The 55,387-nt window shown below is 72.0% G+C and carries 54 protein-coding genes and 2 pseudogenes (1 of these 56 cut by a window edge); 25 read left to right on the forward strand and 31 right to left on the reverse strand.

Going from position 1 to position 55,387, the window contains the following annotated elements:
• Window positions 1–59: 59 nt before the first annotated feature.
• Both ABZ342_RS25355 and ABZ342_RS25360 read right to left on the reverse strand, forming a co-directional pair.
• Window positions 60–1,094, reverse strand: a complete 1,035-nt coding sequence (locus ABZ342_RS25355; protein WP_360477534.1) for an alpha/beta hydrolase — start codon at window positions 1,092–1,094, stop codon at window positions 60–62.
• Window positions 1,095–1,186: 92 nt separating this feature from the next.
• The gene (locus tag ABZ342_RS25360; protein ID WP_360477537.1) at window positions 1,187–3,883 is read right to left on the reverse strand and encodes an AAA family ATPase; all 2,697 of its coding nucleotides are present in this window, start codon (window positions 3,881–3,883) and stop codon (window positions 1,187–1,189) included.
• A gap of 136 nt (window positions 3,884–4,019) precedes the next feature.
• On the opposite strand from ABZ342_RS25360, the gene ABZ342_RS25365 reads away from it, so the two are divergent.
• The gene (locus tag ABZ342_RS25365; protein ID WP_360477540.1) at window positions 4,020–5,537 is read left to right on the forward strand and encodes a tannase/feruloyl esterase family alpha/beta hydrolase; all 1,518 of its coding nucleotides are present in this window, start codon (window positions 4,020–4,022) and stop codon (window positions 5,535–5,537) included.
• A gap of 84 nt (window positions 5,538–5,621) precedes the next feature.
• Complete coding sequence (locus ABZ342_RS25370) at window positions 5,622–6,689, forward strand: aldo/keto reductase (protein WP_360477543.1); 1,068 nt, start codon at window positions 5,622–5,624, stop codon at window positions 6,687–6,689.
• A gap of 38 nt (window positions 6,690–6,727) precedes the next feature.
• On the opposite strand, the gene ABZ342_RS25375 is transcribed toward ABZ342_RS25370, so the two are convergent.
• From ABZ342_RS25375 to ABZ342_RS25385, 3 genes are read right to left on the reverse strand one after another with little or no spacing between them, the layout of a single operon-like run.
• Window positions 6,728–7,942 carry an amidohydrolase family protein gene (locus tag ABZ342_RS25375; protein ID WP_360477546.1) on the reverse strand — a complete coding sequence of 405 codons (1,215 nt, stop codon included), beginning with the start codon at window positions 7,940–7,942 and terminating at the stop codon, window positions 6,728–6,730.
• On the reverse strand, window positions 7,939–8,373 hold the full coding sequence (locus ABZ342_RS25380) for a GAF domain-containing protein (protein WP_360477549.1): 435 nt from the start codon (window positions 8,371–8,373) through the stop codon (window positions 7,939–7,941). The genes ABZ342_RS25375 and ABZ342_RS25380 overlap by 4 nt, the downstream gene beginning before the upstream one ends.
• Entirely contained in the window at window positions 8,370–9,761 is a 1,392-nt protein-coding gene (locus ABZ342_RS25385) for an MFS transporter (protein ID WP_360477552.1), read from the reverse strand. Before ABZ342_RS25385 ends, ABZ342_RS25380 begins: the two co-directional genes overlap by 4 nt.
• Before the next feature lie 130 nt (window positions 9,762–9,891).
• Here ABZ342_RS25385 and ABZ342_RS25390 point away from each other — a divergent pair, with 130 nt between their 5' ends.
• The 4 genes from ABZ342_RS25390 (at window position 9,892) to ABZ342_RS25405 (ending at window position 12,741) form a co-directional block, all read left to right on the forward strand.
• A complete protein-coding gene (locus ABZ342_RS25390) occupies window positions 9,892–10,767 on the forward strand; it encodes a MurR/RpiR family transcriptional regulator (protein WP_360477555.1) in 876 nt (291 codons plus the stop codon).
• A gap of 80 nt (window positions 10,768–10,847) precedes the next feature.
• Entirely contained in the window at window positions 10,848–11,570 is a 723-nt protein-coding gene (locus ABZ342_RS25395; protein ID WP_360477558.1) for an SDR family oxidoreductase, read from the forward strand.
• Window positions 11,571–11,575: 5 nt separating this feature from the next.
• Complete coding sequence (locus tag ABZ342_RS25400; protein WP_360477561.1) at window positions 11,576–12,514, forward strand: RNA polymerase subunit sigma-70; 939 nt, start codon at window positions 11,576–11,578, stop codon at window positions 12,512–12,514.
• Window positions 12,511–12,741 (forward strand): hypothetical protein, encoded by a 231-nt coding sequence (locus ABZ342_RS25405; RefSeq protein WP_360477564.1) that lies wholly within the window; start codon window positions 12,511–12,513, stop codon window positions 12,739–12,741. Before ABZ342_RS25400 ends, ABZ342_RS25405 begins: the two co-directional genes overlap by 4 nt.
• A 32-nt stretch (window positions 12,742–12,773) precedes the next feature.
• Here the strand turns inward: ABZ342_RS25405 and ABZ342_RS25410 are convergent, their stop codons facing one another.
• Window positions 12,774–12,986 carry a hypothetical protein gene (locus ABZ342_RS25410; RefSeq protein WP_360477567.1) on the reverse strand — a complete coding sequence of 71 codons (213 nt, stop codon included), beginning with the start codon at window positions 12,984–12,986 and terminating at the stop codon, window positions 12,774–12,776.
• A gap of 74 nt (window positions 12,987–13,060) precedes the next feature.
• Complete coding sequence (locus ABZ342_RS25415) at window positions 13,061–13,780, reverse strand: GAF and ANTAR domain-containing protein (RefSeq protein WP_360477789.1); 720 nt, start codon at window positions 13,778–13,780, stop codon at window positions 13,061–13,063.
• A gap of 242 nt (window positions 13,781–14,022) precedes the next feature.
• Between ABZ342_RS25415 and ABZ342_RS25420 the strand changes: the two genes are divergently transcribed.
• On the forward strand, window positions 14,023–14,289 hold the full coding sequence (locus ABZ342_RS25420; RefSeq protein WP_155541565.1) for a hypothetical protein: 267 nt from the start codon (window positions 14,023–14,025) through the stop codon (window positions 14,287–14,289).
• A 121-nt stretch (window positions 14,290–14,410) separates the two neighbouring features.
• Here ABZ342_RS25420 and ABZ342_RS25425 read toward each other — a convergent pair whose 3' ends face one another.
• The 6 genes from ABZ342_RS25425 to ABZ342_RS25450 all read right to left on the reverse strand — a co-directional run bounded on the left by ABZ342_RS25425 (window position 14,411) and on the right by ABZ342_RS25450 (window position 22,867).
• Entirely contained in the window at window positions 14,411–16,333 is a 1,923-nt protein-coding gene (locus ABZ342_RS25425) for an RICIN domain-containing protein (RefSeq protein WP_360477570.1), read from the reverse strand.
• Window positions 16,334–16,408: 75 nt separating this feature from the next.
• A complete protein-coding gene (locus tag ABZ342_RS25430) occupies window positions 16,409–18,151 on the reverse strand; it encodes a glycoside hydrolase family 35 protein (protein WP_360477573.1) in 1,743 nt (580 codons plus the stop codon).
• Entirely contained in the window at window positions 18,144–19,688 is a 1,545-nt protein-coding gene (locus ABZ342_RS25435; protein ID WP_360477576.1) for an alpha-L-arabinofuranosidase C-terminal domain-containing protein, read from the reverse strand. The genes ABZ342_RS25430 and ABZ342_RS25435 overlap by 8 nt, the downstream gene beginning before the upstream one ends.
• The gene (locus ABZ342_RS25440; protein ID WP_155541561.1) at window positions 19,685–21,025 is read right to left on the reverse strand and encodes an extracellular solute-binding protein; all 1,341 of its coding nucleotides are present in this window, start codon (window positions 21,023–21,025) and stop codon (window positions 19,685–19,687) included. The genes ABZ342_RS25435 and ABZ342_RS25440 overlap by 4 nt, the downstream gene beginning before the upstream one ends.
• A gap of 35 nt (window positions 21,026–21,060) precedes the next feature.
• Window positions 21,061–21,924: a carbohydrate ABC transporter permease gene (locus ABZ342_RS25445; RefSeq protein WP_360477792.1), complete on the reverse strand. Its 864-nt coding sequence runs from the start codon at window positions 21,922–21,924 to the stop codon at window positions 21,061–21,063.
• 16 nt (window positions 21,925–21,940) lie between these two features.
• Window positions 21,941–22,867: a sugar ABC transporter permease gene (locus ABZ342_RS25450; protein ID WP_360477580.1), complete on the reverse strand. Its 927-nt coding sequence runs from the start codon at window positions 22,865–22,867 to the stop codon at window positions 21,941–21,943.
• Between the two features lie 129 nt (window positions 22,868–22,996).
• Here ABZ342_RS25450 and ABZ342_RS25455 point away from each other — a divergent pair, with 129 nt between their 5' ends.
• Window positions 22,997–23,983, forward strand: coding sequence for a LacI family DNA-binding transcriptional regulator (locus tag ABZ342_RS25455; protein ID WP_360477583.1), 987 nt, complete (start codon window positions 22,997–22,999; stop codon window positions 23,981–23,983).
• A 392-nt stretch (window positions 23,984–24,375) separates the two neighbouring features.
• Complete coding sequence (locus ABZ342_RS25460) at window positions 24,376–24,561, forward strand: hypothetical protein (RefSeq protein ID WP_155541559.1); 186 nt, start codon at window positions 24,376–24,378, stop codon at window positions 24,559–24,561.
• Here ABZ342_RS25460 and ABZ342_RS25465 read toward each other — a convergent pair.
• Entirely contained in the window at window positions 24,558–25,181 is a 624-nt protein-coding gene (locus tag ABZ342_RS25465) for a DsbA family oxidoreductase (RefSeq protein WP_360477795.1), read from the reverse strand. The two genes, ABZ342_RS25460 and ABZ342_RS25465, sit on opposite strands and share 4 nt — an antisense overlap.
• A 93-nt stretch (window positions 25,182–25,274) precedes the next feature.
• On the opposite strand from ABZ342_RS25465, the gene ABZ342_RS25470 reads away from it, so the two are divergent.
• Both ABZ342_RS25470 and ABZ342_RS25475 read left to right on the forward strand, forming a co-directional pair.
• The gene (locus ABZ342_RS25470) at window positions 25,275–25,874 is read left to right on the forward strand and encodes a QsdR family transcriptional regulator (protein WP_360477586.1); all 600 of its coding nucleotides are present in this window, start codon (window positions 25,275–25,277) and stop codon (window positions 25,872–25,874) included.
• 230 nt (window positions 25,875–26,104) lie between these two features.
• Complete coding sequence (locus ABZ342_RS25475) at window positions 26,105–27,034, forward strand: dienelactone hydrolase family protein (RefSeq protein ID WP_360477589.1); 930 nt, start codon at window positions 26,105–26,107, stop codon at window positions 27,032–27,034.
• Between the two features lie 4 nt (window positions 27,035–27,038).
• Here ABZ342_RS25475 and ABZ342_RS25480 read toward each other — a convergent pair whose 3' ends face one another.
• A complete protein-coding gene (locus ABZ342_RS25480) occupies window positions 27,039–28,019 on the reverse strand; it encodes an NAD(P)-dependent alcohol dehydrogenase (RefSeq protein WP_360477592.1) in 981 nt (326 codons plus the stop codon).
• Between the two features lie 91 nt (window positions 28,020–28,110).
• Here ABZ342_RS25480 and ABZ342_RS25485 point away from each other — a divergent pair, with 91 nt between their 5' ends.
• Together ABZ342_RS25485 and ABZ342_RS25490 are read left to right on the forward strand one after the other, a co-directional pair.
• The gene (locus ABZ342_RS25485; RefSeq protein WP_360477595.1) at window positions 28,111–28,770 is read left to right on the forward strand and encodes a TetR/AcrR family transcriptional regulator C-terminal domain-containing protein; all 660 of its coding nucleotides are present in this window, start codon (window positions 28,111–28,113) and stop codon (window positions 28,768–28,770) included.
• A gap of 43 nt (window positions 28,771–28,813) precedes the next feature.
• Window positions 28,814–29,821: an LLM class flavin-dependent oxidoreductase gene (locus tag ABZ342_RS25490; protein ID WP_360477598.1), complete on the forward strand. Its 1,008-nt coding sequence runs from the start codon at window positions 28,814–28,816 to the stop codon at window positions 29,819–29,821.
• 1 nt (window position 29,822) lies between these two features.
• On the opposite strand, the gene ABZ342_RS25495 is transcribed toward ABZ342_RS25490, so the two are convergent.
• Window positions 29,823–30,494: a fasciclin domain-containing protein gene (locus tag ABZ342_RS25495; protein ID WP_360477601.1), complete on the reverse strand. Its 672-nt coding sequence runs from the start codon at window positions 30,492–30,494 to the stop codon at window positions 29,823–29,825.
• A gap of 110 nt (window positions 30,495–30,604) precedes the next feature.
• Window positions 30,605–32,191 (reverse strand): molybdopterin-dependent oxidoreductase, encoded by a 1,587-nt coding sequence (locus ABZ342_RS25500; RefSeq protein ID WP_196425303.1) that lies wholly within the window; start codon window positions 32,189–32,191, stop codon window positions 30,605–30,607.
• A 206-nt stretch (window positions 32,192–32,397) separates the two neighbouring features.
• Here ABZ342_RS25500 and sigK point away from each other — a divergent pair, with 206 nt between their 5' ends.
• Entirely contained in the window at window positions 32,398–33,006 is a 609-nt protein-coding gene (sigK, locus tag ABZ342_RS25505; RefSeq protein ID WP_360477605.1) for an ECF RNA polymerase sigma factor SigK, read from the forward strand.
• The gene (locus ABZ342_RS25510) at window positions 33,003–33,698 is read left to right on the forward strand and encodes an anti-sigma factor (protein ID WP_360477608.1); all 696 of its coding nucleotides are present in this window, start codon (window positions 33,003–33,005) and stop codon (window positions 33,696–33,698) included. The genes sigK and ABZ342_RS25510 overlap by 4 nt, the downstream gene beginning before the upstream one ends.
• Window positions 33,699–34,007: 309 nt before the next feature.
• On the opposite strand, the gene ABZ342_RS25515 is transcribed toward ABZ342_RS25510, so the two are convergent.
• A complete protein-coding gene (locus tag ABZ342_RS25515; protein WP_360477611.1) occupies window positions 34,008–34,520 on the reverse strand; it encodes a hypothetical protein in 513 nt (170 codons plus the stop codon).
• Between the two features lie 26 nt (window positions 34,521–34,546).
• Entirely contained in the window at window positions 34,547–35,602 is a 1,056-nt protein-coding gene (locus ABZ342_RS25520) for an aldo/keto reductase (RefSeq protein ID WP_360477614.1), read from the reverse strand.
• Window positions 35,603–35,656: 54 nt separating this feature from the next.
• On the opposite strand from ABZ342_RS25520, the gene ABZ342_RS25525 reads away from it, so the two are divergent.
• Window positions 35,657–36,193: a TetR family transcriptional regulator gene (locus tag ABZ342_RS25525; protein ID WP_155542820.1), complete on the forward strand. Its 537-nt coding sequence runs from the start codon at window positions 35,657–35,659 to the stop codon at window positions 36,191–36,193.
• Here the strand turns inward: ABZ342_RS25525 and ABZ342_RS25530 are convergent.
• Both ABZ342_RS25530 and ABZ342_RS25535 read right to left on the reverse strand, forming a co-directional pair.
• Window positions 36,180–37,139 (reverse strand): pyridoxal-phosphate dependent enzyme, encoded by a 960-nt coding sequence (locus ABZ342_RS25530; RefSeq protein ID WP_360477617.1) that lies wholly within the window; start codon window positions 37,137–37,139, stop codon window positions 36,180–36,182. The two genes, ABZ342_RS25525 and ABZ342_RS25530, sit on opposite strands and share 14 nt — an antisense overlap.
• Entirely contained in the window at window positions 37,136–37,780 is a 645-nt protein-coding gene (locus ABZ342_RS25535) for a PAS domain-containing protein (RefSeq protein ID WP_360477620.1), read from the reverse strand. Before ABZ342_RS25535 ends, ABZ342_RS25530 begins: the two co-directional genes overlap by 4 nt.
• A gap of 215 nt (window positions 37,781–37,995) precedes the next feature.
• Between ABZ342_RS25535 and ABZ342_RS25540 the strand changes: the two genes are divergently transcribed.
• The 5 genes from ABZ342_RS25540 (at window position 37,996) to ABZ342_RS25560 (ending at window position 45,063) form a co-directional block, all read left to right on the forward strand.
• The gene (locus tag ABZ342_RS25540) at window positions 37,996–38,514 is read left to right on the forward strand and encodes a hypothetical protein (protein ID WP_360477623.1); all 519 of its coding nucleotides are present in this window, start codon (window positions 37,996–37,998) and stop codon (window positions 38,512–38,514) included.
• Complete coding sequence (locus ABZ342_RS25545; RefSeq protein WP_360477626.1) at window positions 38,511–41,363, forward strand: M48 family metalloprotease; 2,853 nt, start codon at window positions 38,511–38,513, stop codon at window positions 41,361–41,363. The genes ABZ342_RS25540 and ABZ342_RS25545 overlap by 4 nt, the downstream gene beginning before the upstream one ends.
• A gap of 143 nt (window positions 41,364–41,506) precedes the next feature.
• Entirely contained in the window at window positions 41,507–43,057 is a 1,551-nt protein-coding gene (locus ABZ342_RS25550) for an alpha/beta fold hydrolase (RefSeq protein ID WP_360477629.1), read from the forward strand.
• Window positions 43,058–43,246: 189 nt separating this feature from the next.
• Window positions 43,247–44,392: a histidine kinase gene (locus ABZ342_RS25555; protein ID WP_360477631.1), complete on the forward strand. Its 1,146-nt coding sequence runs from the start codon at window positions 43,247–43,249 to the stop codon at window positions 44,390–44,392.
• Window positions 44,389–45,063, forward strand: a complete 675-nt coding sequence (locus ABZ342_RS25560) for a response regulator transcription factor (protein WP_155542813.1) — start codon at window positions 44,389–44,391, stop codon at window positions 45,061–45,063. The genes ABZ342_RS25555 and ABZ342_RS25560 overlap by 4 nt, the downstream gene beginning before the upstream one ends.
• A gap of 24 nt (window positions 45,064–45,087) precedes the next feature.
• On the opposite strand, the gene ABZ342_RS25565 is transcribed toward ABZ342_RS25560, so the two are convergent.
• From ABZ342_RS25565 to ABZ342_RS25590, 6 genes are all read right to left on the reverse strand, one after another.
• Window positions 45,088–45,951, reverse strand: coding sequence for a serine hydrolase (locus ABZ342_RS25565; RefSeq protein WP_360477634.1), 864 nt, complete (start codon window positions 45,949–45,951; stop codon window positions 45,088–45,090).
• A gap of 116 nt (window positions 45,952–46,067) precedes the next feature.
• Window positions 46,068–46,937: a hypothetical protein gene (locus tag ABZ342_RS25570; RefSeq protein ID WP_360477637.1), complete on the reverse strand. Its 870-nt coding sequence runs from the start codon at window positions 46,935–46,937 to the stop codon at window positions 46,068–46,070.
• Complete coding sequence (locus ABZ342_RS25575) at window positions 46,937–47,431, reverse strand: SigE family RNA polymerase sigma factor (protein WP_155542810.1); 495 nt, start codon at window positions 47,429–47,431, stop codon at window positions 46,937–46,939. The genes ABZ342_RS25570 and ABZ342_RS25575 overlap by 1 nt, the downstream gene beginning before the upstream one ends.
• Before the next feature lie 82 nt (window positions 47,432–47,513).
• The gene (locus ABZ342_RS25580; protein ID WP_360477641.1) at window positions 47,514–47,831 is read right to left on the reverse strand and encodes a DUF1048 domain-containing protein; all 318 of its coding nucleotides are present in this window, start codon (window positions 47,829–47,831) and stop codon (window positions 47,514–47,516) included.
• Window position 47,832: 1 nt separating this feature from the next.
• Window positions 47,833–48,189 (reverse strand): DUF1048 domain-containing protein, encoded by a 357-nt coding sequence (locus tag ABZ342_RS25585; protein WP_360477644.1) that lies wholly within the window; start codon window positions 48,187–48,189, stop codon window positions 47,833–47,835.
• On the reverse strand, window positions 48,186–48,512 hold the full coding sequence (locus ABZ342_RS25590) for a PadR family transcriptional regulator (protein ID WP_360477646.1): 327 nt from the start codon (window positions 48,510–48,512) through the stop codon (window positions 48,186–48,188). Before ABZ342_RS25590 ends, ABZ342_RS25585 begins: the two co-directional genes overlap by 4 nt.
• 83 nt (window positions 48,513–48,595) lie before the next feature.
• On the opposite strand from ABZ342_RS25590, the pseudogene ABZ342_RS25595 reads away from it, so the two are divergent.
• Window positions 48,596–49,143: pseudogene (locus ABZ342_RS25595) on the forward strand (ATP-binding cassette domain-containing protein).
• The gene (locus ABZ342_RS25600) at window positions 49,140–49,901 is read left to right on the forward strand and encodes an ABC transporter permease (protein ID WP_360477648.1); all 762 of its coding nucleotides are present in this window, start codon (window positions 49,140–49,142) and stop codon (window positions 49,899–49,901) included. Before ABZ342_RS25595 ends, ABZ342_RS25600 begins: the two are co-directional and overlap by 4 nt.
• Here ABZ342_RS25600 and ABZ342_RS25605 read toward each other — a convergent pair.
• Together ABZ342_RS25605 and ABZ342_RS25610 are read right to left on the reverse strand one after the other, a co-directional pair.
• Window positions 49,880–51,370, reverse strand: a complete 1,491-nt coding sequence (locus ABZ342_RS25605; protein ID WP_360477651.1) for an amidase — start codon at window positions 51,368–51,370, stop codon at window positions 49,880–49,882. The two genes, ABZ342_RS25600 and ABZ342_RS25605, sit on opposite strands and share 22 nt — an antisense overlap.
• A gap of 169 nt (window positions 51,371–51,539) precedes the next feature.
• Window positions 51,540–52,784: a PHB depolymerase family esterase gene (locus tag ABZ342_RS25610; protein ID WP_360477654.1), complete on the reverse strand. Its 1,245-nt coding sequence runs from the start codon at window positions 52,782–52,784 to the stop codon at window positions 51,540–51,542.
• A 223-nt stretch (window positions 52,785–53,007) separates the two neighbouring features.
• Here ABZ342_RS25610 and ABZ342_RS25615 point away from each other — a divergent pair, with 223 nt between their 5' ends.
• Both ABZ342_RS25615 and ABZ342_RS25620 read left to right on the forward strand, forming a co-directional pair.
• Window positions 53,008–53,475: a VOC family protein gene (locus tag ABZ342_RS25615; RefSeq protein ID WP_360477656.1), complete on the forward strand. Its 468-nt coding sequence runs from the start codon at window positions 53,008–53,010 to the stop codon at window positions 53,473–53,475.
• A gap of 57 nt (window positions 53,476–53,532) precedes the next feature.
• Window positions 53,533–53,805, forward strand: a pseudogene (locus tag ABZ342_RS25620) (aldo/keto reductase); the annotation flags it as partial.
• 285 nt (window positions 53,806–54,090) lie between these two features.
• Here ABZ342_RS25620 and ABZ342_RS25625 read toward each other — a convergent pair.
• Together ABZ342_RS25625 and ABZ342_RS25630 are read right to left on the reverse strand one after the other, a co-directional pair.
• A complete protein-coding gene (locus tag ABZ342_RS25625; protein WP_360477659.1) occupies window positions 54,091–54,333 on the reverse strand; it encodes a helix-turn-helix transcriptional regulator in 243 nt (80 codons plus the stop codon).
• Between the two features lie 140 nt (window positions 54,334–54,473).
• Window positions 54,474–55,387: the 3' portion of a hypothetical protein gene (locus ABZ342_RS25630; protein ID WP_360477662.1), read on the reverse strand. Its footprint extends 235 nt past the window's final position; 914 of the gene's 1,149 nt are visible here — the last part of the coding sequence; its start codon lies beyond the right edge, outside the window; the stop codon is at window positions 54,474–54,476.

Here is a 55,387-nt window from a genome sequence, read left to right on the forward strand (position 1 = left end):
AGGTGAGCGACGCGGTGACGGCGGCGTCCCGTGGCACCGGTGTCGGGTTCTCACGACCCTCACTGCCGGGCGGCGTCCAGGATCGCCCGGGCGAACGGGCGCGGCGCCTCCTGCGGGACGTTGTGGCCGATGCCGTCGAGGATCCGGTGCTCGTACCGGCCGGTGTACTTCGACCGGTAGGCCTTGCCGTCCTTGGCCGCGCCGTCGAAGTCGCTGGCGATCGTGATCGCCGGGACCGTGATGGCGGGGCCCGCCGCCAGCTTCTGTTCGTACGCCTCGTACTGCGGCTCGCCCGGGGCGAGGCCGAGGCGCCAGCGGTAGTTGTGGACGACGATGTCGACGTGGTCGGGGTTGTCGAAGGCCGCCGCGCTGCGGTCGTAGGTCGCGTCGTCGAAGTGCCACGCCGGGGACGCCGTCTTCCAGATCAGCTTGTTGAAGTCGTGGCGGTTGGCCGCGTAGCCGGCGCGGCCGCGCTCGGTCGCGAAGTAGTACTGGTACCACCAGCCGAGTTCCGCTTGTGGCGCCAGGGGTTTCTGGTTCGCCACCAGGTTCGTGACGATGTAGCCGCTCACCGCGACGACGGCCTGGCAGCGCTCCGGGAAGAGCGCGGCGATGATGTCGACCGTCCGCGAACCCCAGTCGTAGCCGCCGAGGACGGCCTTGTCGATCCTGAGCGCGTCCATCAGGGCGACGACGTCGAGCGCGACCGCTGCCTGCTGGCCGTTGCGGACGGTCTGCGCCGACTTGAACGTCGTCGGGCCGTAGCCGCGCAGGAACGGGACGATCACCCGGTGGCCGGCCGCGGCCAGGATCGGGGCGACGTCGACGTAGCTGTACGGGTCGTACGGCCAGCCGTGCAGGAGCACGACGGGCTGCCCGGCCGACGGCCCGGACTCGTAGTACGCCATGTTCAGCACCCCGGCGTCGACGTGCTTGACCTCGCCGAGCGAGGTGTGCTCGCCGGACCCGGCCCGCGGGTCAGGGGTCGTCGACGGCGCCGCGGCGGGGGCGGTGGCGTTCGACGAGCAGGCCGCCAAGGAGGTCGCCGCCAGCCCCGCCGCGAACGCCTGCCCGAACCTTCTCCTGCTGATCATCTTGACTCCTGTGCGAAAGACCGTGGGACTTTCACGACGTTAGGGAGTTTCGAGTGATCTTCGCGCCCGTCAGGTGACGCAGCGGGTGTAAGTCACCCTTCGAGGGTCTTCAGCATCCCGGCGAGGTCGGCCCGGGAGCTCACGCCCAGCTTGGGGAAGATCCGGTGCAGATGGGTGCCGACGGTCCGGTGCGAAAGGTACAGCCGCTGCCCGATCTCGCGGTTCGTCAGCCCGTCGGCGGCCAGCTGGGCGATGCTCAGCTCGTGCGGCGTCAGCTTCTCACGCGCGTCCGGGCCGCGGTTCGGGCTCGACTCGCCCGCACCACGCAGCTCGCCCCGCGCGCGCTCGGCCCAGGCCGTCATGCCGAGGGCGTCGAACGTCTCGCGGGCGGTCCGCAGGTGCGTCCGCGATTCGACGACCCGCCGCTGCCGCCGCAGCCATTCGCCGAAGGCCAGGTGGACGCGGCCGCGTTCGGCGGGCCAGCCGGCCAGGTCGGCCCGCAGCGCTTCGGCGAACCGCTCGTCACTCGGGTCGAGCACGGCCCGCGCGTACCGCAGGCCGATGTGCAGGGCGGGCGACGGCGTCCTCAGGCACTCCAGTTCGGCGAGGATGTCGCGCAGGGCCTCGGTCTGCCCGGCCCGGACGGCGGCCTCGGCGAGTTCCGGCACGCAGTACGCGCGCAGGGCGAGCTGGTAGGTGGGGTCGGCCGGGTCGAGCATCCGCCGCAGGTCGGCGAAGGCGTCGTCGAAGCGGCCCTCGCTCAGGGCGATCAGCCCCCGCGTGAGCTGGACGGTGGCGAGCACCGGCCGGGCGCCCGCGGCGAGCCCGGCGCGTTCGGCCTCGGCGGCCAGGGTTTTCGCCTGCTTGTGGTCGCCGCGCAGGGCGGCGATCTCGGCCTGGACGGCGGTGGCCAGGCCGTACATGAACGGCTGCCCGGTCTCACCGGCGAACCGCGCGGCTTCGGCGGCGACGGGCACCGCGGCGGCGAGGTCCCCGAGCCGCACGCGGCTCCACGCCTGGACGGCGAGCGCCCGCGGCAGCGCCCCCAGCCGTCCTTGCGCGCGCAGGCCGGGGGCGGCGGCCGCGGAGAAGCGGGCGGCGAGGTCGAAGGCGCCGACCTGCAGGGCGGCACTGCCCAGGTACCGGTCGACCTCGGGATCGGCCCCGGTCGCCCCGGCGAGCTTCCGGAGGTTCGTCAGGACGGCTTCGCCGCGCTCGAAGGGAGCGACGTAGGCGGTGACGGCCACGACGCGCGGATCGTCATCGGGGACGGGCAGCCGATCGGCGACGTCGAGCAGGGCTTTCCGGGCGGCGTCCCCGGGTTCGGTCCAGAAGCACCGCATGGCGGCGCTCCAGAGGATCCGCACGGCGGCATCGGTTTCCCCGTCGTTCGCGGCGTGTCCGGCGGTGACGGCGAGTTCGGCGACGCGCGCGGGGTCTTCGCGAACGCCGTCTTCGAACTCGCTGAGCAGCCGGCTCGCGGTGGCGCGGTGGCGTTTGTCCGCCGGTTTCGCGGCGTGGACGAGCCGTTCGGCGGTCTCGCGACGTCCGGACTCGACGGCCAGCTCGGCGGCTTTGAGCAGCCGCTCGGTCCGGGTGCCGTCGTGTTCGCTGAGCCGGGCGGCCTGTTCGAGAGCGGCGATGGCCGCGGCGGCCCCGCCCCGGTAGCGGGCCCGGTCGGCGGTGCTTTCGAGTGCGCGGGCCACGGTTTCATCGGGCCCGGCGCTCGCGGCCGCTTGGTGCCAGGCGCGCCGGTCGGGCTGGTCGCGGAGGGCCTCGGCGAGGGCCAGGTGGGCCCGCCGGCGGTCGGTCGGGGTGGCGGCCGCGGGGATGGCCGAGCGCATGAGCGGATGGCGGAAGGTGACGGTCCCGGCGGTGAGTTCGATCAAGCGGGCTTCGACGGCGGGGGCGAGGATGTCCGGCTCGACGGCGTCCGTCGCCAGCAGCGAGCCCGTCGCCGCCAGGGTCTCCGCCAGCGATGTCGTCTCGTTCAACGCCGCCACCAGCAATGCCGTCCGCGTCGCTTCCGGCAGCCCCGTCACCCGTGCCGTGAACGTCCTCTCCAGGCGTTCCGTCAGCGGCAGCACCGGATCGAGCCCGTCGAAGCCGGCCAGCCCGGCCGGCAGCTCCGTCAACGCCAGGGGGTGCCCCGCCGCCTCCGTCAGCAGCCGCGTGCGGACCGCCGGTGCCAAGCCCGACGCGACCGCGTCCAGCAGGTCCGCCGCGTCGTCCGCACCCAGCCGCTCCAGGACCATCGGTGCCAGCCCGGCCTCGAGCAGCGGGGACGCAACGCCGTCGCGGAGCGTCGCCACCAGGACGATCGGCTCGGTCTCGATCCGCCGCGCCACGAACGCCAGGACGTCGGCACTGGCCCGATCCAGCCACTGCGCGTCCTCCGCCACCAGCAGCAACGGCTTCGCGACCGCCTCCTCGGCCAGCAGCGTCAGCGTCGCGAGCCCGACCAGGTACGCACTCGGCGAAGCACCCTCCGCCAGCCCCAAGGCGGTCCGCAGCGCGTCGCGCTGCGGCGCGGGCAGCTCCGCCACCCCCGCCCGGACCGGGTGGAGCAGCTGGTGCAGCCCGGCGTACGCGAGGTTCTGCTCGGCTTCGGCCCCCGCCGTACGCAGCACGCGCAGGCCGGCGACCGACGCCGCTGCCGCCGCCGAAGCGACCAGCGCCGACTTGCCGATGCCCGCTTCGCCGCGGACGACGACGCCGACGCGTTCTTCGGGACCGTCGACGAGCTCGCCCAGCTCCTTCAGCTCGGCTTCCCGCCCGTGCAGCGCCATGGAACCGACCTTACCCAACGGACGTTTCCGCAGCTCAAGGCCGAGTGACGTACATCAACAGCGTCATCCGACGGGCGCGGCGACCGCGCGCCGCCACCTAGCTTCGCAGCGTCCACGCAAGCGACCCGAGGAACCGATGAGACGCATCCCGAAGTTCTTGGCGGCCGCCGTGCCGCTCCTGCTGACCGGCCTGGTCCCGCTCGCACCGAGCGCGGCCGCCGTGACGCCGACCTGCGCCGCCGTGTCGGTCCCCGCACCGGCCGGCGCGAAGATCGAGTCGGTGCAGGCGGAACGCAAGACCGCGTACTGCCAGATCACCGTCACCCTGACCCACGACGGCCACGACCACGTCAAGGTCGCCGTGGCCCTGCCCGACACCGGCTGGACCGGACGGCTGCAGGCCCTCGGCGGCAGCGCCTACGCCGCCGGCAACTTCGACGGGCTCGCCCAGGCCGTCAAGGACGGCTACACCGGCGTGACGACCGACGCGGGCGTGTCCCTCGACGGGCTCGACACGTCGTGGGCGCTGACCGCCCCCGGCCAGGTCGACCAGACGCTCCTGACCGACTTCGCCACCCGTTCGGTGCACGAAGAGGCGCTGATCGGCAAGGCCGTCACGCAGCGGTACTACCACCGCCCGGCGACGTACTCGTACTGGACCGGCTGCTCGACCGGCGGCCGCCAGGGCTACTCCGAGGCGCAGAACCACCCCGGCGACTTCGACGGCATCCTGGCCAACGCCCCGGCCGTCGACTGGACGCAGTTCGCCGTCGCGACGCTGTGGCCGCAGGTCGTCATGAACCAGAGCCACGACTTCCCCAGCACCTGCGTGCTTTCCGCGTTCCGCCAGGCCGCGGTCCAGGCGTGCGACGCGCGGGACGGCGTCACGAACGGCATCGTCGACCGGCCGGACGAATGCAGCTACGACCCGCGCGGCCTGATCGGCACGAAGGTCGTCTGCGACGGCCAGGAGTTCACCGTCACGGCGGCGGACGCCGAAGTCATGCGCAAGATCTGGGCGGGCCCGACCGACGAACGCGGCCGCAAGCTGTGGGCCGGGCTCCCCAAGGGCGCGGACTTCACCTGGCTGGCCGGCACGACGCCGGGCCCCGACGGGACGCTCGTCGCGCCGGGCTTCCCGGTGGCCGTCAAGTGGGTGCAGTCGTTCGTGGAGAAGCAGGCCGGCTTCGACACCTCGAAGCTGACGTACGCCCAGTACGCCGACGTGTTCCGCCAGTCGGTGCGGGAGTACGACGACGTCATCGGCACGTCCGACCCGGACCTGTCGGCGTTCCGCCGCGCCGGCGGCAAGCTGATCACGTTCGTGGGCGCGAACGACCAGCTGATCCCGCCGGGCGGCACGCTGTCCTACCGCCGGCAGGTCGAGCGGACGATGGGCGGTGCGCAGCGTGTGAACGACTTCTACCGGCTGTTCTCCGCCCCGGGCGTCGAGCACTGCTTCGGCGGTGGCGGCCCGGAGCCGACGAACGCGCTCGGGCAGCTGGTCGGCTGGGTCGAGCACGGCCAGGCCCCGGCCACGCTCACGGCGGCGTCCGCGGACGGCAAGACCCGCGACCTGTGCCCGCTCCCGTCGGTCTCGCGGTACGACGGCCACGGTGACCCGGCGGTGGCGTCGAGCTACCGCTGCCGCTGAGTCCACGCCGTGTGCGCCGGCCTCCCTCCGGCGCACACGGCGAATGGACTTGCGGGTCCAAAAAACGCGGAGCACGGTGGAGTCATGGCACTCGATCAGTACTACCTCCTCGGCCGTTCCGGCCTGCGCGTCAGCCGGCTCGCGCTCGGGACGATGAACTTCGGCACCGGCGGTTTCCACGCCGCCTACGGCAAGACCGAGGACGAGGTCCGCCCGATCTTCCGGAACTACCTCGACGAGGGCGGCAACTTCCTCGACACCGCGGACTTCTACACCGCGGGCGAGAGCGAGACCATCCTCGGCCGGCTCATCGCCGAAGCGAACGTGCGCGAGCGCGTCGTGCTCACCACGAAGTTCACCAACAGCGTCGACCCCGGCGACCCCAACGCGGGCGGCAACGGCCGCAAGCACCTGGTCCGCGCGCTCGAGGCGTCGCTGCGCCGGCTGGGCACGGACTACGTCGACCTCTTCCTGCTGCACACGTGGGACCGGCTGACCCCGGTCGAGGAGGTCGTCCGCACGCTCGACGACCTCGTCCGCGCCGGCAAGATCCGTTACGCGGGCCTGTCGGACGTGCCGGCCTGGTACGCCGCTCGCGCCCAGAGCATCGCCGAGGCGAACTCGCTCACCCCGATGATCAACCTCCAGCTGCCGTATTCGCTGGTACAGCGGGAAATCGAGACCGAGCACGTCCCGATGGCCCAGAACCTCGGCCTCGGCGTCACGGCGTGGAGCCCGCTGGCCGGCGGCTTCCTCACCGGCAAGTACCGCGACGGCGGCACCGGCCGGTTCGATCCGGACGCGCAGTCCTGGACCGAACGCGATTGGCAGCTGCTCAAGCCGCTGGAAGAGGTGGCCGGCAAGCTGGGCGTCACGATGGCCCAGGTGGCGATCAACTGGGTGGCGACCCAGCCGGGCATCGCGTCGGCGATCGTCGGGGCGAGCAGCGCCGGGCAGCTGGGCAAGAGCATGGCGGCGCTGGACTTCGAGATCCCGGCCGAGCTGCGCAAGGTGCTCGACGACGCGAGCGCGGTGCCGCCGGCGTCGGTGTACCGGATGTTCACGGCGCAGTACCAGAACTGGATCGTCACACCGGACACGAAGGTGGGCGACAAGCCCGCGGGGTACGCGCCCGCCGTGCGGAACTGGTGAACGGGCGCGGAGCGGCCCGGCCGCTCCGCGCACCCCGCTCAGCCCGAAACCACCTCGCCGCCCTGGACGATGTGGCGGAAGTGCTTCGGCTCCGCCAGCACCCCGAGGTCGTCCAGCGGATCTCCCTCCACCACCAGCAGATCCGCGTACGCGCCCACGTCCAGGGTCCCGATCTCCCCGGTCAGGTTCAGCAGCTCCGCCGCCGTCGACGTCGCCGAGCGGATGACCTCCAACGGAGACTGGACTTCACCGCGCAAGCGGAACTCGTGGTTCTGATGACGGTGCATGCCCCCCAGCAGGTCCGTCCCGTACACCAGCTTCACGCCGCCGCGGGCCGCGCGCTCCAGGGCCGCCATGCCCGCGCCCAGGACCTCGTCGACCTTGCGCCAGCTCGACTCCGGGAGGCCGTGCTCGCGGCCCTCCTCCTTCAGCGCCCAGTACGTCACCAGCGTCGGCACCAGGTACGCGTCGTGCTCGAGGAACAGCGAAACGCTGCGGTCGTCCAGCAGGTTGCCGTGCTCGATCGACCGGACGCCCAGCTCCAGCGCCCGGTTCACCGCGCGGGCGGTGTACGCGTGCGCCGCCACGTAACGGTTCGCCGCCGACGCCTCCTCGACGATCGCGGTCAGCTCGTCCGCCGAGTACTGCGTCGAGTCGATCCGGTCGGTCGGGGACGCGACGCCGCCCGAGGCCATCACCTTGATGTGGTGGGCGCCCTTGCGCAGCTCGTCGCGAGCGGCCGCGCGGACCGCGTCGACGCCGTCGGCCACCCGGCCGAGGCCCGCGCAGCACGGGTGGTCGTCCTTGACCTGGGTGCCGCGCGTGCGGCTGTCGCCGTGCCCGCCGGTCTGGCTCAGCGCGCGCCCGCAGAACAGCAGCCGCGGCCCGCGGAACAGGCCGTCCGCCTGGGCGTCCGCCAGGCCGTAGTCGGCACCCGACGCGTCGCGGACCGTGGTGAACCCGCGGTCGAGCATCCGGCTCATCGTGTGCGCGGCCTGAGCGGCCACATAGGACGGTGACGACGACGACAGCGAGCCCAGGTCCGCCGTCGACGCCGTGACGTGCACGTGCGCGTCGACCAGCCCGGGCAGCACGACCGCGCCGCGCAGGTCGAGAACACGCACGTCGGCCGCGGCGAGACCCGGCCCGGCCTCCACGATCCGGCCGTCGGCGGCACGCAGGTCGCCTTCGGTGTACTCCCCGGACAGCGGGTCGAGCAGCCGGGCGTTGCGCAGCAGCAGGGATCCGGTCACCGGTTCTCCTTCTCCAGGTCGAGCAGTGCGGACACGGCCAGCGGCGCGAGCGATTCGGCCACCACCACCGCATCGTCGTCGTAGGTGCCTTCCGCGTCGAGGATGTTGAGCACCCCGAGCGTCCGGCCGTCGGCGATCACCGGCACGTTGATGATCGAGCCGCAGCCGAGGCTTTCGATCAGGTCGTGGTCGGCGAAGATCTCCCGCACCGCCGCGCGGTCCGGGCCGAAGTACGGCTCCTGCGCGGTGATGCACTTGTCGAGCCAGCCCGCGGCGACCTCGACGCTCTTCTCGCCGCCCACCGGGTACTCCGCCGGATGGCTGCTGTGCACCCGGCGCAGCGCGTTGCGCTCGGGAACCCACGCGAGCACCGTGAACAGCCGCACGCCGATCGCGTCGCGCACCCGTTCCTCCACAGTGGACAGACTCACTTCGTCATCTCCTTCGCGGCGGCCTTCGGCGCGCCGTGTTCGGTCAGTTCTTCCAGGGAGCGGCCGGCGGTGGACAGGCCGAAGACGAGCACGCAGAGCACGCCCGCCGCCAGTACCGCGGTCGTCATGCCGAAGACGCCGGCGAAGCCGAGGCTCGCCGAGGACAGGCCGATGATCGTCGGCGCGAGAATGCTGCCGACCCGGCCGAACGCGCTGGACAGGCCGGTGCCGCTGGCGCGGATCCAGGTCGGGAACACCTCGGGCGTGTAGGAGTACACGCCGGCGTAGGTGCCGTTGAGGAAGAACGACAGCACCGCGCCCGCCAGGGTGATCGACCACGGCGCGCTCGTCTGGCTCAGCCAGAACGCGCTCACGGCCGAGCCCGCGAGGTACAGCGCGATGGTGTGCTTGCGGTCGAGCCGCTCCGACAGCCACGCGGCGGAGAAGTACCCGGGCACCTGGGCCAGGTAGATGATGATCGAGAACTCGAAGCTCTTCGTCACCGTGATGCCGCGTTCGACGAGCAACGTCGGGATCCACGAGAAGAAGCCGTAGTAGGAGAACGTGATCACGAACCAGACGGTCCAGATCACCGCCGTCCGGCGCCGCATCGCGGGGCTCCACAGGAACTTCAGCGCGCTGAAGAGGTTGACCTTCGGGGTCTCGGTCGCGGGCTGGGCGTCGGCGGGCGGCACCGGCGGGAGCGTCGTGCGGGTGGCCTTCTCGACGTCGCGTTCCATCTTGGCGACGACGGTTTCGGCCTCGGCGGTCCGTCCCTTGGCGAGCAGGAACCGCGGCGACTCGGGCAGGGATCGCCGCCACCACAGCAGCATGACGATCGGCAGCGCGGTGACGAGCTGGGCGATCCGCCAGCCGTCGTCGAACGACGGGACGACGAACCGGCCGATCAGCGCGGCCGCGACGAACCCGAAGGAGAAGAAGCCGGCGAGCGCGCCGACGAACCAGCCGCGCCGCTTGGCCGGCACGAACTCGGACAGGAACGGCGCGATGATCGCGCTTTCCGCGCCCGCGCCCGCCCCGGCGAGCACGCGGGCGCCGAGGAAGATCTCGTAGTTGGGCGAGAAGGACGCGATGACGGAGAACACCGCGTAGAAGGCCAGCGCGTACATCATGACCTTCTTGCGGCCGATGCGGTCGCCGAGCAGGCCGGCCGCGATCGCGCCGAAGAGGAAGCCGAACGGCGTCGCGGAGCCGATCAGGCCGAGCTGGCCGTTGTCGAGACCCCACGCCGCCTTGGCGCTGGGCAGCAGGAAGGCGACGACCGCCGAGTCCATGCCGTCGAAGGTGTAGCCGAGCCCGCCGATCAGCAGCAGCTTGTAGTGGGGCCGGCTCAGCGGGAGCCGATCCAGTCGTGCCAGCAGGGTCATGGGGGAACGCCTTCCGTGTCGGGCGCCGGGGAGTGCGGACAACGTATACTGCGTTTTCGCGGTTTTGCAACGTTCATTGCAAGACGAGATCCCTGCGTTACGGTCTACCCGACCTGAGGGAGGGCACGAAGTGGCGGAAACCGACGACGGGTTCGAGGCGTGGCTGCGGGACCGGCTGCCCGAGCGGGGCCTGCGGCCGAAGTCGGCCGCGGTGCTGGAGGTCCTGGTCTCCCAGCCGAGGCGGGCGTCGTTCGGCTCGACGGCCGAGCTGGCCCAGCTCGCCGGCGTCAACGTCGCGACCGTGACGCGCACGGCGCAGGCGCTGGGGTTCGCCGGCTGGCCGGCGTTGCAGCAGGAGCTGCGGGCGCGGTACATGTCGTCGCTGAGCGCGCCGCAGGTGGCCGAGGAGCACCGCGGTGTCGACTCGCCGGGCTCAGCCTCGCTGCGCCGGGACCTCGACAGCCTCGCCCTGCTGAACCGCCGCTTCGACGAAGAGGTGCTCCGCGAGGTCGCGCGCGCGATCGCCGCGGCCCGCCGGACACTGGTGATCGCCGACGGCAGCTACGCGGCGGTCGGCATCGCCTTCGCGCACAACGCGCGTCTCGCGGGCTACGACGTCCACGCGGTGACGGCCGGCGACGCGGAACTGGCGAACCAGACGGCGAAGCTGACTTCGGACGACGTCCTGGTGGCGATCAGCTTCTGGCGCCTGTACGAGAGCACGGTCCTGGCGGCGAGCGAGGCGAAGAGCCGCGGCGCGCGGGTGTTCGCCGTGACGGACGCGGCGAGCCCGGCCCTGGCGGGCGCGGTCGAGCAGGTGCTGATGGTGCCGGCGGAGGGCGTGACGTTCTTCCCGTCGCTGACCGCGGGCATGGCGCTGGTCCAGGCGATCGTGGCGCAGCTGGCGGCGGTCGACCCGGCGCGCACGAGCGAGTCCATCGAGGCCGCGGAGGCGATGTGGTCGCGCTTCGACCTGCTGCACCGGAGGCCGTCCACGCCGATGTGACCCGCGTCACTCAGCGACGGTTTTCCCTTTCCCCGGCGGTCTGGATCCGGTCCACACCGCATCGACCACCGGGAGTCCTCATGTCCACCACCGCCGTAGTCACCGGGGCCGGCCGCGGCTTCGGGCGTGCCATCGCCGCCGCGCTCGTCGCCGAAGGGCGCACGGTCGTCGGCATCGCGCGCAGCGAGTCCGACCTCGACGCCGTGCGCGACGAACTCGGCGCGGGCTTCGTCCCCGTCGCCGCCGACGCGACCGACGACGCCCTCGCCGAAAGTGTGCTCCGCGAGCACCGCCCGGGCCTGCTCGTCCTCAACGCGGGAACCGTGCCGCACATGGCGCCCGTGCACGAACAGACGTGGGAGACCTTCAGCCGCAACTGGCACGTCGACACCCGGCACGTCTTCGCCTGGACGCGCGCCGCACTCCGGGAACCCCTCGAAAAGGGCGGTGTCGTCGTCTCGATGTCGAGCGGGGCGGCGATCGGCGGGTCGCCGCTCAGCGGCGGGTACGCCAGCGCGAAGGCCGCGATCCGGTACCTGCGGGCGTACGCCGCCGACGAGTCGGAACGCGCCGGGCTCGGCCTCCGGTTCGCCACGCTCCTGCCGCAGCTGACCCCGCTGACCGGTCTCGGCGCGGCCGGCGTCGAGGGCTACGCCGCACGCACCGGCGTCGACCGCGACACGTTCGTCAAGAACATGGAGTCGGTCCTGACGCCGGAGCAGGTCGCCAAGGCCGTCCTCGAGATCGTCGACGGAAGTGCGGCCGAGTACCAGGTCAGCGGCACCGGGCTGCGTACGCTCTGAGTGCCATGCCGGACTTCACCGCCGAGACCGAGCCGTTCCGGCCCGAGCTGCTCGCCCACTGCTACCGCCTGCTCGGCTCGATCCACGACGCCGAGGACCTCGTGCAGGAGACCTACTTGCGGGCGTGGCGCGCTTTCGGCGGGTTCGAGGGCCGGTCTTCGGCGCGGCGCTGGCTGTACAAGATCGCCACGACGGCGTGCCTGACGGCGCTGGAGACCCGGGCCCGGCGGCCGCTCCCGTCGGGGCTGGGCGCGCCGGCCGACGACCACCGGGTGGCGGTCGCGGCGGCGGACCCGTCGGTGCCGTGGCTCCAGCCGATCCCCGACGCGCTGCTCGACCCGGCGGCCGTCGTCGCCGGGCGGGCCGGCGTGCGGCTGGCGTTCATCGCCGCGCTGCAGCTCCTGCCCGCCCGGCAGCGGGCGGTGCTGACCCTGCGCGACGTGCTGGCGTTCGGCACCGGCGAGGTCGCCGAGCTGCTCGGCACGACCCCGGCGGCGGTCGACAGCGCGCTGCGCCGCGCCCGCGGCCGGCTCGCCGAAGCGGGCCCGGTGGAGGCGGACCTGGCGGAGCCGGCCGGGCAAGGTCCCGTGCTCGACCGGTACGTCGACGCGTTCGTCCGGGCCGACCCGGGCGCGCTAGTGACGCTGCTGCGCGCCGACGTCGAGCTGGAGATGCCGCCGATCCCGACGTGGTTCACCGGCCGGGACGCGGTCACCGGGTTCCTGGGCCGGCGCGTGCTGCGCCCGGGCGCCTGGCGGCTGGTCCCGACGCGCGCGAACGGCCAGCCGGCCCTGCTCGAGTACACGGCCACCGGCGACGGCCGGTTCGAGGCCCACGGCGTCCAGCTCCTGACGCTGACCGGCACCCGCATCGCCCGCATCACGGCGTTCAACGACGCGACACTGGTCCCGGTCTTCGGCGCGCACGCCATGCTGGGGTCATGAGTCCCCGCCTCGGCCTGCTCTACCCGACGCGCGACTGCGGTGAGGACGACTTCGCCGCCTTGTGCCGCCGGCTCGACCCGGCCATCGACCTCGGCTTCGCCTACGTGGACTGGGGTCCGGGCATCGGGCGCGTCGACGAGCTGGACGCCGCGGGCAAGACGGCGGCCGTGCGGGAACTCGGCGCGCCCTCCCGCCTGACGGCGGCCGTGAGCAGGCCGACGCGCTGAGCGCGCTCCTCGGCGTTCCGGCGAACAGCACCTCACTGGCCTATCTGACCGCCCTCGCCCGGCTGGACGTCGACCGGGTCGCCCTCGCGTCCGTCTACCACCCGGACCTGACCGCGGTCTTCGCGGGCTTTCGCGGCCGACCACGACGACGCGCAGGCGGTGCTCGTCCCGGAGACCGCGCTCCCCACGACGCCGTTGCTCGCCGAGCTGGAGGACCGCCTCGGCAAGCCGGTGCTGACCGCCACCGCCGTCACGGTCCGGGACGCGCTGGAGCAAGCCGGCGCGGCACCGGAGTGTGCGGGGCTCGGGGCACTCTTCGCTAGGAACGCCCGCCGCCCGCGGAGCTCATCCGCTTCGTGAACCGCGCCGCGACGTCGCGCAGCTTCGTGTTCGTGTTCTGGGACTCGACGATCAGGCGCTGCATCGCCGCGTCCTCGCTCACCCGGTGGATCAGCATCAGCATGCCCTTGGCCTGCTCGATCACCGCGCGCGTCTCCATCGCGTGCCGGAGCTCGTCGGCGAGCAGGCGGGCCTCCCGGTAGCGGCGGGTCAGCCGCAGGACCGTCTCGACGCACAACGTGAACAGCCGCAGCACCTTCGTGTCGAACTCGTGGTAGCCGTGGGCCCCGAAGCCGAACAGCGTGATCGCGCCGACGAGCGTGTCGTCCACGCGCAGCGGCACCGCCAGGTAGCTGCCGACGCCGAGCTCCTTGGCCGCGAGGACGAACTCGGGCCACCGCTCGCCGGTGTCGCCGACCGCGACCCGGACGACCTCGCCGGTGAGCGCCGCGAGCAGCCCGGGACCGTCACCGGCGGCGTACTGCACGTCGTCGATGCGCCGGGCGCGCTCGTCGGTGAAGGCCGCCGTGGTCGTCACGCCGTCGCGGACGACCATGATGCTCGCGAGGTCGGCGTCGGGCACCACCCGGACGGCCTCGCCACAGACGGCGTCGAGCAGGCCCGGAGTGTCGGAAAGCGACTCGAGGACCCCGACGAGATCGGCCAGGACGGCGTTCAGCTCGTCGACCCGCTCCGCCATGCCGTCGCCAGTGGTCGGCACAGCTCCCACCCCTCCCCATGCGTCAAGCGGCGAGCAACGGGAAAGGGCTCGCCAGCAGCGTCAACCGAGACCACCGCTGGCGTTTCAACGGGTCCGGGAGAACTCTACCGGCCGCCGCGTCCGGTTCGGCGTCGGCCGCGCCGGGCCGGCTCGCGACGGCGTTTGCCGGCGCTCGCGGCGGGTACGCGCGGAGGGCTGAGGGGGCACGTGAGGAGGCCGTCATGGCCGAACAGGAAAAGCACCACGGCTGGGCACCGGACGTCGCGGGCGACGACCCGACCGCGGCCGAGGCCGCCGACAAGGCCCGCGAGGCGAGCGGCTCGCCCGGCTCGGAGGTCGCCGCGGACGGGACGCAGTCCCCGACGGACCTGGAGCCGGACTCGGGTGACAGCGGCCGCCGGGGCGCCGAGGAGATCGCGGCCGAGGAAGGCGCTGAGGCGGAGGGCCACAAGGGGGCGTCGCAGCGCCCGTACGGCTCGGTGGACTGAGCGACCGCGCGCCCCGCGCCCCCGGTATCCACGCTAGCGGAGGGCACCGACAAGATCCGGTGCCCTCCGCGCGTGGCCGCGTGGTTGTCCACAGGGCCGGTCCAGCGCCGGTCCAGCGCCGCTACCGCGCGACTGCCTGCCAGCGCTGGTTCGGGCCGTTCGTCGGGCGGTACAGCCCGATGCGGGCGCCGTCGTCGCGGGACTCGCCGGTCACGTCGAGCAGCTGCCCGTCCGCCGCGTTGACGAACGTCCAGGTGCCGTCGCCCGTGGTCGACACCGTCCACTGGGCCGCCGGGTCCGCTGTTCCCGCCGGGGCCAGCGTCACCGCACCGCCCGCCGTGCTCAGCACCTGGCCCGTCGCCGCCGACGCGATCGTGTACCGGTCGCGGTTGCCGTAGCGGCCCGTGCGGTCGGTCAGCGTCCAGCGCTGCGCGGCCGCCGACGCGTCCGTCGTGCGCTGGACCAGCGCGCCACCCTCCGCCGACAGCGACTTGCCGCTCTGCACCCCCGTGAACGTGACCGGCTTGCCCGAACCCAGCCCGGTGCCCGCGGCCGTCGACGAGACGCCGTCGACCAGGAACGTCGTCACCGAGCGCGCCGGGACCCGCAGCGTCGCGTGGGCCGACGTCACCCGCACCGCCTTGCCGCGGCGGAGGGCACCCGTGACGTCCGTGACGACCGGCGTCACCGACGCGCCCGGCCGGACGCACCCGAAGCCGGACAGGTCCAGCGTGACGTCCTGCTCCGCCGTACCCGAGTTGACGTGGACCACCGTGGCCAGGTCGTCGCCGCGCATCGCGGCCGTCGACGCGGTGTCGTTCGACGCGACCAGCCGGTCACCCGGCCGGATGTAGTGGGTGAAGTTCCGCATCGTGTCGAACTTCGTGTTCGTCCGGATCGGACAGTCGGAAGTCGTGCAGTCGAACGGAACCTGGATCTCGCCCCAGTTCATCCCGGCCGCGGACTCCCCGCCGGGCTTCATGTTGTCGTAGTCCTCGATCGGCTGCCAGCTCACCCACGCGCTCGGTTCCAGCAGGCGCAGGTCGTCGGTGATCTGGCCGGCCAGCCCGAGCCCCGGGTCCATGCTGGTGAAGTCCTGCCGGTCGAGCCAGCTGCCGCCGACCTCGCTCATCCACAACGGCTTCGACGCGCCCTTCGCGATGTCGCGCGGGATCGGCCGGTTGCCGGTGCCGTAGGTGTGCACGTTCAGCCGCCCGGCCGCCGCGCGCGCCGCCGCGGACCAGCCGTTCCAGTCCGCGGCGAAGATGTCCGGGTTGGTTTCGTCGGGCGCGGAGACCACCTTCCCGGGCAGCGCCGCGGCCATCGCCGGGATCAGCTGCGCCTGCACCGCCGGGCCGATGTGCGCGCCCTCCTGCCGGCCGCCGACCGGGTTGCCGTCGGGGCCGAGGGTCGTCTTCCAGTAGTTCGTGTTGGGCTCGTTGAGCGGGTTCACCGACGAGAACTTGATGCCGTGCGCGCGTTCCAGCGTCCGCACCACCTGCGCGAGGTACGCGGTGAAGTCGCCGACCTTGTCGGGCCGCAGCTGCTCGTCGGTGGCGTTGAAGCCGCCCGAGACGTACCCCGAAACGGTCTGGAAGTACGGCGGCGAGTTGCTGAACGCCTCCCACTTCGTGACGTGCTTCTTGATGCGGTCCACCCACCAGCGCTGGTTCGGGTCCGCGGCGGCGTCGAACTCCGCGGGGTCTCCTGGCGTCCACCAGTTCTTGTCGGCGCGGGTCGTCCCGGCCGGCGCCTTCCACCAGCCCGGCACGGCGCCACCCGGACGCAGGTACGCCGGGACGTCCGGGGCGTTGCCGCCGCCGATGTTGAAGCGGGCGATGTTCAGGTTCAGGCCGTCGGCGCCGAAGACGAGGTCGGCCAGCTTGGTCCGGACCGCGTCCGGGTAGCCGCCGGTCGCCTCGGCCATCCACGCGAGGCTCGATCCCCAGCCCTCGAACGGTTGCTGCCGGTAGGAGGGATCGGGCTTCACGGTGACGGCGGTGGCCGCCGCCGCGGGTGCCACGGCGACCCCGGCCGCGGCCATCGGTACACAAAGGACGGTGAATAAACGCCGGAACGTGCGGTTCATCGTCGAACTGCCCTTCGTTTCGGTGGGGACTCAGGCCTCCGTGTGGCCCAGCAGCGGCCGCGGCACGAACCGGACCGCCGGGTCGAGCATCGTGTCCAGTTCGAGCACGACGAGTTCGTTGGCGCCCGCGTGGACGACCGGGCCCGGCACGTACAGCGTCCGTTGCGGCCCGCGCCGCCAGTACCGGCCGAGCGGGAACCCGTTGAGCCACACGAGTCCCTTGCCCCACTCCCCGGTGTCGAGGAACAGGTCCGCGGACGCGTCGGCGTCGAACGACGCGCGCAGCAGCACCGGCCCGGCCACCGGTCCCTCCACAGTGGACGCCGTGACCGGCGCGGGCAACACGGTCAGGTCGAGCGGCAGCACGTCCCAGCCCGCGAGCGGCTCGCCGTGCAGCGTCGCGCCGCCGATGATGCCCTTCGCCTCGCCGATCCGCGGGCCGTAGTCGACGCGGCCCTGGTCCTCGACCAGCACCAGCAGCTCGCCGTTCGCCCGCGGCAGCGCGACCGCGCGGTCGTGGTGCTCGCGCAGCAGCGTGCCGACCGGGTCGCCGTCGAAGAACACCGCCGCGCGGTCGCGGACCTCGCCGAACGTCAGGATGCCCGGCCGGTCGCCGCTCACGCGGGTGCGCAGCAGGGCGAGCCGAGGCATCGGCGTCAGCTCGTCGAACGAGGGCAGCTCCTCGTGGAACTCCCAGGTGCCGAAGCGGTCCGGCGCGTCGAGCAACCGGACCGGGTCGCGGAGGACCGCGGAGAGCGCCGGCGCGGGCCGGGCCGGCGGCGGGACGGAGTCCGGCACCTTGTGGTAGCGCGCGATCACGTCACGGAAGGCGTGGTACTTCGGCGTCGGGTGGCCGGCTTCGTCCAGCGGCGCGTCGTAGTCGTAGGACGTGACGATCGGCTGGTAGACGCCCTTGTCGTTGGCACCGCTGGTGAACCCGAAGTTGGTGCCGCCGTGGAACATGTACAGGTTGACCGACGCGCCCGCGGCGAGCAGCACGTCGAGCTCGGCCGCCGAGTCCACGGCCGGGGTCGTGTGGTGGTGCGCGCCCCAGTTGTCGAACCAGCCGTTCCAGAACTCGCTGCACATCAGCGGCCCGGTGGGCTGGTGCTCGCGCAGGATCGCCAGCCGCACCTCGGCGTTCGAGCCGAAGGAGGCGGTGCGGTGCAGCCCCTCCAGGCTGCCCGCTTCGAGCATGTCCGGCTGGTCCACCGTCGTCAGCGGCACCGTGACGCCGGACGCGCGCGTGTGGTCGGCCAGCGCTTTCAGGTACCGCTTGTCGTCGCCGAACGCGCCGTACTCGTTCTCCACCTGGACCAGCAGCACCGGCCCGCCGCGGTCGACCTGGTGCGGGACGACGACTTCGTAGACGCGCGTGAGGTACTCGCGCACCGCGTCGAGATAACGAGGCTCGTACCGCCGGACGCCGACCGACGGGTCGCGGAACAACCACGCCGGCAGGCCGCCGTTGTCCCACTCCGCGCAGATGTACGGGCCGGGCCGGACGATCGCGTACATCCCGGCGTCGGCGACGAGCCGCAGAAACCGGTCGAGGTCGAGCCCGCCGGACAGGTCGAACTCACCCGGCGAAGGGGCGTGCGCGTTCCACGGCACGTACGTCTCGATGGTGTTCAGGCCCATCCGCCGGGCCTTGTCGATCCGGTCGGCCCACAGGTCCGGGTGCACCCGGAAGTAGTGCAGGGCACCGGACAAGATCCGGAACGGCCGGCCGTCGAGCAGGAAGTCGGTCTCCCCGATCACGAACTCAGGCATGGCCGCCCGCCTCGGGGCACAGCTGGAGCACGGTCCAGGACAGGGGTGGCAGTGTCACGGTGATGGTCGTCCCCCCGGGGTCGGACGTCGCGGCGGCGCCGGGCAGCGGCACCGGCCGGACCGGTTGGGAAACGGCGGTGTTGGCCGTGTGGCGCGTCCCGCCGTCGGGTGTGGTCAGGGTTTCGGCGGCGTACACGCCGTAGCGCGCGCCGCGCAGGCGTATCCGGACCTCGGTCGGCGACGCCGTGGACCGGTTGGTGAGGAACACCGCGCCGCGCCCGTGCTCCCCCGCGGTCGCGGCGACGTCCACGAGGTCGACCTCGCCGTGCTGCGCGGTGCGGAGGCGCTCGCCCTCGACGGCCAGGCGCAGGCTCACCCCGGTCGCCAGCGCGGCCACCTGCCGGAACGGGTGGAACGTCGTCTGCCGCCACGCCGGGCCGCCGGGCTCGGTGCGGATCGGCGCGATGACGTTCACCAGCTGGGCCTGGTTGGCCATGGTGACGCGGTCGACGTTGCGCAGCAGGGAGCTCAGCAGCGACCCGACGACGACCGCGTCGGTGACGGTGTAGTCGTCCTCGATGATCCGCGGGTGCTCCCGCCAGCCGCCCTCGGCGAGCCGCGCCTGGTCGACCTCGTTCCAGCGGCGCAGGTCCCAGACGTTCCACTCGTCGACGCTGATCCCGATCTTCTTGTCCAGGCCCAGCTCGGCGAGCGTCTCGTCGATGATCCCCGCCGTGGTGCGGATGTAGCGGTCCAGCGCGGCGCCGCTGGCGAGGTAGCTGTCGGTGTCGCCGTGCAGCTCCTGGTAGTAGGCGTGCAGCGAGATGTGGTCGACCAGCTCCGCGGTGTGGCGCAGCACCGTGCGTTCCCACGAGCCGAACGTCGGCATGTCCGCGTGCGAGCTGCCCGCCACGACCAGCTCGACGCCCGGGTCGACCATCCGCATGACCCGCGCGGTCTCCGCGGCCAGCCGGCCGTACTCCTCGGCGGTCTTGTGGCCGATCTGCCACGGGCCGTCCATCTCGTTGCCGAGGCACCACAGCTTGAAGCCGAACGGGCGGTCGGCGCCGTTCGCGCGCCGCCGCTCGCTCAGTTCCGTGCCCCCGGCGTGGTTGCAGTACTCCAGGACGTCGAGGGCTTCCTGGATGCCGCGGGTGCCGAGGTTGACCGCGTACATCACCTCGGCACCCGCGGCTTCGGCCCACCCGACGAACTCGTGCAGGCCGAAGCGGTTGGATTCCACGCTGTGCCAGGCCGGGTCGAGCCGGACGGGCCGGGTTGCGGCCGGTCCGACGCCGTCTTCCCAGCGGTAGCCGGAGACGAAGTTGCCGCCGGGGTAGCGGACCACCGTCGGCCCGAGCTCCCGGACCAGCTCCAGCACGTCGCCGCGGAAGCCGCGATCGTCCGAAGTGGAGTGTCCGGGCTCGTACAGTCCCGTGTAGACGGACCGGCCCATGTGCTCGACGAACGAGCCGAAGAGGCGACGCGGGACCGGGCCGATGACCTGGCCCGCGTCACCTTCGATGTGGACGGTCATCCCGCGCTGACCGTGAAGCCCTGCTGGTTGCCGTAGTCGACGATGGCCTGCTGCCAGGCCGCCAGACCGGCGTCGAGGCCGGTGGCGTTCACGTAGGCCTTGCCGGCGGTGTCGCTGAAGACGCTGTTGGCGTAGGTCTGGTACGGCAGGTAGGTCCAGCCCGGCGCGACGTCCTTCGACGCCTGGGTCAGCACCTGGTTGACCTTCTGGCCACCGAAGTAGGGCACGGCCTCGTCGACGAACGCGGGCGAGGTCAGGTCGGCCGTGGTGGACGGGAAGCCGCCGCTCTTGATGAACGGCTGGACACCGCCGGCGTGGTTGAGCCAGCGCACGAAGCCCGCAGCCAGCGCCGGGTTCTTGCTCTGCTTGACCACGGACTGCGCGCTGCCGCCGTTCTCGGCGGTCACCGGCTTCCCGTCGTAGGTCGGCATCGGCGCGACCGCCCACTTGCCGGCGCCACCGGGCACCGACGAGATGAAGTTGCCCGGCATCCAGGCGCCGGTGACCAGGGAGGAGATGGTGCCGTCGCCGAGGGCGCGGAACCAGTCGTCGGACCACTCCTTGACCGGGGCGAGCAGCTTGCCCTGGATCATCTGGTCCCACATCGCGGTCCACTTCTTGGTGCCCGCGTCGGCGAAGTTCACCTTGACGTTCCGGCCGTCGACGGCGAACGGCCGCCCGCCGGCCTGCCAGATCATGCTCAGCACGGCCCCGGGGTCACCGGTGTCGGAGGTCATGTACTTGGCGGGGTCGGCGGCGTGCAGCTTCTTCGCCGCGGCGAGGTACTCGTCCCAGGTCTTCGGCACCGTGATGCCGTTCTTGTCGAAGACTTCCTTGTTGTAGAACAGCGCCATCGGGCCGGAGTCCTGCGGCAGGCCGTAGATCCCGTTGCCGTTCTTCACCTGCGCCCACGTGGAAGCGCTGTAGTCCTTTTCGAACGACCCGAAACCGAACTGGTTGAGGTCGGCCAGCGAGTCGGTCAGCGCGAACTGCGGGAGGGCGTAGTACTCGATCTGGGCCACGTCGGGGGCACCCGAGCCGGCCTTGATCGCGTTCTGCAGCTTGGTGTACTCCTCCTTGTTCGTGCCCGCGTTGACGTAGTTGACCTTGACGTTCGGGTAGTCCTTCTGGAACGCGGCCACCTGGTCCTTGGCCGACGGCGTCCAGCTCCAGTACGTGATCTCGCCGCCCGCCTTCAGGGCGGCGTCGACGGAGTCCTGGGTGCCGGTGGCGGCGGGCGCCGTGGACGAGCCGCCCCCGGACGAACAGCCGACCGCGAGGGCGGCGGCCAGCGCGAGGGCGGCGGCCGCCTTGGCGCGAGTGCGGATTCTTGACATCGGATGTCCCTTCACGGCGGTGTGACGGTGGAAATTCACTGCTTGACGCTGCCGGCGCTCAGGCCCGATTGCCAGAACCGTTGCATGAGCAGGAAAGCGACGACCAGGGGGATGATGGTGAGCAACGACCCGGTGAGGACCAGGTTGAAGATCGGCTGGGCGCCGGCCCCGTTGGCCTGGGCGCTCCACTGGTTGAGCCCGACGGTCAGCGGGTACCACTTCGGCTCGCTGAGCATGATCAGCGGCAGGAAGTAGTTGTTCCACGTCTGCACCATCGTGAACAGCGCGACGGTGATGATCCCGGGAACCAGCTGGCGCAGCGTCACGGTGAGGAAGATCCGGAGCTCGCCCGCGCCGTCGATCCGCGCCGCTTCCAGCAGCTCGTCCGGGATGGCGTCGGCGGCGTAGACCCAGATCAGGTACAGGCCGAACGGGCTGATCAGCGACGGGATGAGGACCGCCAGCGGCGTGTTGGTCAGCCCGAGCTTGCTGAACATCAGGAACGTCGGCACGGCCAGCGCGGTCGGCGGCACGGCCACCGCCCCGAGGACGACGGCGAACACCGAGCGGCGGCCCGGGAAGCGGTACTTGGCCAGCCCGTAGCCCGCCGCCGTCGCGAGGATCGTCGCGCCACCGGCGCCGACCACGACGTACAGCAGGGTGTTCCCGAGCCAGCGGAAGAAGATCCCGTTGTTGTAGGTGAACGTCTGGCCGATGTTGTCGAACAGCGCGAACGGGCCGCCGAAGGACAGGCCCGACGTCGAGAACAGGGCGGGCTGGGTCTTGCTCGCGTTGATCACCAGCCACACCAGGGGAACCAGGGTGTAGAGCAGGTACAGCGCCATGAAGCCGGTGAGGACACGCGACTTGCGGGGTTTGGTCACCGAGAACCGGGTCATCGAAGAGACCGCCACGTCACATCTCCTTCCGGGAGCCGCGCAGCTGCACGACGTAGGCGATGACCGCGGTGATCACGCCCATCACGATCGCGACGGTGGCGGAGTAGTTGTACTGCTGCCCGTTGAAGGAAAGGTTGTAGGCGTACATGTTCGGCGTGTAGAAGGTGCCGATCGTGTTCGGTACCAGGTTGCGCATGATGTTCGGCTCGTTGAACAGCTGGAAGCTGCCGATGATCGAGAAGATCGTCGCGACCACGATGGCGCCCCGGATCGCCGGGAGCTTGACGGACAGGATGGTGCGGAACGTGCCGGCGCCGTCGATCGCGGCCGCCTCGAACAGTTCCTTGGGGATCACCTTCAGCGCGGAGTAGAAGATGAGCATGTTGTAGCCCACGAACTCCCACGTGACGACGTTCCCGATCGACGTGAGCAGCCAGCTCGGCGACAACGGCGCCACCGCGGTGCCGAACAGGTGGTTGAAGTCGGCCGCGAGTCCGAAGTGGTCACCGTAGATGAAGCCCCACATCAGTGCGGCGACGACGGCGGGCACGGCGTACGGCAGGAAGATCACGACCCGGAAGAACCCGGCGGCGTGCAGCCGGGCGCTGTCGATCGCCAGCGCCGCGACCAGCGCGAGCAGCAGCATGATCGGCACCTGCACGGCGAGGAACACCAGTACCCGCTGGAAGGCTTCCCAGAACTTCGGGTCGCCGAGCACCTGCGCGTAGTTGTCGGCGCCGACGAACACCGTGCCGCCGAAGAAGGCCTGGTCGCGGTAGAGGCTGAGGACGAACGCGTAGACCACGGGCGCGATGAACGTCAGCGCGAACACCAGCATGAAGGGGGCGACGAAGAGCCAGCCCCGCCATTTCCGCCGCGGACGGCGGGCCGGCGGCGCCGGACGGGCCGGCACCGGGACGGGCGGAGCCGCTGTGGACGTCATCGTCTCTCCGGTGTTGCAGATGTTTACGTCAACATGGACGGTCGGAGGGTAACGTGTTGACGTAAACATGTCCAGGACACCCTCAGAGGAGCACTTGTGCCGGCTGCAGCCCCGCGTCGAGGACCGTCGATGGCGGACGTGGCCCGCGAGGCGGGCGTGTCCGGCCAGACGGTCTCGCGCGTCGCGAACGGCAAGACCAATGTGGACGACGCGACCCGCGAGCGCGTCCTCGCCGCGATGCGCCGGGTCGGCTACCGCCCCAACAGCGCGGCGCGCGCGTTGCGCAACGGCAAGTTCCGCAGCATCGGCGTGATCATTTCGGCGCTGCCGACGTTCGGCAACAGCCGCACGCTCGACGCCATCGCGGCGGCGGTCGTCCCGGAGGGGTTCTCGATCATCCTGATGCCGGTGACGCGCCCGACGCAGGGCGAGGTGGCGGGAGCGTTCAGCAAGCTGAACGAGCAGGCCGTCGACGGCGTCATCATCCTGATCGAGCAGCACCAGCTCGACCAGAGCGAAATCGAGCTGCCGCACGGGCTTCCGGTGGTGGTCATCGATTCGAGTGCCCGCTACGACTACCCGGTGGTCGACACGGACCAGGCCGACGGCGCGGCCACGGCGACCCGGCACCTGCTTTCACTGGGACACGCCACGGTGTGGCACATCGCGGGTCCCCCGCAGTCGTATTCGGCCGAGCGCCGCCGCAAGTCCTGGCGAGCGACGCTCGAGCTGGCGGGCGCGTTCGTCCCCCCGGTGTTCGTCGGCGACTGGTCCCCGGCGTCGGGCTACGAGGCGGGTCTGACGCTGGCGGCGGATCCTTCGGTGACCGCGGTGTTCGCGGCGAACGACCAGATGGCGCTGGGATTGCTGCGCGCGTTGCACGAGACGGGCCGGGCGGTCCCGGGCGAGGTCAGCGTGGTCGGCTTCGACGACATGGAGGAGTCGGCGTGCTACTGGCCGCCCTTGACGACGATCCGCCAGTCGTTCGAGGCGGTGGGCCGCCACGCGGTGGCGGCCCTGCTGGCGGAGATCGAGACGGGCGCGGAGGTGGGCGAGCCGGTGACGGTGCCGACGGAACTGATCATCCGTTCGAGCACGGCACCCCCACCGGCCTGACCACGGGCCGTGCGGCAGCGGACCGAAAGTGTCGGTGCCGACCGGTAAAGTAGAAAACGGGGGGCGCCCCTGCGGCGGGGCTTCGGATGCCGTCGGCGATGGCGGTGAGCCGACCCTCCAGGCACGCGACCCGAATCGCTAGGTACGCAAGCCGACCCTCCGGTTCGCGAACCGACCGTCCCGGTGAGCGACCCGACCCTCCCGGCACGCAAGCCGACCGTCCCGGCACGCGCCTCCGGGTACACGACCCAATCCCCCCTGTGCGCGAACCGACCTTTTCGTTTCAGCGGGCGGAAGCCGGGGCATTACTGGCCACCAAGCCGGGACCGCCGGTCCTGCGAATGTCGCAGTGGTGTGGACCATTCGGCGCACCACCGCAGAAACGAGGCGTCATGCTCGCCATCCTCGCCGCCGTGCTCTTCGGGCTCGCCCTGCTCATGGAGCTGGCCGGGTTCGGCCTGGGCCCGATCATCACCACCGGCACCCTCACCACCGCGGGGCTGCTGTGCGTCGCCCTGCACCTGGCCGGCGTCGCCACCGACCGGTCGCGGTTCAGCCGCAGCCGTCGCCGCCGCTAGCTCGCCGCGGACTCCAGCGCGCGCTGCAACACCTGGGTGAACACCTCGGGTGACTGGGCGCCGGCGACGCCGAACCGCTGGTCGACCACGAAGAACGGCACCCCGGTCGCGCCGAGCGCCCGCGCCTGCTCGCCGTCCGCCTCGACTTCCGCTTCGTAGGCGTCCGACTCGAGCACCGCGCGGGCCTCGGCCGCGTCGAGCCCGGCTTCGGCGGCCAGCTCCACCAGCGAGTCGCGGTCGAACAGCGAGCGGCGTTCGGTGAAGTGCGCGCGGTAGAACCGGTCGACGACCGCGTCGGCCAGCCCGCGCTCGCGAGCGAGGTGCACCAGGCGGTGGCCGTCGACGGTGTTTCCCATATGGACACCGTCGAGGTGGTACTCGAGACCGTCGGCGGCCGCGCGCTGTTCCATCTGCGCTTCCATCGCGTCGGCTTCTTCGAGCGTCCGGCCGTACTTTTCGGACAGCACCTCGCGCGTCGGCCGGGAGGTCCCGCGCGGGAACGACGGGTCGAGCTGGAACGAGTGGTGCACGACCTCGACGTCGGCGCCGAGCTCGGCGACCGCCTGCTCGAAGCGGCGCTTGCCGAGATAGCACCAGGGACAGACGAGATCGGACCAGATGTCTACGCGCACCCCACCACGCTAACCACGCGGTGGCACGCACTTCAAGGTAACCGTCGGCGACCTGCGCCACCCCGCGGCTAGGGTGGGCCGGTGACCGTCTCGACCGACGACATCGTCCGCCACGCGGCGCGGCTGCTGGTCGCCGGCACCCGCCTCGACCTCGGCCGGATGGCCGCCGAGCTGGGGATCTCGCGCACGACGCTCTTCCGCCGCGCCGGCAACCGCGACGACGTGATGGGCGCGGGGCTGCGGTTCCTCTCCGACCGGACGTGGCAGCGCGCGCTCGACCGGTGGCGCGCCGCCCACGGCGACGCGGTCCGCACTCCCGAAGGCCGGCTGCGGTGCCTGTGGGTGATGGAGGAGTACCGGCGCGAGGTCGCGGGCAGCGAGGGGATGCGCAAGCTGATCGAGGCCGAGTCGACGGTGGCGTTGCGCGTGCTGACCGACCCGCGCGGCGCCGTCCAGCCCGCTCTGGTCGACGCCCACGTGGACCTGTTCCGCGCGGACGCCACGGCGGCGGAGCTGACGCCGCTGGTGGGACTGCCGGACCTGGCGTTCGCGGTGGTCCGGCTGGGCGAGTCGTTCCTCTACTCGGACGTGCTCGCGGCGCGGACGGTGGACCTCAAGGTCGCGACGACGTTGCTGGACACGTTGGTGCGCGGCGCCCTGGAGCCGGCCGCGGTGCGCTGACGCACCACTCCCGGGGACGACCCCGGTCCACTGAGCAAGCGCACAGTCGGTCAGCTACTCACCCGTTCGGGTGTTGTGGAACATTTGCCCGAAGTGTTTCATAGCAGCACGGGAAAGCGTTACCCCGCATCCCGCACGCGGCACGTCCTTCGTTGCCGCGCAACGGTTCCATCGATCCGCCCGCCTGTGTCCGGGCGCGCTTTCGCCTGCCCGGGGAAAGAGAGCGATCCATGTCCGTACTCACCAGCCCGCCGACGTCGTCTGGCTCGGGTGAGAAAGTTTCCCGCCGCCGGGGGTGGCGCGCCAAAGCTGCCGGGGTCGTCCTGGCCGCACTCGCGCTGACCACCGGGGTCGCCACTCCGGCGCCCGCCGCCGCGAACCCCTACGAACGCGGCCCCGACCCGACCACCGCAAGCATCGAAGCCTCGCGCGGCAGCTTCGCCACCAGCACCGTCACCGTGTCGCGGCTGGCCGTCTCCGGCTTCGGCGGCGGCACCATCTACTACCCGACGAGCACGACCGCCGGCACGTTCGGGGCGATCTCGATCGCACCCGGCTTCACCGCGCTCCAGTCGAGCATCGCCTGGCTGGGCCCGCGGCTCGCGTCGCAGGGCTTCGTCGTCTTCACGATCGACACCCTGACCACCAGCGACCAGCCCGACAGCCGCGGCCGGCAGCTGCTGGCCTCGCTCGACTACCTCACCCAGCAGAGCAGCGTCCGCTCACGCATCGACAGCAGCCGCCTCGGCGTGGTCGGGCACTCGATGGGCGGGGGCGGCACGCTCGAAGCGGCGCGCTCCCGGCCGTCACTGCAGGCCGCGATCCCCCTGACCGGCTGGAACCTCACGAAGAACTGGTCAACGGTCAGCGTGCCGACGCTCGTGGTCGGGGCGCAGTCGGACACCGTCGCCCCGGTGGCCACGCACTCGATCCCGTTCTACACCAGCCTGCCGTCCTCTTTGGACAAGGCGTACCTCGAACTGCGCGGCGCCAGCCACTTCGCCCCCAACTCGTCGAACACGACGATCGCGAAGTACACCCTGTCGTGGCTCAAGCGGTTCATCGACAACGACACCCGCTACGAACAGTTCCTCTGCCCCATCCCGAGCACCAGTCTGTCCATTTCGGACTACCGGGGCACCTGCCCGCACCACGGCTGACCGGTCAGCCGGGCACGCCGAGGGTGACGACCACCTTTCCCTTGGCGTGCCCGGCTTCCTGATAGGCGAACGCGGCACGCAGGTCGTCGAACGGGTAGGTCCGGTCGACGACCGGCGTGAGCGCGCCGCGCTCGGCGAACGCGGCCAGCTCACCCAGGACCGCCGCCTTGTCCCGGCAGCCGACCGCGTCGGCGAGCACCACCCGCCGTCGCGCGAACGGGCCCGAGGCCAGCGCGGCGAAGACGTGCCCGGCGGGCTGCAGCCAGCGCCCGGCCGGGCCGCCGACAGCGACGAACGTGCCGTCGCGCTCCAGCACCCGGCGGCAGGCGAACACCGACCGGCCACCGGCGATGTCCAGGACGAAGTCGTAGCGGCGCCCGCAGCGGGTGAAGTCTTCGGTCCGGTAGTCGACGACGTGGTCCGCCCCGAGCGAGCGGACCAGCTCGGCGTTGGCCGCACCGCACACGGCGTCGACGTGCGCGCCGAGCGCCTTGGCCAGCTGGACGGCGAAGGTGCCGACGCCGCCGGAAGCGCCGTTGACCAGCACGCGCTGTCCGGACTCGACCCCGCGCAAGGAGAGCAGCGCGGTCACGGCGGCCGCCGGCATCGCGGCCGCCTGCTCGTGGGACAGGTTCGCCGGCATCGGCGCCAGCAGGTCTTCGGGCACGCAGACGTACTCGGCGTAAGCGCCCCGCCGCAGCAGCGCGTAGACGTCGTCGCCGGGGGCGAACTTCGCACCCCGTGTCTCGACCCGGCCGGCCAGGTCGCAGCCCAGGACGCCGACCGGCGGGCGGCGCAGGCCGAAGCCGCCGGTCATCAGGCGCGCGACGCGGGGCTCGCCTCTCATGAAGTGCCAGTCGTACGGGTTGACCGAGGTGGCGTGCACCCGGACCAGCACCTCGCCTTCGCCGGGGACGGGATCGGGCACGTCTTCCCAGGTCAGGCTGTCAGCCGGGCCATACACACGCTGGACGAGGGCCTTCATCGCGTCTCCCTTACGTTGTAAGTCGTACGTTGTAAGGTAGCTCCGGAGCGGCCGCCTGGTCAAGGAGGCCTTACGTTGTACGATCTTGGGCGTGACCACCGACGCCCGAACCCCGCTGAGCCGGGAGCGCGTGCTGCACGCGGCCGTCGCGCTCGCCGACGAGCACGGCCTGCGCGCGGTGACGATGCGCCGCCTCGCGGAGGAGCTCGACGCCGAGGCGATGTCGCTCTACTACCACGTGGCCAAGAAGGAGGACGTGCTCGACGGGATCGTCGAGGTCGTGGCGCAGGAGATCAACGAGACCGTCGCGCGCCTGGAAAAGGGGCCGGACTGGCGGCAGACGGCCCGGCGGCGCATCCTCGCCGCGCGCCAGGTGTTCCTCCGCCACCGCTGGGCGCCGGCACTGTTCGAGACGCGGTCGTCGACCAGCCTCGAGGTGCTCAAGTACTACGACTCCCTGGTCGGCCTGATGCACGAAGGCGGGTTCTCGCACAACCGGATCCACCACGCGCTGCACGCCCTCGGCAGCCGGGCGCTCGGATTCAGCCAGGAGCTGTTCGACCCGAGCGCGGGGGCATCGGCGGAGGTCCCGCCGGAGCTGGCCGCCCAGCTGCCGAACCTGGTGGGAATGCTGAGCGAGATCGCCCACGACGACCCGGATTCGACGCTCGGCTGGTGCGACGACCAGGCGGAGTTCGAGTTCGGCCTGGACCTCATCCTCGCCGGCTTGGACCTGCTGCGAGAGCGGTAGTCCACCAGGTGGGACGCCGCGCTGCCCGGGGCAAAATCGGGGTGTGTCGCGACCACTGCGGAAGCTCGGCTTCCTGACCATCGGCCTGTTCGACCCCGCCGACCCGCGGCGGGGGCACGAGTCGACCCTCGAGATCATCGAACTGGGTGAACAGCTCGGGTTCGACAGCGCCTGGGTGCGGCACCGGCACCTGCAGCACGGCATTTCGTCGCCCGTTGCCGTGCTCGCCGCCGCCTCTCAGCGGACCCGGCGGATCGACCTCGGGACCGCCGTCATCCCGCTCGGCTGGGAGAACCCGCTGCGGCTCGCCGAGGACCTGGCCACCGTCGACCTGCTCTCCGGCGGCCGGCTCAACCCCGGGATCAGCGTCGGTCCGCCGATGCGGTGGGACGACGTCAAGCAAGCCCTCTACCCGGACACCGCCGACGCCGAGGACTTCTCCTACGACCGCGTGGAACGGCTGCTCGGCTTCGTGCGCGGCAAGCCGGCCACCGAGTTCAGCGGGACGCAGGGCTTCGAGGTGTTCTCCGACCGGGTCCAGCCGCAGGCGCCCGGGCTCGGCGACCGCCTCTGGTACGGCGGTGCGAGCCTGCGCTCGGCCGAGTGGGCCGGCGCGCACGCGATGAACTTCCTGACCAGCAGCGTGGTCAAGGCCGAAGGCGAAAGCACCGACTTCGCCGAGATCCAGCTGTCGCACATCCGGACGTTCCGCGAGCACCACCCGGCCGGTGCAGCGGCCCGGGTCTCGCAGGGCCTGGTCGTCATCCCGACCGACACCGCGACACCGGAGCAGCGCGCGAAGTACGAGGCCTACGCGGCGAAACGGCTTCCCCGCACCGCGGAACCCCAGGGCCCGGCGCGGATGTTGTTCTCCCCCGACTTCGTCGGCACTTCCGCCGAGATCGCCGAGCGGCTGCACGCGCACGCGGCATTCCGCGAGGTCGACGAGGTGGCTTTCGCCCTGCCGTTCACCTTCGAACACGAAGATTACGTGCAGATCCTCACCGACCTCGCGGAACGGCTCGGCCCGGAACTGGGCCGCAATTCCTGAATTACTTGTTGGTGCCCGGGGTCAGCACCTTGTCGATCACGAAGACCGTGGCGTTCTTCGTCGGGATGTTGCCGCACAGGATCTTCGCGCCGTTGACGGTCATGCTCTCGCCCGAGCCCTCGATCTTCAGCGGCCCACCCGCGGCGTTGAGCGAGTCCAGCGTGCCGGCCGACTCGAGACCCTTGGCGTCGTAGCGCTTGCCGACCACGTGGTACTGCAGGATCGGCGACAGCTCCGCCGGCTTGCCCGCCAGCTCGGCGAACTTCGCGTCACCCAGCGCCGCGAACGCCGGGTCGGCCGGCGCGAACACCGTGATCGCCGGCGCGCTGTTGAGCGTGTCGACCAGGTTGGTCGCCTTCACCGCGGCGACCAGCTTGGTCAGCAGCGGGTTCGTCGACGCCGCCGACGCGACGGGCTGCGGGCCCATCGAGTCCAGCGAACCCGGCGCGGAGCCCTGCGGCAGCTGCGAACAGGCCGGGCCGAACACGTCGGCGTTGGTGGTCACGCCGGTCGACGCGGCCGAGTCGGCCGACGACGACGGAGCGGCCATCGACGAAGTCGGGGCGGGGGCGCTGGAGCTGCCCGAAGATGCGGTGTCGCTGCCGCTGCACGCGGTGAGGGTCAGCGCGGCGGCCGCGGTCAGGCCGATTCCGGCAATACGAAGGTTACGCACGAGATTCACTCCAATTGATTACGCGGCTGAGGCGACCTTTTCGGTTTGCGCCTCTGTTACCGGTTATTCGGGACTCCGGGCGAGCCGGATTGGTGGTTCGGGAAGAAATTTCAGGCGGCCGTGAACGTGACGTTGTGCCAGCCGGTCGCCCCGTCGGGCACGGTGCCCGCGCGCATGTCGGTCTGCGTGTAACCGGACTTGTCGGTGGCGCGGCAGAACACCTGGTGCACCCCGGACGGGATGTCGAGCTCGGTCCACCACATCCGCCAGGTGTTCAGGTTGACCTCCTGCGACAGCGTCGTCTCCTGCCACGGACCCTGGTCGACGCGGACCTCGACCTTCTCGATCCCGGTGTGCTGCGCCCACGCCACGCCCGCCACCCGCACCTTTCCCGTGCGGACATTGGCGAAACCGCGGTGGGAGTCGATCCGCGACTCCGTCTTGATCGGCGCCTCCTGGCTCCAGCCGCGCTTGAGCCAGTACGCCTGGCGCGCGGCCCACGTCGTGACCTCGATGTCCACGACCCACTTCGTCGCCGACACGTAACCGAAGAGCCCCGGCGTGACCAGCCGGGCCGGGAACCCGTGTTCCAGCGGCAGCGGCTCGCCGTTCATCCCGATCGCGAGCATCGCGCCGCGGGCGCGGTCCTGCGCCGCGGCGACCGGCGTGCCCGAGGTCCAGCCGTCGACGCTGGTGCAGAACAGCTGCTCGGCACCGGGTTTCACGCCGGCTTCGGCGAGCAGGTCGGCCAGGTCGACACCGATGAAGTTCGACGTCGACACGTAGTCCCCGCCGACCTCGTTGGACACGCACGTCATGGTGACCGTGCGCTCGACCAGCGGCCGGGTGCGGATGTCGTTGTAGCTGAACCGGATTTCCCGGTCGACCATGCCGTGCAGGCGCAGGCTCCAGTCCTCGGTGCGCACCTGCGGGACCGACAACGCGGTGTCCACGCGGTAGAACTTGTCGTTGGGCGTGAGGAAGGGCGGGGTGCCCAGCTTCGAGAAGTCCGCGTCGGCCGGGATGGTCGGCGCGGTGCGCGCCGGGACCAGCTTGCCGACCGCTTCCCGCGACGCGGTGGCGTCGCGGGACGAGCTGATCAACCGGCCGCCCAGGCCCGCCGCGCCGGCGCCGACGACCACGCCGGCGCCCCCGAGCAGGAACGCCCGCCGCGACGTGCCGGTCTTTTCGCCGGAGTCCGGCTCCCGCCACACGCGCGGCGCGATGCGGTGCAGCAGCAGGAAAACGGCGATGCCCACGACCAGGCTGGCGATCGGGGCCAGCAACGCCACGAACGTCAGGTCCGGACGCTGGTACACGGCGAAGGCGCCGACCAGGCCGAACAGTGCGATCAGCACGGTCCCGGGCACCGGCGACCGTCGCGAAAGGACACCCGCCAGCGCGGCGACCCCCACCATCACCACGGCCATGCTGCCCAGCAGCACCAGCTTGTCGTAGGTGCCGAAGGTGCGGACGGCGAAGTCCTTCAGCTCGATCGGGGTGAGGTCGATGGCGCCGTTGCCCACCGCCAGGTAAGGCGAGGCGTTGATGTTGATGAAGCCCGCCACGAGGTGCCCGGCGGCCAGCGCGGCGGCGAGGGCGAGGACACCGGTGAACGCGGCCGCGAAGAACCGGAGCCGTGTCCGCCGGGGCGGAGCGGGACTGTCGGGTGGGAGCGTCACTGAGGGAGCGGCCATGTCCCGTATTCGGCCCCGGTCTCGTGAGGTATGGGTCCTGTGACCACACCGACACCGGAGACCGCCCGAACAGGTGACGGCCGACACCGCCGGACATCCGGACCAATACGCGGGGGCCCGACCGACGAATCACCGGTGATAGCTCGCCCGCGGCGTACTCCGTCCGCCACGGGCCCGGGCTCGGCTCCGGCCGGGAAGGATTCGCCATGGCCGCCGCGCGCGCCGCACTGACCGCTCTCCGACCACCACCCGACAGCACCCCCGGCCCGGCGCCGACGTCCGAGGAGCTCCTCGGACGCGTCGCACTCGGCGACGAGCAGGCGTTTTCCCTTCTGTACGACCGTCTCGCCGGCCCGATCTTCGGAACCGTGCTGCAGGTGCTGCGTTCCCGGCCCCACGCGGAAGAGGTCACGCAGGAGGTCCTGCTCGAGATCTGGCGCAAGGCCGCGCAGTTCGACCCGGCCCGCGCCAAGGTCACGACCTGGGCGCTGACCATCGCGCACCGCCGGGCCGTCGACCGGGTCCGCTCCGAGCAGTCCGCGCGCGACCGCGAGGACCGCGTCGACCTGCTCGACGTCCGGCAGCCCTACGACGACGTCGTCGAGACCGCACTGTCCACAGAGGACCATTCGGAGGTCCGCGCGGCGATGTCCGCCCTGACCGAGCTGCAGCGGGAATCCCTCCTGCTCGCCTATTACCACGGACTCACCTGCCGGGAGGTCGCCGAAAAGCTCGGCGTCGCGATCGGCACCGTCAAGACCCGCATGCGCGACGGCATGATCCGCCTGCGGGACGCGTTGGGAGCGACCCGATGACCACCGCCGACGTCCACACCCTGACCGGCGCGTACGCCCTCGACGCGGTCACCGACCTCGAACGGGCCGTGTTCACCCGGCACCTGGCCGAGTGCTCGGTCTGCGAGGGCGAGGTCGCCGAGTTCCGCGCGACCGCCGCGAAGCTCGGACTGGCGATGGCGGCCGCCCCCGCCGCCCGGCTGCGCAGCCGGGTCCTCACCGAGATCACGGCGACGCGGCAGCTCCCGCCGTCGATCACCACCGGGCCGCGGCCGCGCCGGTGGCGCAAGCGCGTGACCGTCGCGATGGCGGCGGTCGCCGCGGCGGCCGCGCTCCTCGCCGGCGGCATCGGCATCGGCGCGCTCCAGTCCCCCTCGACGCCGAGCGTGCAGGTCGCCTTGCCCGCACCCGACGTGGTCACGCTGGGCGCGCCGGGCGATTCGGGCGGTTCGGCGAAGGTGACCTTCTCCCGGCAACGCGGCGAAGCGGTCATCACGACGGACGCACTCCCGGCGCTCGACGGCGGCCACGCGTACCAGGTGTGGCTGATCGGCCGGCGCGGCGCGCAGTCCGCCGGGCTGCTGCACTCGGGGTCCGGCACGGTGACGGCGGCGCTACCGTCGGACGTCGACCGCATCGGCATCACCACGGAACCCGCCACGGGGTCCCCGCAACCGACGGCACCGGCGGTGGTCCGGCTGCCGATCAGCTGATCCGGCAGGCAAGGCACAGGCCGGCGCGCCGAGGGGGAGGGGGCGCACCGGCCTGCAGCGAAGACACTAACCCGGCGGCTACGACTTCGCGCGCTCATCGACGGTTTGGACACCGGATTTCGCAGCGGACGGCGGTGAGGGCTTTACTGACGGCCGCGCGAGCTGACGAAGTCGACAAGGAGACCCGGGCAAGACCCGTAGTGCCCACGGTCCACGTCGTCGGCTACTGCCGGCGCCGGCTCGCAGAACATCGAGTCCGCCCAGAAGAAGCACAGCCTCGAGAACGACGCCGGGTCCGAGACGCGGAGATCATTCGTCCTCGACAGGGCCGCGGTACCAAAGGCTGATCGTGTAGCCCTCGAGGCCCGCGTGCCGGCCGAGCTGTTCCAGGGCGTCCGGTTCGGTGCTCTCGAGGGCTTCGCGGAGGACCCGGCGGGCTTCGTCGCGACCGTGGTGGGTGACGGCGACGTCGTACTCCCCCGGTCCGGTCGCCAGCTCGAAGTCGGCGACCTCACCCGTCGGCGAGCCGAGGACGAGCCGGCCGGTGGGGCACTCGAGGGAGAGCCGAGGCTTGCCGGCCGAGCGCCCGGGCTCGTCGTCCCGGACCAGGACGCGCACGGTGACCGGGAACAGATCCTGGACGCAGCCGATGAACAGCTCGTAGCCGGTACTGGCCGAGATGGCCGTCTCCAGCTGATCGATGGCTTCGGCGCTGCCGACGCCGGCGTCGTTGTCCTGGTCGTGCAGGGTGATGAGGCGATAGCTCGCCACAGTCGTCATGGCGAATTCGGCGATCGGGTGCACGCCCTCGGCTTCGGCCATCGTCGTCTCTGCCTAAAAGCGCCGGCTCACGCCACGGGAACCAGCGGAGCGTCCAGCAGGCTCCGGTCCCCGTCGGCGCCGTGGGCCAGCGCCGCCGCCACGTCCTCGTGTGGTGTGCCCAGCCTGATCTCGCCGGCCTCGTCCAAGGACCGGCTCTGCTTCTCGCTCAGCTCCACCGTCAAAGCGTCGAGGTAACCCTCCAGGTGGGCCGGCGTGCGCGGGCCCACGATCGGGATCATCGACGTCCCCGCCCGCGCGGCGCGATGGCGCAACCACGCCAAGGCCACCTGGACCGGACCCGTGCCGATCTCCTCGGCCACCGCGAGAACCACGTCGACCACGGCCGCCGCCTCGGTTGCCGCTGTTCCTCGGGCGCTGAGCCGTCCCTGCTCGCCGTGCCGGTACTTGCCCGTCAGCAGACCGCCCGCCAACGGCGAATACAGCACGACGCCCAGCCCGTGGGCCCGCGCCATCGGGATGAGCTCCCGCTCCGCGGACCGCTCGGCCAGGCTGTACTCGATCTGGATGCCGGCCAGTGGCGCGCGCCCGGTCAGCTCCGAGCGGACGGCGGCGCCCGCGACGCGCCAGGCCGGGAAGTTCGACAGTCCGCCGTAGCGGATCTTGCCCGCTCGGGTCAGGTCCTCGAAGCCGGCCAGGATCTCCGATGCCGGGGTCACGCCGTCGGGGAAGTGCGGCATGAAGATGTCCACGTAGTCGGTCTTCAGCCGCCGCAGGCTCTCCTCCAGCGAACGGATCATCGTCTTGCGGCTGTTGCCCGTCGTGCCCGGCCGGACCTGGGCCTGCCGGGTCCCGCTGTACTTCGTGATCACCACGAAGTCGTCGCGCTCACGACCGAGGAGATCGCCGAGGACGGTCTCCGCCTCGCCGCTCTGGTAGATGTTCGAGACGTCGAACGTGGTGCCGCCGGCCGCGACGAAGGCCTCGAAGATCGCCTTGGCGCCCGGCAGGCCCGTGGCGGTGGGCGCCGACCCGAAGTTGGCCGTGCCCAGGACGTACTCCGAGACCCGCAGGCCGGTCTGTCGTCCGAAGGTCTGGTAGCGCACGAGAGTCTCCTGGGGCACGAGCGATGGGGTAGGGTTCGGACGTTACCAGAAAAAACGAATGGTCGTTCTTTTATGCCGAGAGTCACCCAAGCCCACCTCGACGCGCGGCGCCGGCAGATCCTCGACGCCGCCCGCGCCCGCTTCGCCACCCACGGCTTCGCGCGGACGTCCATGACCGATATCGTCGAAGCCTCCGGCCTCTCCGTCGGCGCGATCTACCGGTACTTCAAGGGCAAGGACGAGATCGTCGCCGCCATCTGCGACCAGGCGGGCCAGGCGCTGCCCGCCGAGCTGACCGCCGAGTCCGTCCACGCCTTCCTCCAGCACGTCCGCACCCTGGCGCGCGAGGAGGACCACGCGCGGCTGGTCGCCCAGATCTACGCCGAGGCCGCCGTCTCCCCGCCGCTCGCCGCCCTCGTCGACCGGCAGCTCGACGACCTGCGCGGCGCGGTCGCCGCGCTCCTCCCCGGCCGCGAGCCGGCCGAGGCGGCCCGCATCGCCGAAGCCTTCGTGGCCCTCTGCCACGGCTACACCCAGCAGCTCGCCGTGCGCGGCGACCTCGACCCGGCTCCCTTCACCGCGGCGTTGCTGGCCATCACCGGGTCGTGAGCTCCGCGAAGCGTTCCGGGCTGACGTTCCCGCCGCTGATGATCACCCCGACCCGGCCGGACGCGGTCACCTGACCGCTGAGCAGGGCGGCCAGGCCGGTCGCGCCGCTGGGCTCGAGGACGAGCTTGAGGCGTTCGAAGGCGAATCGCATCGCTTCGCGCACAGCGTCGTCGGAGACCAGCGCGATGTCGTCGACCAGGTTCCGGTTGATCGAAAAGGTCAGCTCGCCCGGGATCGAGGCGGCCTGGCCGTCGGCGATGGTCCGCGGGACGGGGATCGAGACGCGTTCGCCCGCCTCGAGCGAGCGCTTGGTGTCGTCGCCCTCCTCGGGTTCGACGCCGACGACGCGGATGCCGGGCCGCAGCGCCTTCGCGGCGGTCGAGCTGCCCGCGATCAGACCACCGCCGCCGACCGGGACGACCAGGGTGCCGACCGGGCCCGCGTCTTCGAGCAGTTCCAGCGCCGCGGTGCCCTGGCCGGCGATGACGTGCGGGTGCTCGTACGGCGGGATCAGCGCCAGTCCCCGGTCGGCCGCCAGCGCCTCGCCGAGCGCGACCCGGTCGCCGGTGTAGCGGTCGTAGGTGACGATCTCGGCGCCGTACCCCCTGGTGGCGTCCACTTTGGACTGAGGGGTGTCCTCGGGGACCAGGATGACCGCGCTGCTCCCGAGTTCGCGGGCGGCGAGCGCGACGGCTTGGGCGTGGTTGCCGGACGAGTACGCGGCGATCCCCTTGGCCAGCTGCTGCGGCGAGAGCCGCGAAGCGGCGTTGTACGCGCCGCGGAACTTGAAGGCCCCGATGCGCTGGAGGTTCTCGCACTTCAGCAGGACTTCGGCGCCGACGAGGTCGTCGAGGGTGCGCGAGCGCACGACCGGGGTCCGGTGGGCGACGCCGGCCAGGCGGGCGGCGGCGTCGCGGATGTCGTCGAAGGTCACTGGCGGGGTCATGAGGCTCCTGGGGCGCGGATTTCGGCGAGGTAGGTGTAGGCGGAGGCGCGGGAGATGCCGATCCGGGCGGCGACCTGGGGCACCGCGCGCCGGACGGCGAAGACGCCGCGCTCGTGCAGGCTGCGGAACAGGTCGAGGCGTTCGTCGCGGCTCAGCGCGGCCCACGGCTTGTTCAGGCGCAGCTGGTGTTCGTCGACGATCGCGTCCACGACCGCGCCGACGTCGTCGCCGAACGTCGTGGTCGGTGTCTCGGTGGCTGTCCCGGTCTCGGCCAGCTCGCCGACGAGAGTCCGCAGCTGCCCGAGGGCCGTCACGTCGAGGTTGACGCACAGCGCGCCGAACACCGCGCCGCCGCTGTCGCGCAGCAGCATGGTGGACGACTTCACGAGCTTCCCGGACGCGGTGCGGGTGACGTAGTTCAGCTGGTCCTCGGCGTCGTCGCCGCGTGCCAGCAGGCCCATGCCGATTTCGCTCATCGACCCGCCGACGCTGCGTTCGGTGACCGATCCGGCGATCGCCACCACCGACGTCTCCGGGCGGCGGAAGTCGTGGACGACGACTTCGCAGAACGAGCCCAAGGTCGCCGCGATGCCGTCGGCCACCGGAGCCAGCGCGGCGAGGATCGCGTCCCGCTCAGACATCGCGCGCCCGGGCGAGCGCTTCGACAGGGTGCTCGTTGCTCACCGGACTGACTGTACAAGCCTTGGACGAACAGTCCAGATGACGCCCGTCACCCGGGACGAGGCGCGGCGTCCGCCAGAAGAAAGTTCGGCCGCCGCTGTAACTCCCGGCGCACGCGCGACGACTGACGCCCCGTGCTGTTCGTGCTGTGTGAGCGTGTGGATCGGATGAACGGATGACCGGGATGCCCCGTCCGGAGAACGTCGGCCGCGAGAGCCGCGAGAGCGAGGTGCCGCCCGCCCGGATCACGATCGATTTCGCGGACCTCGCGCGGGAAGTGGTCGCCGAGGTCGCCCCTCGGCAGTTGCCCTACCTCGCGCTGGTGACCGCCGAGTGGACGGCCGGGAAGGATCCCCGCCGGTCCGCGAAAGGCTGGTCCGGCGGCGAGGTCCGGTTCGGGGGAACGGACTTCTCGGTGCTCGGCACCATCATCTTCCCGCTGCTGACGAACACGGCCGGGCAGGTGCTGGGCGCGGCGGGGTTCGCCGGTCTGCAACGCCGCCGGTGGTGGCGCCGGCGACCGCCGGCGGCGAGGCCGGCGCAGCTCGTCCTGGACGTCGACCGGATCGACGAGATCCGGGCCGCGTGCGTCGACCACGGCCGGACGCTCGGCCTGAACGAGGCCGAGGCGACGCTGCTGAGCGACGCCGTGCACGGTGTCCTGCGCCGGGCGGCGGACGGGGGACGCGGGTGAGCGCCCCCGTCCTCCCGGCCGCGGACGAGCCCGAGGCCGGGCACCGCCTGCGCGCCGTGCCCGCACCGTCGCGCCTGTGGTGGGTCTACGTCCTGGTCACGCTCGCACTCGCCGCCACCGGTGCGGGCGCCGCCGAGGCCCTGTTCGTCACGCACGACTTCGGCGACTACACCGCGGCGCAGGATTGCCTGGCCCGCAACGGGATTTCGATCTCCGAGACGACGCAGCCGGTTTCCGCCGGGCCGGTCTACGCCACCTGTACGCGCGACTACGACCGGCGGCTCGCGTTCACCAGCCTCGCCGGGGCGGCCGCGTTGCCCGCCGCGGCCGGGCTCCTGATGGTCCTCGGCGGCCTGGGCACGCGCCGGCGGCTCCGGGCCTCCCGGCTCGCCGGGGTGCCGCCCGCCGACCTCGAGCCGCTGACCGCCCGCTTCCGGACGTTGTGCGACAGCCAGGGCCTGACCGGACGCCGCCGGCCGCGGCTGGTGGTCGCCCCGCCCGCGACGGCCGTCACGGACGCGTTCACCGCCGGCCTGCCCGGCGGCCGACCCTGGGTCGTCGTCCCCCAGGCCTGCGCCTACGCCGATCAGGCCGCGTTCGACGTCGTCGTGCTGCACGAGCTGGGTCACGTCCGCGCGCGGGACATCTGGTGGGCCTCGGCGGTCTGGTGGGCCGGCTGGCTGGTCTTCCCGGTGCTGGTCCTGGCGTTGCTCCCGATCATGGGCGTGCCCGAGGCGATGTGGGACTTCTACGGCGGATCGCTGATCGTGGCCGCGGTCACCGCCGTCGCGCTGATCGTGGTCCGCGCGGCACTCCTGCGCCACCGCGAGCTGGCCGCCGACCGGTACGCGGTGGACGCCACGGGCGATCCGGACGTCATGGCCACCGTCCTGCGCGCCGGAAGCAGCCCGGTTTCGTGGCCGGGCCGGGTGTTCCGCACGCATCCGGCGGTGTCGGACCGGCTCGCGCCGGCCGGCCGCGGTGCGCACTGGGACGGCGGTTTCGTCTTCACCACCGCCGCCGGCGTCGTGGCGATGCTGACCTACCACGGCGTCCAGGCCGTGCTCAGGAACCTGCTCGGCTTCGTCGACGAGGATCCGCGGCTGTCCGCCGACGTCGCGCTGACCGTGGCTGCGCTGCTCTGGACGACGGTCGTGCTGCCCGCGTGGACCCGCCGGGCCGCGCGGGAGAAGCCCGCGTGGGCGGGCCCCCGGGCCGGTGCCGTGCTCGGGCTGGTCGCCGGGTTCTGCCTGCCGACGCCGGGGGCGAGCGCCGCGATCACCGACTTCTTCGCTCCGGAACGGCCGCTGCTGGTCGTCGTGCTGACGCTGGCCGCGTTCGCGGTCGGCGTGCTGACGTCGGCGATCGCGACCCGCCTCGCCGTTCCCGCGGGCAGCGTCCCGCGCCACCGGCTGAGCCTGGCCGGCGCCGCGCTCGCCGTCGCGGTCACCCTGGCGGCGGCCGTCGGCGGGGCCGCGTCGTCGGTGGCGACCTACCTCCTGTTCCACGACCCGGCGGTCGCTCGCGGGCACGTCGCCGGGCTCGGCAGTGATCGTGCGTGGCAGTACGCCCCGGCGGTGCTCCTGGCCGGGCTCGCGGCGGTCGCCGCGCGGTCGCGGTGGCGCCGGCCCCGGCCGGTCGCCGGGGCGGTGATCGCGGTGACGGCCCTGGCCGGGGGAACCGCCGCCGCGCTGTCCTTCTTCGTAAGGGTGCACGACGTCCAGGACGACAGCGTCCGGTACGTCCTGGCCTACCAGCGGTGGTGGATCTGCGCGTTCGCCGGGCTGGTCGCGGCCGTGGCCGTCGTGCTCGCGAACCGGCGTCGCGGCGCCGCCCTGGCCGGGGTGGCGCCGGCGCTGGCCGGTGGCCTGCTCGTCACCACCGTCGCCGGGGCCATCCAGTACACGGCCGTCCGGATCGCCGGCTACGCCCGGGAATCGACGGTGTTCCAGCAGTCCGTCCAGCTTCCCGGCTGGCTCCTGGTGGTCGCGCTGATCGTCACGCTTCCGCTGACTTCGCCGCTCGTGTCCGCCTGGGCGCGCCGGAACCCGCGGTGGGGCGCGGCGGCCTGGGCCGTGGGGTCCGGTGCCGCCACCGTCCTGCTGGCCGTGGCCCTGGTCGGCGGTGGGCTCTCGGCGGTGACCGTCGCCGAGTCCGACTACGCGGCCGGTCGAGCGGTCGCCGCGCTGGCCGTGCCGGCTCCGGCCCCGCCGGTGGCCCCGCCGACGGCGGCGGACCACGGCCGGCCGCTGGACGAACCGGCCGTCACCGCGGCACTCTCGCGCCTTCCCGCGCTCCTTCCCCCCGACGCGCGGCTCGAGGACAACGCACCATCGGCGCCGGAAACGGTGACCCCGCCCGCCTGTGACGCCGCGGAAAAGAGCCTCAGCGCCACCGAGAAGGCCCTGCCGCGCACCGCCGACGTCGAGCGCACCTACGCCTTCGCGGCGGACGGCACCGTCGGCGGCGGATTCGTGTCGGCATCGATCACGTCCTACACCGGCGTCGACGACCTGTTCTCCACGATGGACGACGCCCTGAGCGCGTGCGCGCGTTTCCGCACCCCGCAGAAGAACTTCGACGGCGGTTACCTCGACGGCGTCCTCACCCCGGGACCGGCGCCCGCGCTCCCCCAGCCGGCTCGCACGCGCAACCGCTCGCTGACCGGGCGGTTCCACGGCAAGCCCGCCGCCGTCATCAGCCGGGACTACACTGTCCACATCGGACACAACGTCGTCTTCGTCGAAGTCTACTTCGGATACATCCGGACGCCGCCGCCGCAGGACGTGCTGCGGAAGTTCGACCGGCTCCTGACCGACGTGACGGCCGGCCTCGCGGGATCCCTCTGAGCCCGTTGTCCCCCGGGCGAGCTACTCGGACTGCTCGCTCCGGGGTGACGTTTTCGCCGCCCCGATCTCGATAACTTCGTCGCCTTCACCGCGTGCGGCGGACCGCAAGGGGTTCGCCGGCGCGGAAATCGGAGGGCGAGCACATGAGCAAGACACGCGGGTCCGGGCGACGGAGCCACCGGTTCGCCGCGGCCCTGGCGGTCACCGGCCTGACCGTTCTCGGCGTGGCCGCCTGTGACAGCGCGGACGACGAGGACACCCCCGCGGCGGCGGCTCTCCCGTGGGGCCCGTGCCCGGCGGCGGCGCCCGGCACGGCCCGGGATCCGCGGCTCACCTGCGCGAAGGTGAAGGTGCCGCTCGACTACGGCCATCCGGACGGCGCGTCGATCGAGGTCGGGATCTCCCGCCTGGGCGCCACCGACCCGGCGAAGCGCCACGGCGTCCTGCTGCTGAACCCGGGTGGCCCCGCGCTGCCGGGTCTCGACACGCCCAGCGCAATGGCGCCGACGTTGCCCAAGTCCGTCCTGGACGGCTACGACCTGATCGGCTTCGACCCGCGCGGCGTCGGGACCAGCACCCCGCAGAGCTGCGGCCTCGACAACCTGAGTATCGCCGCGCTCTTCCCCTACCCCGCCGCCGACGGCTCGATCGACGCGAACGTCCAGGCCGCCCGCGCGACGGCCGCGAAGTGCGCCGCGAAGCCCGATCTGCGCTACTTCACCACGGCCAACACCGCGCGCGACCTCGACCGCGTCCGCGAAGCCCTCGGCGAAGCCAAGATCTCGTACTGGGGCCAGTCCTACGGCACCTACCTCGGGACCGTCTACCGCGCGCTGTACCCGGCCCGGACCGACCGCATGATCCTGGAGGGCAACGTCGATCCCGCCCACGTCTGGGCCGGGGAAGCGGAGAGCTGGGGCAAGGGCATGGCCGAGCGGTTCCCCGACGCGGCCGCCGTCGCCGCCGCGCAGAACGCCGCCCTCGGGCTCGGCGCCACCCCCGAGGAGGTCACGCGGAACTACCTCGCGCTCGCCGACCGGCTCGACCGCCGGCCGGCCCCGGTGCCCGGCACACCGCAGGCGCTGAGCGGGGCGCTGCTGCGCGGCGTCACCTACGCCCTGCTGCTCCACAACGACACGCTCCCGGTGCTCGCCCAGGTCTGGAAAGCGGCCGCGGACCTGGCCGACGGGCACGTCACCGACGCCGACGGCAAGGTGCTCCAGCAGGTGTTCGCCGACTCCCCGGCGGCCCCGGGCGTGCCGGCGGACAACCAGGCGACCGTGTTCCTCGCGCTGACCTGCGGTGACGCCGAGTGGTCCCACGACGTCGGCAGCTACGCCCAGCGCACGGCCGCCGACCGCAAGGCCTGGCCCCTGAGCGCGGGCATGCCGGCGAACATCTGGCCGTGCGCGTTCTGGCCGCAGCCGATCGAGAAGCCGGTCGCCGTGACCACCGGTGGCGCGCGCAACACGCTGATCCTGCAGAACCGCCGCGACCACGCGACCCCGTGGGACTCCGGCGTCGGCCTGCACCGCGCGTTGGGCGACGGGGCCGCGTTCGTCGGCGTCGACAACGGCGGGCACTACGTCTACCACGAAGGTTCGGCCTGCGCCGACAACGCGACGGTGGCGTTCCTCGACACCGGCCGGCTGCCGGACCAGGACCTCGACTGCACCGACGTCAAGCGGCCGTGACCCCGGCCGGGCGGCGGCCGTCCCGGGGAGGGGCGGCCGCCGCCCGGTGGCGGAAAGTCCGCGGATTCAGCACCGAACTGCCCCGGCGGACCCTGATTCCTGCCCCCGGAACCACTCGGGACTCCTTCGTGCGAACGCCTTTCCCGCCGGGACGACCGGGGCGTGCCGGACCTCGCTAGGCTCCCCGCCATGCCGAAGCTGGGACGTCTCCGGGACCGCTGGGCGGACGTCACCCCGGAGGTCCGGGACCTGGCCCTCGCCGTGGCCGTCACGGCCGCCGCTTTCGTGCCGGGGCTCGGGATGATCGGGGCCCAGTTCGGCGACCTGCCGAGGCACGACGGCGGATTCCTCGCGGTGCTGCTGGTGCTGGGGCAGACGCTCCCGCTGGCGGTGCGCAGCCGGTGGCCCGCGGCGACCCTCGTGCTCATCGCGATCTGTTTCGGGGCGCACGAAGTACTCGCGTACCCACCGACGATCGGCAGCCTCGCGCTGTACTTCGCGCTCTATTCCGCCGGGGCGCGCGAGGAGCGGTTCCGCCGGGCGCTGCCCGCGGCGATATCCCTGGGGTACCTGGTCTTCGCGGTCTCGGTCACCTTGCGCGGATCCCCCACGGGCGTGCTGACCTACCTCCTGTACTACGCGGTCCTGGTCGTGTTCTGGTCGCTGGGCACCCTGGTGCGGCAACGACGGCGGCAGGAGGCCGAACGGCGGCGGCTCACCGCGCGGGCCGCGGCGGCGGACGAGCGGGCACGGCTCGCCCGCGAACTGCACGACGTCGTCACCCACCACGTCACGGCCATGGTGGTGCAGGCCGACGCCGCGCGGTACCTCCCGCCCGAGAACGCCCCCGGGGTGTTCGCCGCCATCACCGGCTCGGGTCGCGACGCCCTCACCGAACTCCGGTTCCTGCTCGGCGTCCTCGAAGCGACCGGCGCGCGCACACCGGGCCTGAGCGCCCTGCGCACCCTCGTCGACCAGCCGGGCCGGGTGGTCGAGCTCGTCGAAGCGGGCGAACGGCCGGAGCTGCCGCCGGAAACCGAGCTCACCGCGTACCGGATCGTGCAGGAAGCACTGACCAACGCGGCGAAGTACGCCGCCGGCCGTCCCGCGACGGTGCGCGTCGGCTACCGTGCCGACCTCCTCGAAATCGAGGTGACCACGCGGGGTCCGGCAACCTCGCCCGGCGTTCTCGGCTCCGGTGGACGCGGGCTGGCCGGGCTGCGCGACCGGGTCGGCGCGCTCGGCGGCCGGTTCACCGCCGGGCCCGCGGAGGACGGATTCCGCGTCAGCGCGCAATTCCCGACCGGCGGCACCCCGGTGGGGAGCGACCGGTGACCGGCGACCCGATCCGGGTGCTGATCTGCGAGGACCAGCAGCTCATCCGGGCGGGGTACGTGGCCGTCCTCGGCGCCCAGCCCGACATGGCGGTCGTCGGGCAGGCCGCGAACGGCCGCGAAGCGCTCACCGAGATCGGCCGGCTGCGCCCGGACGTCGTCGTGATGGACATCCAGATGCCGTTCCTGGACGGGATCGAGGTGACCCGCCGCGTCGCCGGCCCCGGCGCGGAGACCCCGGCGAAGGTCCTGGTCGTCACGACGTTCAACGTCGGCCAGTACGTCTACGACGCGCTCCGGGCCGGGGCGAGCGGGTTCCTGCTCAAGGACGCGCCCCTGGACGAGCTCGCCGCCGGGGTCCGCACGGTGGCCCGCGGCGAGTCGCTGCTCTCCCCCGCGGTGACCCGGACGCTGATCGGCCGGTACGCCGACCGGATCCAGCCGGCGGCACCCGCCGGAGGTCCGCTGGAGCGGCTCGCGCCCCGGGAGCTGGCGGTGCTGGAGCTGATCGCCGGCGGCCTGTCGAACGCGGAGATCGCGGCCGAACTGGTGCTGAGCGTGGAAACGGTGAAGACCTACGTCTCGCGGATCCTCACCAAGCTCGACCTGCGGGACCGGGTGCAGGCCGTGGTGCTGGCCTACCGGACCGGGCTCGTCAGCGCCGCGGGGTGAGCGCGGCGCCGGCGGCCGTCGCCGTCATCCGGTCCCCGGCCCCGGCGCGAAACCGGGGTCGACACGGCCGAACAGTTGCTGGGCCACGGTTTCGCACACCTCGGCCCCGTACCGGTGCTCGTCACCCCGGTCCGGGTAGTGGACCATGACCGCGAGCACCCAGTGGTCCCAGATCGCCAGGCAGTTCACCGCCCACCAGGTCCCGTGCCGGGTCCAGCCGTTCTTGACGGCGGGAGACCGGCCCGCGAGCGCCGGTGCCTCCGCGATGCCGAAGGCGGTGGCGGGATCGACCGACCGCATGAGCCCGAGCAGCTTGTCCCGCCACTGCGGGCTCACCCCCGGGCCGCGGACCACGCAGCGGCCGAGCTCGGTCGCGTCGGGCGCGGACATCGTGGTCTTGGACCACCAGCCCGGGTGGACGAGTGTGTCGTGCAACCCGCAGGTCGAGATCATGCGCCGGATCGAGGCGTCCCCGCCGAGCCGGAGGTACAGCGTCTGGGCGGCGCGGTCGTCGCTGACCCGGATCATCCGGGTCACCCGGGCCTCGTCTTCGGCCGGGATCCGCGAGTCCCGCGACGCGAGGAAGTCCACGGCCAGCCAGATCTTGATCATCGATTCGGTGGTGTTGCGCAACGTCCCGTCGCCGACCACGGCACCGGTGCCGAGCTCCCGCAACGCCCAGGACAGCTCGCCCCGGACCTCGACGGCCACCTTGCCGCCGTCCGGACCCGGCAGGGCCGCCCGGGTGGCCGGGAAGCCCGGCGTCGACGGTGGGTGGGAGACGGGCTTTCCCGCCGTGGCCGGCGCTTTCGCGGGACGAAGCCGGACCGCCGCCGTGAGCGAACCGAAGACGAGACCCACCAGGACGACGAGCAGGAAGGCACGCATCGAAGCTCCTGACGGCCGCGGCGGGCTTCTCGCCCGCAGGGATGTGGTCCGGGGGTCCCGTCGACGGTTCGGCCGTGCACCGGGACAGCCGGGCGCGGCGGCCGTCCCGGCTGTCCTCAGCGGTCGAGCCGGACCGAGTCCAGCAACGCCCGCGCGGCCCGCTCGTTGGCGGGCGAGCTGTCGATTTCGACGGTGTAGGCCCCGACCGCCCGGTGCTGGTGCACGGGCAGCGGGTCCTGCGGGAAAGCGCTGTCCGCGAAGTGGCTCGTCAGCGACACGGTCAGGGAGAAGCACCGGCTGTCGAGCGGGGCTTTCCCGATCACGGCGCCGGGGCACAGCACCAGGGTGTTGGTCTCGGGCTCGCTGGTGAACGAGCCGATCTCCTGCCCCTCGGGCACCCGCACCGACTTGAGCGGCGACGCGACCACCGGCGGCGTGGTGCCGATCTTCCCCAGCAAGGTCAGCATTTCCCCGGCCGTCATGGGCTTCGTGGTCCTCGCCCAGATCCACCGGTCCGGTCCGTCCTGCCACATGACCGACTTCGGGTTCGGGAGCTGACCGGCGGCCGTCGGCTTCGCGGCCAGGGCACTGGCCGGTGCGGCGCCGTCACGGACGTCGATCTCGAACGCGTACTGGTGGGCCTGCCCGTAGTGCAGGGCGGCGAAGTGCGGCCGGGTGGACCACATCAGCAGGCCCCAGGAGCTGTCCTGGAGGCTGATCGCCGGCGCGGGCGGGGGTACCGTCCCGGCGGCCGGCGCGGCGGACGCCGAACTCGCGAGCGTCGCCGGCGGTACCGTCGCGACGCCCCGGTCCAGCAGCGCGACGGCACCGGCACCGAGGGCGGCCACGGTGAGCGTCACGGCCGCGACGCTGATCGTGCGGCGGCGCCGGATCCGGCGGGTCACGGCGGCGAGCACGTCGCCGGGGTCGGGCGCCAGGGACTCCCGGGCGCGCAGGGCGCGACGCACGTCGTCGAGGTCGGTCATCACACGCTTTCCTTGCCTTCCTTGAGCTGGACACGCAGCGCGCTCAAGCCGCGCGAGATGTGGCTGCGCACGGTTCCGGGCGCGCAGCCGAGGACCGCGGCGATCTCGTCGTCGTCGCGGTCCTCGTAGAACCGGAGCACGATCGACGCCCGCTGGGCGCGGCTCAGCCCCGCGAGCAGGCCGGTGAGGTGGTCGGCTTCGGCGATCCGCGACGCCGGATCGGGCGCGGTCGGCTCGCCGAACCCGGTGACGTCGGAGGCGGAGTGCACCGACCGCTGATACCACCGGCGGCGCCAGCCGAGGTAGCCGTTGACGACCATCTTCCGCAGGTACAGGTCCGGCCGGTCCGCGGCCGCCACCCGCCGCCATCCCTGGTGCGCGCGCACCAGTGCGTCCTGCACCACGTCCTGGGCCAGCTCACGGTCACCGGTCAGCACGCCCGCGAAGCGCACCAGGCCGGGCAGTTGCTCACGTGAGAACTCTTCGAACTGCACACCCTAAAGATGCCGCTACCCCGGCGGGCTGTTGCGCTTCCGCCGGGAAAATTCCGGATGTGCCGCTTTCCGCACTGACCGGCTACGTCCCCGGCTTCTCCTTGATCGAATCCTGGTAGATGTCGGCGTAGGTCCGGGAGTCCTTGATCAGCTCGTCGCAGAAGGCGGCGACGTCTTCGCCGATCACCTCCAGGACTCCCCTACCGGTCGCCGCGCCCTCCTCGAAGAAGTCGACGATGCCCGAGAGCAGGTTGCCCTCGAGCAGGTCGACCGGGCCGACCTTGAAGAGGTACTTCTGCATTTCCTGGTAGACGATCCGGTAGTCCGGCGGGAGCGCCTTGACCCGCGCCTGGTGCGCCCGCCACTGCTTCTTGCCCTCGATGATGTCGTGGATGCCCATGTCAGCCTCCCAGCCGGCCGAGTTTTCTCGCCACATTCCTGTTCAGCTGTCGCCGCCACCGGTCGCGGAAGGTCCGGGACTCTTCCCCACCGGCGAGCGCCGCGCAGAAGCCGCCGATGTCGTCCCCCAGTACGTCGTGGACGCTCTGCCCCTCCGCCGCGGTTTCCTCCAGCAGCCCCAGCGCGCCGTCGAGGATCGGCATCAGGTTGCGGCCGGTGAAGTCCCCGTACGGGAAGAGGTGTGCCTTGATCTGCTCCCACGCCGCCCGGTAGTCCTCCGGCAGCGCGCCGGCTCTGGCTTCGAACGCCTGGTATTCCCGGGTCAGGTCGCTGCCGGTGATGGTCTCCCAGAAGTTCATTTCCCGCCCTCCTTCAACTTGTCGATGCGCGACGACACGTAGTCCCACTTCGCCCAGAACCGGCCGAGTTCTTCGCGACCGGCCTCGTTGAGCCGGTAGAACTTGCGCGGCGGCCCCTTCTCGGACGGCCGTTTCGTCACCTGGACGAGGTTGTTCTTCTCCAGCCGCAACAGGATCGTGTACACGGTCCCCTCGACGACGTCGCCGAAGCCGAGGTCGTTCAGCCGGCGCGTGATGGCGTAGCCGTAGGTCTCCTCGCCGCCGATGATCTCGAGCACGCAGCCTTCGAGGGTGCCTTTCAGCATCTCCGTCAGATCGTCCATCGCTCCTCCGGGCTCGCCCTGGCGCCACTAGTCAGTACTACTGTATACCAGTACTCAGCACCACTGAGTAGTCCGACGAGGGGATGACCATGACAGCGATCCGAGTTCGCGGCCTCGAGAAGTCGTACAAATCACTGCGGGTCCTGCGCGGCGTGGACTTCGACGTGGAGCGGGGCAGCATCTTCGCCCTGCTCGGCTCGAACGGCGCCGGCAAGACCACCGTCGTGCGGATCCTGTCGACGCTGCTGAAGCCGGACGCGGGGACCGCCGCGGTCACCGGCTCCGGCGCCTGAAGTACCCCGGAAAGATCGCCGACGACCTGCTGGTGCGCTTCTCCCTGACCGACGCCGCCACGCGAAAGGTGGCGACCTACTCCGGTGGCATGCGCCGCCGCCTGGACATCGCCATGAGCCTGATCGGCGATTCACCGGTGATCTTCCTGGAAGAGGCCGAACAGCTCGCCGACCGGATCGCGATCCTGCACGAGGGCCGCATCATCGTGAACGGCACCCTCGCCGAACTCAAGCAGCTCCTCCCGCCCGCCCAGGTCGAGTACGTCGAGAAACAGCCGACCCTCGAAGACGTCTTCTTCGCTGTCGTCGGCCACCGCACGGAAAGCGAGAACCGATGACCACGCACGCCCTCGGCGACACCACCGTCCTCTTGGGACGGTCCCTGCGCCACATCACCCGCAGCCCGGACACCATCATCACGACCGTCATCACACCGGTCGCCATGATGCTGATGTTCGTCTACGTCTTCGGCGGCGCGATCGACACCGGCTCGGCGTCGTACGTGAACTACCTGCTGCCCGGCATCCTGCTGATCACGATCGCCTCGGGCATCGCCTACACGGCGCTGCGGCTCTTCTCCGACCTCGAGAGCGGGATCTTCGAACGCTTCCACTCCATGCCGATCACCCGCTCGGCCGTGCTGTGGGCCCACGTGCTGACCTCGCTGGTCGCCAACCTGATCTCGCTCGTGATCGACGTCGCCGTCGCCCTGCTGATGGGCTTCCGCTCGAGCGCCGGCGTCCTGGCCTGGCTCGAGGTCACCGGCATCCTGCTCCTGTTCACCTTGGCGCTGACCTGGATCGCGGTCCTCGCCGGCCTCACCGCCAAGACAGCCGAAGGCGGCGGCGCGTTCGCCTACCCGCTGATCTTCCTGCCGTTCCTCAGCTCGGCGTTCGTGCCGACCGGCACCATGCCCGGGCCGGTGCGCTGGTTCGCCGAACACCAGCCGGTGACGTCCATCGTCACCACCCTCCGCGCCCTGTTCACGCAAGCGCCCGTCGGCGGCGACAGCTGGACCGCCTTGGCCTGGTGCGCCGGAATCCTCGTCGTCGCCTGCGCCTTCGCCACCGCGGCCTACCGGCGCAGGGTCTCCTGAACGTCGCGGCCGCCCCGTGGTCCGGCTGACCGAATCCTGGCGGCGGGTGGCTGGAAGCCGCCCATCTTCTGTTCCAGCAGTTCGGCCAGGCGCAGCGGGGTGCGGTCCTCGAACATCGGGCCGATGAGCTGCACCCCCACCGGCAGGCCCTCGGCGGACCGGCCCGCGGGGACGGCCGTGGCGGGCAGGCCGGGCATCGTGGCCACGCCGGCCCAGACGAGCTGGTCGAAGTACGGGTACTCGGCGCCGTCGATGTCGATGTGCCTTTCCATCGGGTTCGGGTGGTGGTCGTGGGGGAACGCGGGGGTCGGCGTGATCGGGCACACCACCGCGTCGAACTCGGTGAACAGCCTCCGCCAAGCATCGCGGTGGACCTCGCGGCGGTGGTTCGCCGCCAGCCAGTCGCGGTGGCTGAACGCCAAGGCGCGCAGCCGCACGGCGTCGAGACTCCGGTCATCCGCGCCCGGCGGCTCGTACGACTCCATCGGAAAACGCGCGACCGAGCCCGAAATCAGCAACTGCATGTACAGCGTCGCGGCTTCGGTCAGGTCGGGCAGCAACGGACTGTGCCGTGCGACCGAGGCGCCGCCGTCGGCGAGTGCGGCCGCCACCCGGTTCACGCCCGCCCGCACGGCGGCTCCGGTCGGGATGAGCGGGTGCTCGTCGAGGACCAGGACCCGGAACTCGCCGAGCCGCTCGTGGCGGGCGGGCGGCAGCGCCAGCCGGTGCGCCACGCCGTGCGTCAGCGGGTCCGGTCCGGCCATGACGTCGAGCAGAAGCGTGAGGTCGCGGGCGGTGCGGGCCATCGGACCGACGACGGCGAGGTCGAGGTCGGCCGGCAACGCCGGCTCGGACGGCGGGACCATGCCGCGGGTGGCCGCCAGTCCGAGTGTCGGCTTGTGCGCGTAGACGCCGCAGAAGTGCGCGGGGGTGCGCAGCGAGCCGGCGATGTCGGAGCCGATGGACAGCGCGCCGAACCCGGCGGCCAGCGCCGCCGCCGACCCGCCCGAGGATCCGCCCGACGTGCGACCGCGGTCCCACGGGTTGGTGGTGGTGCCGTAGATCTCGTTGAAGCTCTGGATGTCCTGCAGCCCCAACGGGACATTGGTCTTGCCGAGCACCACCGCGCCCGCGTCCTTGAGCCGCGACACCTGGACCGCGTCCTCGGCCGGCACGTGGTCCCGGTGCGGCGGCATGCCCCAGGTCGTGGGCAGCCCGGCGAGGTCGTAGGACTCCTTGACCGTCACCGGAACGCCGAGCAGCGGCCGGTCCTCACCCCGCGCACGCGCCTGGTCGGCCCGGCGCGCGGCGGTCCGCGCGCGGTCGAAGTCCGGCACGCAGATCGCGTTGATCACCTCGTCGTCGCGCTCGATCCGGGCGATCGCCTCGTCGGTCAGCTCCACCGACGTCACCGCGCCGGCACGCAGTGCGGCGACGAGTTCTTCGGCTGCCTGAAAGCTCCATTCCATGAATCGGAAGCTAACGACCCGCCCCGGAAGGCACGAAATTCCGGTTCGCGCAACGAAGAAGCCGGGCCGGGCGGTGGCCGCCTCCACCGCGTAAGCCATGGAAAGCCGCATCGTGCAACGGGACGCAAGTCTCACTTCCCGAGCTTCCCGAGCCGCGCGGGCTCCGGTCTCACCGGTGCTTCCGCGCCATCCACTGCCAGACGTGGGTGCCGCGGACGCTCGGGTCGTTGCGGGCCACGTAGATCCACGACCAGTGGCCCGGGAACTGATGACCGTTCCACACGACGTGGTCGTAGAGCGTCACCTCGGAGCGCGGGATGAGTTCGTGCGCGTGGACCGTGTTGGCCCGCGGGTCCACCGTGTCGTCGTCGAGGGAGGCGACCAGCCAGGTGGGCGTGCGGATCGCGGCCAGCTCGGCGTCGGGCACCAGCGGCGGGTCGCCCGCCTTCCGGCCGGCGACGACGCCGCAGATCGGCACCGACGCCGCGAACGTCGCCGGGTAGACGGTGGTCATCTTCACGCTCATGTAGCCGCCGTTGCTGCAGCCGGCGACGTACACGCGTCCGGGGTCGACGGGCCGCGTGCGGAGCACGTCCCGGATGATCTCGTGGATGAGCGGGGCGAAGCGGGGACCGTCGTCCATCCAGGCGGACGTGCTCTGCGGGGCGACGACGTAGGCGCCGTCGAAGATCCCTTGCGCCTCCCGGGTGGCGAACCCCAGCGCGCCCCGGTTGGCGCGCAGCGTGGTCTCGTTGTCGTAGTAGCCGTCCGGCAGGGAAGCGCCTTCTCCGCCGCCGTGCAGCCAGACGATCAACGGCCGCCGGCCGTGTCCCGACGTCGGCGAGTACAGCCGGTACTTCATCCCGGACCGGGACGCGTGGTAGGTGAACGCGTCGACCTCGGGGTTGACCAAGCCGCGTTGCGCGAAGCGGCCGATGGAGACCGGCCGGCCGCGCCGCGTGCGGACGGGAGCGTTCTGCGTGAGGGTGTAGACGAGGTCGAGCCGCACGTTGCGGCCCTTGCTGTTGATGTAGCCGAGAGTGCCGCCGCCGGTCTGGCCTTCGCCGTGGCTCAGCTCCAGGACGATGTTCCCGCGGCGGTCGAGCCGCGCGGCCGTCACGGACCGGTCGAGGGCGTAGCCGATGTCCTGGCCGCCGGTGTCGATCGGGCTGGTCGCCTCGACGTGCACGCCGAAGGTGCCGGTGGTCAGGCTCGCGGGGTCGATCGGCCCGAGCCGCGAGGTGTCGAGGGTGAGGGACGTGACCTGCTCACCGCCGTCGAGCGTTTCGGCGTCGAGCGTGAAACCCACGCTGGCGTCGGTGGAGGAGGCGGCGGCGACACCGGGCACCGCCAGGCCGGCGGTGACACCCGCGGCGGTGACCAGCGCGACGCGACGACTCAGCACCTTGTCCATGCGAACTCCTTTGTCCGAGGATCCATCCGGGCGTCGGGGTTGGAGAATCTCCGTCAAACCGTAGTTGCCCGGACAGGGTGTTCCTAGGTCCCGAAGTGGGAACCACGCGGTCCCCCGGCGCCGGCCGCGAGTAGCGGACATTCCCTGGCCGCTACCGCTGCCACCGTGGTCCTCGTCGCCGGAATCCTCCAGCGGCGGAACCGCACGTGAAGGACCGGACACCATGTCGCTCAACGCTGTCGCCCACCTGAACTTCCACGGCCAGGCCCGCGAAGCCCTGGAGTTCTACCAGTCGGTCTTCGGCGGGCAGCTCACCGTCGCCACCTACGGCGACTTCGGGATGCCCGCCGGCCTGCCCGGCGCCGACCACGTCGTGTTCGGCCAGGTCGTCGCCGACAGCGGCTTCCGGGTGATGGCCTACGACGTGCCGGGCGAGCACGCGCCCGCCGACCCGGGCGCGCCCTCCACGCGTCGCGAGAACGGCACCACCATCACCCGCGAGCCGTTCTTCCTCTCCGTCCGCGGCGAGACCGTCGACGAGGTCACGCCCGTCTGGGAGGGACTTTCCCGGGGCGCGACCGTGATCGAGGCGTTCGGTCCGGCGCGGTGGGCGCCGGCCTTCGGGATGCTGGCCGACCGCTTCGGCGTCACCTGGATCGTCGACGTCGCGGCCGAGTACGGCCAAGCCTGACCTTCCCCGGGGTGCGGCCGGCCCCGGCCGCACCCCGCCACCGCGCGGGAGAGCCCCATGCCGGTGCGCCCGCTCGGCCGGACCGGCATCGAGATCAGCGTCCTCACCCTGGGCACGATGATGTTCGGCCCGCACGGCAACCCCGACCCCGGCGACTGCGCCCGCATCGTCCACCGCGCCCTCGACGGCGGCATCACCGTCATCGACACCGCCGACGTCTACGGCGGCGAAGGCCGCACCGAAGAGATCCTCGGCCAAGCCCTGCGCGGCCGGCGCGACGACGTCGTCCTCGCCACCAAGTTCACCGGCCCGATGGGACCGGGCCCCAACCAGCGCGGCGGCCCACCACCCCGAACCCGGCACCGGCATCGAGGAGACCCTCGGTGCGCTGACCGAGCTGCTCCGCGCGGGAAAGGTGCGCGCGATCGACCATTCGAACCTGCCCGCGCCGGAGATCGTCGAAGCCCAGTGGGTGGCCGAGCGGTGCAGGTCGGCTCGCTTCCGCACGGGCCGGGCTGCTGCTCCCCCCACCTGGCCGTCGCGTTCGTGACCGCCCACCCGGCGGTCACGTCGGCGATCATCGGCCCACGAACACCCGAACCGCTCGCGGGCCGGTCACCGGTGGGACCGGACGACCAGGGAAAGCCCGGTGCCGGCCACCGCGCATTCGACGTCCCGCGAGCCGAACGCGACGAACACCACCGCCGCACCCACCCTCGACGCGACGCCGAGCTTGCGGATGATCCGGCTGACGTGCGCGCGCACCGTGCGCTCGCTGATCGCCAGCCGGCCCGCGATCTCACGATCGGTCTTGTCCTCCGCGACGATCGCGAGCACTTCGAGCTCCCGATCGCTCAAGACGTCGAACAGGCCACACACCACTCCGGTTTCCACGATTCCCGCCCCCTCGAACCGAACACCCGCCGTGCCTCCGCCCCGGCGAATGCCCTTACGGTCCCAGATCCCGTCGACAATCCGTCGACAGCCGGCCAGTGGGGTCAGCCGGGCGGCCAGCGGCGGGCGGCGAGGTCGGCCAGCGGGGTGTTGACCAGTTGACGGCGACGCTGCGGGGCAAGCCCTTCGTACGCCGGGAGCATGTCGGTCTCGATCCACTTCCACCGGTGCTCGAACACCGTGAGGTCGCCGTCGGGCACCACCTCGCGGAACGGTTTCCCGCCGGGTACCGGCGACAGCGCCTCGCGGGACATCCGGTCGGGGATCAGGTCGAAGTCCTTCAGGTCGCGGATCCGGCCGTAGAACGGCGCCACGACGGTCTTCTGCTCCCGGAGCAGCAGTTCGCGGTTGCCTCGCCGGACCCGGCCGGGATCCCCGGAGGCGATGTCCCGCCAGGCGCCGGCCGGCGCGCCGGCCGTGGCCACCAGCTCCGCCACGCCGGCCTGCGCGAAGGCCTGGTGCTGCCAGGCCAGATCCTCGAAGATCGCCCGCTGCGTGTCGAGCAGCACCACCTGCAGCCCGTGCGCGTAGTTCACGATGAGACCGGCGCCGGGATCCTGGCCGATGCCCCACTTGGCGGTGTCGAACTGTTGCTGCGCCACCATCAGCCCGTGGTACACGGCACCGCCGGCGAGCTTCGCCATCCCCGCCCACAACAGGTTCTCGTCGCGGTTGAACAATCCCGCGTAGTAGGCGTAGACCCGTTCGACGATCGGCCGCTGGCGCTCGAACCCGTCGTCCGGTTTCCACTCGGCCGGGACGATCCCGGCCGCGGCCAGTGCCAGCCGGCGCCATTCGGATACCGGCCGTGGCGGTGGCGCCGGGGTCACCGCCACGGGCGGGGCCTGCAACGCCGGGCGCACGATGGTCATGCGGATGGTCGCCCACTCCCGGCTCAGTGCCCGCTCGCCGGACCGGATCGCGCGCCCCCGCAGCTCCGGGTGGCGAGCGTGGAAGA

Origin of the sequence: Amycolatopsis sp. NPDC005961, from assembly GCF_040629235.1 — a bacterium.
Lineage (GTDB): Bacteria > Actinomycetota > Actinomycetes > Mycobacteriales > Pseudonocardiaceae > Amycolatopsis > Amycolatopsis camponoti.

Bases quoted from the DNA above. Each gene is read 5' to 3' on its own strand.
- ABZ342_RS25355 (WP_360477534.1), bottom strand. From the start codon at position 1,094: ATGATCAGCAGGAGAAGGTTCGGGCAGGCGTTCGCGGCGGGGCTGGCG.
- ABZ342_RS25450 (WP_360477580.1), bottom strand. From the start codon at position 22,867: ATGACGTCCACAGCGGCTCCGCCCGTCCCGGTGCCGGCCCGTCCGGCG.
- ABZ342_RS25570 (WP_360477637.1), bottom strand. From the start codon at position 46,937: ATGACCGACCTCGACGACGTGCGTCGCGCCCTGCGCGCCCGGGAGTCC.
- ABZ342_RS25455 (WP_360477583.1), top strand. From the start codon at position 22,997: ATGGCGGACGTGGCCCGCGAGGCGGGCGTGTCCGGCCAGACGGTCTCG.
- ABZ342_RS25395 (WP_360477558.1), top strand. From the start codon at position 10,848: ATGTCCACCACCGCCGTAGTCACCGGGGCCGGCCGCGGCTTCGGGCGT.
- ABZ342_RS25445 (WP_360477792.1), bottom strand. From the start codon at position 21,924: ATGACCCGGTTCTCGGTGACCAAACCCCGCAAGTCGCGTGTCCTCACC.
- ABZ342_RS25510 (WP_360477608.1), top strand. From the start codon at position 33,003: ATGACCACCGCCGACGTCCACACCCTGACCGGCGCGTACGCCCTCGAC.
- ABZ342_RS25585 (WP_360477644.1), bottom strand. From the start codon at position 48,189: ATGAACTTCTGGGAGACCATCACCGGCAGCGACCTGACCCGGGAATAC.
- ABZ342_RS25480 (WP_360477592.1), bottom strand. From the start codon at position 28,019: ATGAAGGCCCTCGTCCAGCGTGTGTATGGCCCGGCTGACAGCCTGACC.
- ABZ342_RS25405 (WP_360477564.1), top strand. From the start codon at position 12,511: ATGAGTCCCCGCCTCGGCCTGCTCTACCCGACGCGCGACTGCGGTGAG.
- ABZ342_RS25555 (WP_360477631.1), top strand. From the start codon at position 43,247: ATGCCGAAGCTGGGACGTCTCCGGGACCGCTGGGCGGACGTCACCCCG.
- ABZ342_RS25565 (WP_360477634.1), bottom strand. From the start codon at position 45,951: ATGCGTGCCTTCCTGCTCGTCGTCCTGGTGGGTCTCGTCTTCGGTTCG.
- ABZ342_RS25400 (WP_360477561.1), top strand. From the start codon at position 11,576: ATGCCGGACTTCACCGCCGAGACCGAGCCGTTCCGGCCCGAGCTGCTC.
- ABZ342_RS25530 (WP_360477617.1), bottom strand. From the start codon at position 37,139: ATGACCCCGCCAGTGACCTTCGACGACATCCGCGACGCCGCCGCCCGC.
- ABZ342_RS25420 (WP_155541565.1), top strand. From the start codon at position 14,023: ATGGCCGAACAGGAAAAGCACCACGGCTGGGCACCGGACGTCGCGGGC.
- ABZ342_RS25535 (WP_360477620.1), bottom strand. From the start codon at position 37,780: ATGTCTGAGCGGGACGCGATCCTCGCCGCGCTGGCTCCGGTGGCCGAC.
- ABZ342_RS25525 (WP_155542820.1), top strand. From the start codon at position 35,657: ATGCCGAGAGTCACCCAAGCCCACCTCGACGCGCGGCGCCGGCAGATC.
- ABZ342_RS25460 (WP_155541559.1), top strand. From the start codon at position 24,376: ATGCTCGCCATCCTCGCCGCCGTGCTCTTCGGGCTCGCCCTGCTCATG.
- ABZ342_RS25425 (WP_360477570.1), bottom strand. From the start codon at position 16,333: ATGGCCGCGGCCGGGGTCGCCGTGGCACCCGCGGCGGCGGCCACCGCC.
- ABZ342_RS25605 (WP_360477651.1), bottom strand. From the start codon at position 51,370: ATGGAATGGAGCTTTCAGGCAGCCGAAGAACTCGTCGCCGCACTGCGT.
- ABZ342_RS25430 (WP_360477573.1), bottom strand. From the start codon at position 18,151: ATGCCTGAGTTCGTGATCGGGGAGACCGACTTCCTGCTCGACGGCCGG.
- ABZ342_RS25365 (WP_360477540.1), top strand. From the start codon at position 4,020: ATGAGACGCATCCCGAAGTTCTTGGCGGCCGCCGTGCCGCTCCTGCTG.
- ABZ342_RS25600 (WP_360477648.1), top strand. From the start codon at position 49,140: ATGACCACGCACGCCCTCGGCGACACCACCGTCCTCTTGGGACGGTCC.
- ABZ342_RS25550 (WP_360477629.1), top strand. From the start codon at position 41,507: ATGAGCAAGACACGCGGGTCCGGGCGACGGAGCCACCGGTTCGCCGCG.
- ABZ342_RS25580 (WP_360477641.1), bottom strand. From the start codon at position 47,831: ATGGGCATCCACGACATCATCGAGGGCAAGAAGCAGTGGCGGGCGCAC.
- ABZ342_RS25440 (WP_155541561.1), bottom strand. From the start codon at position 21,025: ATGTCAAGAATCCGCACTCGCGCCAAGGCGGCCGCCGCCCTCGCGCTG.
- ABZ342_RS25385 (WP_360477552.1), bottom strand. From the start codon at position 9,761: ATGACCCTGCTGGCACGACTGGATCGGCTCCCGCTGAGCCGGCCCCAC.
- ABZ342_RS25370 (WP_360477543.1), top strand. From the start codon at position 5,622: ATGGCACTCGATCAGTACTACCTCCTCGGCCGTTCCGGCCTGCGCGTC.
- ABZ342_RS25415 (WP_360477789.1), bottom strand. From the start codon at position 13,780: ATGGCGGAGCGGGTCGACGAGCTGAACGCCGTCCTGGCCGATCTCGTC.
- ABZ342_RS25500 (WP_196425303.1), bottom strand. From the start codon at position 32,191: ATGGCCGCTCCCTCAGTGACGCTCCCACCCGACAGTCCCGCTCCGCCC.
- ABZ342_RS25435 (WP_360477576.1), bottom strand. From the start codon at position 19,688: ATGACCGTCCACATCGAAGGTGACGCGGGCCAGGTCATCGGCCCGGTC.
- ABZ342_RS25515 (WP_360477611.1), bottom strand. From the start codon at position 34,520: ATGGCCGAAGCCGAGGGCGTGCACCCGATCGCCGAATTCGCCATGACG.
- ABZ342_RS25590 (WP_360477646.1), bottom strand. From the start codon at position 48,512: ATGGACGATCTGACGGAGATGCTGAAAGGCACCCTCGAAGGCTGCGTG.
- ABZ342_RS25610 (WP_360477654.1), bottom strand. From the start codon at position 52,784: ATGGACAAGGTGCTGAGTCGTCGCGTCGCGCTGGTCACCGCCGCGGGT.
- ABZ342_RS25475 (WP_360477589.1), top strand. From the start codon at position 26,105: ATGTCCGTACTCACCAGCCCGCCGACGTCGTCTGGCTCGGGTGAGAAA.
- ABZ342_RS25615 (WP_360477656.1), top strand. From the start codon at position 53,008: ATGTCGCTCAACGCTGTCGCCCACCTGAACTTCCACGGCCAGGCCCGC.
- sigK (WP_360477605.1), top strand. From the start codon at position 32,398: ATGGCCGCCGCGCGCGCCGCACTGACCGCTCTCCGACCACCACCCGAC.
- ABZ342_RS25540 (WP_360477623.1), top strand. From the start codon at position 37,996: ATGACCGGGATGCCCCGTCCGGAGAACGTCGGCCGCGAGAGCCGCGAG.
- ABZ342_RS25360 (WP_360477537.1), bottom strand. From the start codon at position 3,883: ATGGCGCTGCACGGGCGGGAAGCCGAGCTGAAGGAGCTGGGCGAGCTC.